We start from the raw sequence: 55856 nt of genomic DNA, 5'->3' as shown, positions 1-55856 counted from the left end.
GCTCGACGAGCTGGGCGGCGTGCGGACGGTCATCGCCGTCGTCAAGTGGTTCCACCGGCGCGCGCTGGTGCACCTGGCCGAGCAGGTACCCGGGCTGGAACGGATCTACACGGCCGCCTACGAGCCCTTCAACCGGCAGACCCGGCGCGGCATGACACGCGCGACCTGGGAGGAGACGACGCCCCGGAGCGTACGGCGCGAGACCGCCGAGCTGCGCGCCATGCGGCGCGCGGGCCGCGACCTGCTCACCCGGACCGACGCGGGCTGGGTCCGCAGCCCTACGCTCGGAGGATGACCCGGCGCTACGCCCGGCGTGAGGCGATCCGTGCGATGGATCCCGTGACGCAGGCGGAGGAGATCGTGCGGCTGGTCGCCACGTACGAGTTCCCGTGGGACGTCCAGCAGGCGCTGAGCTTCGCCCTGTTCCGCACCTACGCGGTGCCGTCGATCGGCGGGCTGCTGGCCCGCACGGCCGAGCTCACCGAGCGGACGCAGAAGCGGCACGACGACACCGTGCTCATCCTCGACGCCGTCCTGACGCACGGCATGGCCAGCGCCGAGGGGCGCACCGCGGTGCGGCGCATGAACCACATGCACCGCGCCTACGGCATCCCCGACGACGACATGCGCTACGTGCTCGCCACTTTCGTGGTCATGCCCGTGCGGTGGATCAGTGCCTACGGCTGGCGGCGCCTCACCGGCACGGAGGTCGAGGCGACCGTCGTCTACTACGCGGCGCTCGGGCGCCGCATGGGCATCACCGGCATCCCGACGACGTACGCCGCGTTCGCCGACCTGCTCGACGCCTACGAGGCCGAGCGGTTCGCGTACGACGCCGGAGGCCGGTCGGTCGCGGACGCGACCCTGCGCCTGCTGCGGACCTTCCCGCCCTACCGCCTGCTGCCCGCGCCCGTCGTGCGGCTGTTCGCCTTCTCGATCCTGGACGAGCACCTGTGCCGGGCCTTCCGGTACCCCCGCCCGCCCGCGCCCGTGGTGGCGGCGTGCCGCACCCTGCTCCGCCTGCGCGGCCGCGTGGTGCGGCTGCTCCCGCCGCGACGACGGCCGGTCACGGCCGCCGACCTGTCGTCCCTGCGGACCTACCCGCACGGGTACCGCGTCGAGGACCTGGGGACGTTCCCGGAGGCGTGACGTCTCAGGGCATCGACCGCAGCCGGTCCACGCTGACCAGGCCACGGTGCAGCCCGCCCCCGCCGATCAGCGTCGGGATCGTGACCGTGCGGATCTCGTCCTCGACGATCACGCGGCTCGCGGCAAGGAGGTCGGCCACCCGGTCCGAGGCGGCGAGCGCCGCGATCTCGGCGACCGTGGCGGCGTCGTGCCCGGCCTCGGCGAGCCACGCCTGGAGCTGCGCCTCCGCCTCGGCGGGGGACGCGAGGTCGTTGAACCAGACCTGCCAGCCGAGGCCGTCGGGCCGCTCCCCCGTGAACAGGTGGCGCAGGACCGCCCAGTCGGTGGGGTCGGCGGCGGGCCCGCCCTCGCCCTCGACGACGCGGATCGCGGTGAGGTACCGCGCGATGAGCATCGAGCTCGCGAACTGCGGCTCGCCCTCGCGCAGGATCGGGTAGGCGATGAAGGTGACGTTCGCGCGCTCCGACAGGCCAGACTCGGCGATGTTGCGGTACAGGCGCCCGCAGAAGACGCAGCCCGGGTCGAGCACCTCGAGCACCGTGGGCAGGCCCTCGCGGTAGCCGCCGGAGAAGCTCGCGTACGCGGGCGTGTGGTCGGCGGCGTCCCAGGTGCGGAAGCGGCCAGGGATGGTCGAGACGGTCGAGGCGAGCGACGTCGCCTCGTTGCGGACGGCGCCGACCACGTCACCACGGGTCAGCGACTCCCAGAAGCCCGGCTCGTCGGCCGCGACGGTGCACGCCTCGGCGGTGAGCAGGCACGCCTGCGGGTTCTGCCTGTCGCACGTGCCGTACGCCAGCAGGTTGAGCCCGCCGCGTGCCACGACGAGCGCGCTGACGAGCAGCGAGAGCACGGTCACCCAGGTGGCGACCGTCAGCGCCGCGCTCGCCGGCCGCACCAGGCGCGGCACGCGCAGGGCCAGCGGTGCGAGCAGGGACGTCTTGACGTCGTCGGCGAACGACGAGTCGCAGGCCCGCAGGGTCACGCGGCGCGTGACGCAGCCCCACGACTTCTTCAGCAGCTTGCGGTGCCGGGCCGAGAACGCCGACAGCACCAGCAGCACGACGAACGAGACGATGCAGGGCATCACAGACCCCGCAGGAGCTTCCCGACGACGTCGAGCGTCCGGTCGACGTCGTCCTGCGTGGTGTGCGCACCCAGGCTGAAGCGGACGAGCGGGTCGTACCCCTCCCGCTCCTGGAGCCAGTGGTGGGTGCAGAAGTAGCCCGAACGGACCATGATCTCGGCCTTGGAGAGGAACCCGGCCAGGCGGTGCCCGTCGACGCGCTCGGGGATGATGCTCAGCAGCGACGACCCGCGCTCGCCCAGGAGCCGCATGCGGGGCAGCTCGGCCAGGCCGTCGTGGAGCCACGCGGCGAGGCGGCGCTCGCGCGCCTCGTGGGCCTCGCCCGTGGCCGCCTCGACGCCGCCCAGCCACGCGAGCGCGGCGCCGAGCGCGATGATCTCGGCCCACGGCTGGAGGCCCGCCTCGAGGCGCGTGTGCAGCTCGGGCAGCAGCGTGAAGCCCGACTCGGTCACGTTCGCGACCATGCCGCCGCCCAGGAACGACACCTCGAGGCTGCCCAGCAGCTCGTGCGACGCCGCGACGACGCCGAGCGACGCCCCGTAGACCTTGTGCGCGGAGAAGCAGACCGCGTCGGCCCGCAGCCCGCGCACCAGCGGCAGGGCGTGCGCCATGGCCTGCGCGGCGTCGACGACGGTCGTGCCGCCGCGGCGCCGGACGGCCGCGACGAGCTCCGGCAGGCCGAGGGTCGGGGCCCCGTCGACGTTGTTCATCGCCGAGACGACGACGAGCGCGTCCGTGAGGTCCTCGTCGCGGTAGACGAGGGCGCCCGCGTCGTCGCGCTCGAGCAGGAGTCGCTCGACGCCCTCGCGGCGCGCGAACGCCATCGTGGCCAGGAACACCGAGTTGTGCTCCGTGTGCGTGGTGATCACGCGGCGGTACCGTCCGGCGGGCAGCTGCTGGAGCAGCAGGTTGAGCCCGTACGTGGTGTTGAGCGTGAACGACGTCGCGTAGGACCGCTTCGGCAGGCCGAGCGTCGCGAGGACGGCGTCGCGCGTCGCCTCGACCTTCTCGTCGACCTGACGGCCCCACGCGTACTTCACGCGGCCGCCGCACGCGTTGTAGTCCAGGTAGTACGCGTCGAGGGCGTCGACCACCGGCTCGGGGCGCAGCGTCTGGCACGCCGAGTCGAGGTAGACGGACTCCGCCGCCAGGTAGCCGAAGCCGTACCGCTCCGTGGCCGCCACCGGTGCCGCCGCGGCGCGCGGGGCGCGCCAGGGCCACCGGCCGCGGCGCGGCGCGGCGCTCGCGGGGGTGGTCGTGTGCGGCTGGTCCATACGTCGACGGTAGGGGCCGCACCCGCCGTGGACCGAAGCCGGAAGCCGCAGGTGGCCGAATCAGCCGCAGGACGTGACGCGCCGCTGCCGCAGCCGCCGCAGGGTCGAAACCGCGCCAGACGGGGACCGCGTCGCCGCCGGTACGGCACCCTCGAACGACCGTCCAGCGGGACCGACCACGCACGAGAGGGGCACGATGCCGACGATCCAGGAGCTCGCCGCACGCACGCCGTCGACCCGGCGCCGGCACGTGGACCTGCTGCGCGCCGTCGCGATCGGCGCCGTCGTGATCGGCCACTGGCTGCTCATGACGGTCGAGCGCACCGCCGACGGCCGCCTCATCGGCTACACCGCGCTCCCCCAGCTCACGGACGTCCACCACCTGACCTGGCTGTTCCAGGTGATGCCGCTGTTCTTCCTCGTGGGCGGGTACGCCAACGCGATCTCCTGGTCGCGGCACCGCGAGCGGGGCGGGGGCGCCGCGCAGTGGCTGCTCGACCGCTCGGGCCGCGTGTTCCCGCCCATGGCCGTGCTGCTCCTCGCCACGGCGGCGGGCGCCCTGGTGAGCGGCTGGGTCGGCGTCGACGAGGCGTTCCTCGCGGACGTGGTCGCCGTGGTCGTGCTGCCGCTGTGGTTCCTCGTGGTGTACCTGGGCGTCATCGCGCTGACGCCCGCGATGCTGGCGCTGCACCGCCGGTTCGGCCTCCGGGTGCCGGCGGCGATGCTCGCCGTCGTCGTCGTCGGGGACGTGCTGCGGCTGACGACGGGCGTGGAGCTGGCCGCGGGCGCGAGCTCGGTGTTCGGGTGGCTGGCGATCCACCAGGCCGGGTTCGCGTGGCAGGACGGGTCGCTGCGGCTCACCGTGCGGCGGGCGGCGGCGCTGCTCGCCGGGTCGGTGGCGGCGCTCGTGCTGCTCACGAGCGTCGGTCCGTACCCCGTGTCCATGGTGTCCGTGCCGGGCGCCGCGATGCAGAACCCGTCGCCGCCGTCGGTCGCGCTCATGCTGCTGGCCGCGGCCCAGCTCGCGATCGCCGTGCTCGTCGCGGGGCCGGCCGAGCGGTTGATGGCCCGCCGGCGGGCGTGGGCCGTCGTCGTCGGGCTCAACGGGGTGGCTCTGACGCTGTTCCTGTGGCACATGGTGGCCGCGTTCCTCGGGGCCGTCGTCCTCGACGCTCTCGGGTGGCTGCCGTCGGCCGACGTCGGGTCGGGCGCCTGGTGGCTCGGACGCATCCCGTGGATCGCGACGCTCACGCTCGTCATGGCCTTGCTGGTCGCCACCATCGGGCGGCTCGAGGCGCGGATCCTCGCCCGGAAGGCCGCCCCGGCTCCCGGCGCGCGGCCGGGCCCGGCGCCGTCGCTCGGCGTCGTGGTGGGCGGCTACCTCGCCGCGATCGGCGGGATGTTCTGGCTCGCATCGGCCGGCCGCGGGCCGCACGGCCCGTTCATGGTGCCGACGGGCGCGCTGGTGCTGGTCCTCGCGGCGTCCGCGATGCTGGCGGTCGCCCGCCGGCGGTCCCGGGGCGGGCGCGGACCCGACCAGGAGCAGACGCGCCCGCGCCTCCCGGCGGCGGCCGGCGCCCGGTAGGTCACAGCTCGCGGCGCGCCTTCTCGATGAGCGGCCGCAGCCGGTACGGGATGAGCTCCCCCATCGAGAGCGACGTCTCCGTGCGCTCGACACCGTCGATCGCCAGGATGGCCGCGTCGATGCGGAACAGGTGGTCGGTGTCCCGGCACACCACCTGCACCTGGAGGTCGGCGGTGCCGCTGCGGCCGTACGCCTGCACCACCTCGGGGATCTTCCGCAGCTCGACGACGATGCGGGCGAGCTCCTTCTGCCGCACCTCGACCTCGAGGAACGCCGTGAGCGAGTGCCCCAGGTAGTGCGGGTTCAGGCTGCGGTCGAAGTCGAGGAACGCGCCCGCCTCCTCGAGCTGTGCGAGCCGGGCGTAGATCGTGTTGCGCGACATGCGCAGCTCCGCCGCGAGCGCAGCGATGGTCGCCCGCGGACGGTCCGCGAGCGCCGCCAGGATGGCGAGGTCGACAGCGTCGTAGCTGCGCACATCGATCAGCGTAACCGCTGGTCGCTGGGCGTTCCGCTCAGCGTGTCGGGGTGCACTTCTCGCGAACTGTGACGGGCGTTACGTTCCGAGGGAACCCGGTGCTCGACGAGGAGGACCGGCGGAGACGCGAGGCGAGGCGACCATGCCAGGCATCACGGACTCGACGACGCGCGACGGCCTGTCACCCGCAGGCCTCGCACGCGACGACCTGACGACGGGGGTGCCGGACGGGCACCCCGTGGACGACGGGGCCGGCACGGTCCGGCTCCTGGACCCGGACGGCGTCCGGCACCCGTGGCCGGAGCACGACCGGTGGCTGACCGACGTCGACGCCGACGACGGAGCCCTCCTCCGGCTCCTGGAGGACATGGTGGTGGTGCGGCGCATCGACGCCGAGGCCACCGCCCTCCAGCGGCAGGGCGAGCTCGCGCTGTGGCCGCCGGTGCTGGGGCAGGAGGCGGCGCAGGTCGGGTCGGCGCACGCGCTGCGCCGCGACGACTTCGTGTTCAGCAGCTACCGCGAGCACGGGGTCGCGTACGTGCGTGGGGTCGCCCCGGTGGACCTGGCGCGCGAGTGGCGGGGCGTGGCCACCGCGGGCTGGGACCCGTACGCGGTCAACATGGCCACCCCGCAGGTCATCGTGGGCGGCCACGCCCTGCACGGCGTGGGGTACGCGATGGGGATCCTCGCCGACGCGGAGCGCGACGGCGCCCCCGATGACGACACTGCGGAGGACGGCGCTGCGGACGACGGGACCGCCGCGGTCGTCACCTACTTCGGCGACGGGGCCATGAGCCAGGGGGCGGTCAGCGAGGCGTTCGTCTTCGCTGCCACGTGGTCGGCGCCCGTGGTGTTCTTCTGCCAGAACAACCAGTGGGCGATCTCCGAGCCCGTGACGCTGCAGTCGCGCGTGCCGCTCGTGGCCCGCGCCGGGGGCTTCGGGCTGGCGGGCGTGCAGGTGGACGGCAACGACGTCCTGGCCGTGCTGGCCGTCACGCGGGCGGCGCTGCACCGGGCGCGGACAGGCGGCGGACCGACGCTCGTCGAGGCCGTGACGTACCGCCGCGGCCCGCACACGACGGCCGACGACCCCACCCGGTACCGCGGGGCCGCGGAGGTCGAGGCGTGGGTGCGGCGCGACCCCGTCGACCGGTTCGCCGCGTACCTGCGAGGCCGCGGCGTCCTGACGGACGCCGCCGACGCCCACGTGCGCGACGTCGCCGACCAGGTGGCCGCCGCGCTGCGGACCGACCTCGCGGCGAGCGAGACCCCGCCGCCCCTGGCGATCTTCGACCACGTGTACGCCCTGCCGCACCCGGCCCTGGACGCCGAGCGCGACGCGTACGCGCGGTACCTCGCCGGGTTCGCCGACGACGCCGCGGGCGGTGCCCGATGACGACGCTCACGCTCGCGAAGGCCCTCAACCTCGGGCTCCGCCGCTGCCTGGCGGACGACCCCTCGGTGGTGCTGCTCGGCGAGGACATCGGCCGGCTCGGCGGCGTCTTCCGCGTCACCGACGGGCTCCAGGCCGAGTTCGGCCCGCACCGCGTCCTGGACACCCCGCTCGCGGAGGCCGGGATCCTCGGCACGGCCGTGGGCCTGGCGTACCGCGGCTACCGGCCCGTGGTCGAGATCCAGTTCGACGGGTTCGTCTACGTGGCCTTCGACCAGATCGTCAGCCAGGTCGCCCGCATGTACGCGCGCACCGCGGGCACGGTCCGGCTGCCCATCACGATCCGCATCCCGGTCGGGGGCGGCACGGGCGCCGCCGAGCACCACTCGGAGTCGCCCGAGGCGTACTTCGTGCACACCCCGGGCCTGCGCGTCGTCGAGGTGGCGAGCCCGCAGGACGCGTACACCGTGGTCCAGCAGGCCGTCGCGTGCGACGACCCCGTCGTCTTCTTCGAGCCCAAGCGCCGGTACTACGCCAAGGGCGAGGTGGACACCGGGGCCGCGCTCGCCGACTCGCCCCCCATGGGGGCGGCCCGCGTCGTCGTCCCCGGCAGCGACGTCACGCTCGTGACGTACGGCGGGCTCGTCGCCACCGCCGTCGACGCCGCCACCGCGGCCGCCGACGACGGCGTCTCCGTCGAGGTCATCGACCTGCGGTCCCTGTCCCCCGCCGACCACGACGCCGTCGCCGCGTCGGTGCGGCGGACGGGACGGCTCGTCGTCGCGCACGAAGGGCCTCACGAGGCCGGCGTCGGCGCGGAGATCGCCGCGACCGCCACCGAGCGGTGCTTCGAGTACCTCGAGGCCGCGCCCGTGCGCGTGACCGGCCACGACATCCCCTACCCGCCGGCGAAGCTCGAGATGCACCACGTGCCGGACCTCGACCGCATCCTCGACGGCGTCGACCGCGTGCTGGGCCGCGTGCCCGCGACCGGGGCGGTGGCCCGGTGAGCGCGCGCGTCTTCCACCTGCCCGACCTCGGGGAGGGCCTCACCGAGTCCGACGTCGTCGCGTGGCACGTCGCCGTCGGCGACGCCGTCGCGCTCAACCAGGTGATCGCCGAGGTCGAGACGGCGAAGGCGCTCGTCGAGATCCCGTCGCCGTTCGACGGCGTCGTCACGGGCCTGCACGCCGAGGAGGGGCAGACGGTGCGGGTGGGCGAGCCGCTCGTGACGTTCGACGTGGCGGACGAGGCGCCGGCCGCGGGCGCCGAGCCCGAGCCCGCCGCTCCGACGCTCGTCGGGTACGGTGCCGCGCCCGAGCGGGGCGGGCGCCCGACGCGCCGCCCGCGCCGCTACGCCGCCGCGACACCCACGTCCTCGCTGCTGCCCGCCGAGGTCACGCCGCTCGCCGCCGTCGCGCCCGCCGACCGGGCCCGCTCGACGCCAGGCGTCCGGGCGTTCGCGCGGCGGCTCGGCGTCGACCTGACGGGCGTCCCCGGCTCCGGGCCCGACGGACGCGTGACACGCCAGGACGTCGAGGGCGCGGCAGCGGCCGGCGCCGGCGGAGCCGCGGCGCCCGTCCCGGTCGCCGCACCCGCCGCCGGCGCGGCCGAGACACGCACCCCGGTGCGCGGCGTGCGCAAGCACACCGCCGCGGCCATGGTCGCGAGCGCCTTCACCGCCCCGCAGGCGTCCGTGCTGCTCACGGTGGACGCCACGGCGAGCATGGAGCTGCTCGCACGGCTGCGCAGCCATCCGCTGGCCCGCGGCGAACGGATCACCGTGCTGGCCCTCGTCGCGCGGGCGGTGTGCGCCCTGCTGCGTGCGCACCCCGCGCTCGGGAGCCGCTGGGTGGACCTCCCCGACGGGTCCGCGGAGATCGTGCAGCCCGCGCACGTGACCCTCGGGATCGCCGTCGCCACCGACCGCGGCCTCGTGGTGCCGAACGTCCCCGCCGCCGACACCCTCGCGCTGCCCGACCTCGCGGCCGCGCTCACGCAGCTCACGCGCACGGCCCGCGAGGGGCGCACCGCACCGGAGCGCCTCACCGGCGGCACGTTCACGATCACCAACGTCGGCGTGTTCGGCGTCGACGCCGGCACCCCGATCCTCAACCCGGGCGAGGCCGGCATCCTCGGGATCGGCGCGGTGCGGCGCCTGCCGTGGGAGCACGACGGCCAGGTCGCGCTCCGCGACGTCGTGACGCTGAGCCTCACGTTCGACCACCGCGTGGTCGACGGCGAGCAGGCGGCCCGCTTCCTCGCCGACCTCGGCGCCGTCCTGGGCGACCCGGCGCTGGCCCTGGTGGTGGCGCCGCAGCAGCGCCCGCCCTCGGTGGTCGGGCCCGTGGAGGACTCGGCCGCTGGAGCCCCGTCGACCGCCGAGGGGCCCCGGCCCGCGCGTTCCGGGGGTGCCGCGTGACCGTCCTGGCCACCGTCGTCGACCCCCGGTCCGACGCCGCCCGCCGCACCGAGACAGCCCAGCGGGCCCTCGCCGCCGAGCTGCGCGAGCGCACCGCGGCCGCCGCCGTCGGCGGGCCCGAGCGGGCGCGGGCCACGCACCTGGCCCGCGGCAAGCTGCTCCCGCGCGAGCGCGTGGAGCGGCTGCTCGACGAGGGCAGCCCGTTCCTGGAGATCGCGCCGCTCGCCGGCTACGGCATCGACGCGCCGGCGGACGGCGGTGCCGGCCCGTGGCCTGGCGCGGGGGTGATCGCGGGCATCGGGCTCGTGGAGGGCCGGCAGGTGATGGTCGTGTGCAACGACGCGACCGTCAAGGGCGGCACCTACCACCCGCTCACCGTCAAGAAGCACCTGCGCGCCCAGGAGGTCGCGTGGGAGAACCGGCTGCCGTGCGTCTACCTGGTCGACTCGGGCGGCGCGTTCCTGCCGCTCCAGGACGAGGTGTTCCCCGACCGCGACCACTTCGGCCGGATCTTCTTCCACCAGGCCCGCCTCTCGGCAGCGCGCGTCCCGCAGATCGCGGCCGTGCTGGGGTCGTGCACCGCGGGCGGCGCGTACGTGCCCGCGATGAGCGACGAGACCGTCATCGTGCGCGACCAGGGCACGATCTTCCTCGGCGGCCCGCCGCTCGTGCAGGCGGCGATCGGCGAGGTCGTCAGCGCCGAGGAGCTCGGCGGGGGCGCGCTGCACGCCCGCCGCTCCGGCGTCGTCGACCACCTCGCCGACGACGACGAGCACGCGCTCGACCTGGTGCGCGGCATCGTGGCCACGCTGCCGCCCGACCCGGCACCGGCGTGGGACGTGGCCGACGCCGTCGAGCCCGCCGTCGACCCCGCGGGCCTGTACGCGGCCGTGCCGGCCGACGTGCAGCAGCCCTACGACCCGCGCGAGGTGATCGCCCGCGTCGTCGACGGCAGCGTGCTGCACGAGTTCAAGGCCGAGTACGGCACCACCCTGGTGACCGGCTTCGCGCGGATCTGCGGGCACCCCGTCGGCATCGTGGCCAACCAGGGCGTGCTGTTCGGCGCGTCGGCGCTCAAGGGCGCGCACTTCGTCGAGCTGTGCGACCAGCGCGGCATCCCGCTCGTGTTCCTGCAGAACGTCGCGGGGTTCATGGTGGGCACCGACGCCGAGGCGGGCGGCATCGCGAAGAACGGCGCCACGATGGTCACCGCCGTCGCGACGACGCGGGTGCCGAAGCTGACGGTGATCGTCGGCGGGTCGTTCGGGGCGGGCAACTACGCCATGTGCGGGCGAGCGTACGCGCCGCGCTTCCTGTGGTCGTGGCCCGGCAGCCGGATCTCCGTCATGGGCGGCGCGCAGGCGTCGTCGGTGCTCGCGACGGTCAAGAAGGACCAGCTCGCGCGGTCCGGCGAGGCGTGGGACCCCGACGACGAGGCCGCATTCCGGGCCGCGGTGCGCGACCGCTACGAGCGGCAGGGCGACCCGTACCACGCGACCGCGCGCCTGTGGGACGACGGCATCATCGACCCCCGCGACACCCGCCGCGTGCTGGGCCTCGCGCTCGCCGTCTGCGCCCGCACCCCGCTCCCCGAGCCCGCGTTCGGGCTGTTCCGGATGTGATGGCCATGTTCTCCACCGTGCTCGTGGCCAACCGGGGCGAGATCGCCTGCCGGGTCGTCGGCACGCTGCGCCACCTGGGCGTCCGGTCCGTCGCGGTGCACACCGGCTCCGACGCCGACGCGCGCCACGTCCGTGAGGCCGACGTCGCCGTCCGCCTCGACGAGGTCTCATCCCGGGCGGTCGAGCCCGTCGGACCCGACCTCCGACGGGGCAGCGCCCAGCCCCCGTTAGGCGAGCCCGTCGCCCCGGCGCGACGGCCCGTGGGCGGGCCCGACCGGGCCGCGTACCTCGACGTTGGCGCCGTCGTCCGCGCGACCCTCGCGACGGGCGCCGACGCCGTCCATCCCGGCTACGGGTTCCTGTCCGAGAGCCCGGCGCTCGCGCGGGCGTGCGCCCGCGCCGGGCTGACGTTCGTCGGCCCGCCGGTGGCGGCGCTCGAGCTCATGGCCGACAAGCTCGCCGCCAAGCGGCTCGTCGCCCGGCACGGCGTGCCCGTGCTGCCCGGCACGCTCGACGGCGCCGCCCTCGCGCCGGGCACCTCCACGGAGAGGATCGCCGCGACCGCCCGCGACGTCGGCTACCCGCTGCTGGTCAAGCCCTCGGCGGGCGGCGGCGGCAAGGGCATGGTCGTGGTCAGCACGCCCGCGGAGCTGCCCGCCGCGCTCGCCTCCGCCCGGCGGGTCGCGGCGGCGTCGTTCGGTGACGACACCCTGCTGCTGGAGCATCTGGTCGACCGGCCGCGGCACGTCGAGGTCCAGGTGCTCGCGGACGCGCACGGCGCCGTCGTGCACCTCGGCGAGCGTGAGTGCACTCTGCAGCGCCGCTACCAGAAGGTGGTCGAGGAGGCCCCGTCCCCCGCGCTCGACGACGCCACGCGCGCCCGGCTGGGCGAGGCGGCGTGCGAGGTCGCCCGCTCGGTCGGGTACGTGGGCGCGGGGACGGTCGAGTTCCTCGTGCCCGCCGACGACCCGGCGTCGTTCTGGTTCATCGAGATGAACACGCGCCTCCAGGTGGAGCACCCCGTCACCGAGATGGTCACGGGGCTGGACCTGGTCGAGCTCCAGCTCCGCGCCGCCGCCGGCGAGCCGCTGCCGTTCGCGCAGCCGGACGTGCGCATCACCGGGCACGCCGTCGAGGCGCGCCTGTACGCCGAGTCCCCGGCCCGCGGGTTCCTGCCCGCGACCGGGCGCGTGCTCGCGTACGACGACGCGGGCGTCGCCGCCGGCCCGGCCGCGGCGCCGCTCCGCCTCGACAGCGGCATCGAGGCCGGCGTGGCGGTCACGGGCGACTTCGACCCGCTGCTGGCCAAGGCGGTCGCCCACGGCACCGACCGCGCCCAGGCGCTCGACCGCCTCGACGCCCTGCTGGGCTCCGTCGTCGTCCTGGGCGTGGAGACGAACCAGTCCTTCCTGCGCGACCTGCTGGCCGACGCCGACGTGCGTGCGGGCCGCCTCGACACGGGCCTGATCGACCGCCTGCTGGCGGCACGGCCCGCCGCGGGGCCGGACGCGCTGCTGCTGACGGCGGCGGCGCTGGCGACGCTCGCGCCGCCGCCCGATCGGAACGTGGGTTCGGGATCGGACCGTGCATCGAACGACACGTTCCGATCCCGAACCCACGTTCCGATCGACTCGGGCCCGTCCGTCGCCCACGGCCCGTGGGCCGCCGGCGACGGCTGGCGGCTCAACGCCCCGCCGGTCCCCCGGCGCGTCGTCCTGCTCGACGGCGCCGGAACCGAGCACACCGTCGAGGTCTCCGCTGGTTCGATCACGCTCGGCGCCGGCGCCACCGCTGCCGACCCGGTCGCAGCGTCGCTCCGACCCGCCGGTGCACCCGGCGCCTGGCTCCTGACCCTCGGCGCCGTCACCACGAAGGTCTGGGCGGCCGACGACCAGGGCCGGGTCTGGGTCGGCGCCGACGGCCGCTCCGCGGCGTTCACCGTGCTCACCCGCGCCGAGCAGGCCGCCCGCCGACGCGCCCGGCGCGCCCCGCACCCGCCCGACGCCGACGCGGCCGCCGAGGTGCGCGCCGCGATCCCCGGCACCGTCACGGCGGTCGTCGTCGCGGACGGGGACGCCGTCGAGCCCGGCGCGACCGTCGTCGTCGTCGAGGCGATGAAGATGGAGCACCCCCTCACCGCGCCCCGCGCCGGGACGGTGCGCGTCCGCGTCCGGCCGGGCGACCAGGTCCGGCTCGACCAGGTGGTCGCCGTCGTCGAGGACCCGACGGGCCCCACCGGCGGCACCCCCGAGCCCGGTGCGGCCCACCCCGCCGCCCCGGTCACGCACTCCGCGACCCGAGGAGCGTCATGATCACCGAGACCCACGGCCTCACCGACGAGCAGCGCAAGCTCGCCGCCACGGTCCGCGACTTCGCCGACCACGTCGTCGCGCCGGCCGCGTACCGGTACGACACCGAGCGGCGGCTGCCCGTCGAGATCATCCGGCAGATGGGCGACCTGGGGCTGTTCGGCCTGCCGTTCCCCGTCGAGGTCGGCGGGCAGGGCAAGGACTACGTGTCGCTGTGCCTCGCCGTCGAGGCCCTCGCGCGCGCCGACCAGTCGATCGCCGTGACGCTCGAGGCGGGTGTCGGCCTGGGCGTCATGCCGATCTTCCGGCACGGCACCGACGCGCAGCGCGAGCGCTGGCTGCCCGACCTGGTGAGCGGGCGCGCGCTCGGCGCGTTCGGCCTCACCGAGGCCGGGGCGGGGTCCGACGCCGGGGCCACGCGCACCACGGCCCGCCTCGAGGGCGGCACGTGGGTCATCGACGGCAGCAAGCAGTTCATCACCAACTCAGGCACCCCGATCACGAGCGTCATCACGATCACGGCAGTCACGGGCGACCCCGGCGCCGGCAGCAAGGAGCTCTCGTCGTTCCTCGTGCCCGCGGGCACCCCGGGCCTCGTCGTCGGGCCCGGCTACGACAAGGTCGGCTGGCACACCTCCGACACGCACCCGCTCACCCTGACCGGGGTACGCGTCCCCGAGGAGAACCTGCTGGGCGAGCGCGGGCGCGGCTACGCGAACTTCCTGCGCGTGCTCGACGAGGGGCGGGTCGCGTTCGCCGCGCTCGCCACGGGCGCCGCGCAGGGCTGCCTGGAGGAGGCGCTGCGGTACGCGGGCACACGCACCGTGTTCGGCGCCAGCATCGGCTCGCACCAGCACGTCGCGTTCATGCTCGCGCGCATGGAGGCGCGGGCGCACTCGGCCCGCCTCTGCTGGTTCGACGCCGCGCAGAAGCTCGTGCACGGACAGCCGTTCAAAGCGGAGGCGTCGGTGGCCAAGCTCGTGGCGTCCGAGGCCGCGATGGCCAACGCGCGCGACGCCGCCCAGATCTTCGGCGGGTACGGGTTCCTCAACGAGAACCCGGTGGCGCGGCACTACCGCGACGCCAAGGTGCTCGAGATCGGCGAGGGCACCACCGAGGTGCAGCTCATGATCATCGCCCGCGACCTGGGGCTGACGGCATGACCAGGGACGTCGTCCAGCGGGGGCTCTTCTTCGAGGAGCTCGAGGAGGGCGTGCGCTACGTGCACCGGCCGGGCCGCACCCTCACCGAGGCGGACGACGTCCTGTTCTCGACCCTGACGATGAACCCGCAAGGCCTGCACCTCGACGCCGCGTGGGCCGCGACGCAGCCCTTCGGCAGGCCGCTCATGAACTCGATGCTCACGCTCGCCACGCTGGTGGGCCTCGCCGTCGCGCACCTGACCCGGGACACGACGGTGGCGAACCTCGGCTTCGCGGAGGTCGCGTTCCCCCACCCGCTGTTCCACGGCGACACGCTCTACGGCGAGACGACCGTGCGCACCAAGCGCCTGTCCCGGTCCCGCCCGGGCGACGGCGTGGTCACCTTCGAGCACGTGGGCCGCAACCAGACCGACGACGTCGTCGCGCGGGCGGTGCGCACCGCGCTCGTCAAGACCCGGGAGGGGACGTGACCCCCGCACCGTTCGCGCTCGGCCCCGCGCTGCTGTTCTGCCCCGCCGACCGCCCCGACCGGTTCGCCAAGGCGCTCGACCGGGCCGACGCCGTCGTCCTCGACCTGGAGGACGGCGTCGCGCCCGGCGCGAAGGCCGCCGCGCGGCAGGCCGTCGTCGGCACTCCCCTGGACCCCGCGCGCACCATCGTGCGCGTCAACCCGGCGGGCACGCCGGAGCAGGCCGCCGACCTCGCCGCCCTCGTCGGCACGGCCTACCGCACCCTGATGCTGCCCAAGGCCGACGGCCGGTTCGTCGGCCCGCTCGTGCGGGACGACGGGACGCCGTACGCCGTCGTCCCGCTGTGCGAGACCGCGGCGGGCGTGCTCGCGGCGCCGGCGCTCGCCGCGCGGCCCGACGTCGTCGCCCTCGCGTGGGGCGCGGACGACCTGGTCGCGTCGCTCGGCGGGACGTCGAGCCGGCGGGCCGACGGCCGGTACCGGGACGTCGCGCGGCACGCGCGCTCGGCGGTGCTGCTCGCGGCGGGCGCGGGCGGCAAGGCGGCGGTCGACGCCGTGCACCTCGACCTGGAGGACCTCGACGGGCTGCGCGCGGAGGCGCTGGACGCGGCCGCCGTCGGCTTCGTCGCCAGCCTGTGCGTGCACCCCTCGCAGGTCCCGGTCGTCCGGGACGCCTACGCGCCGACGCCCGACGAGGTCGCCGGGGCGCGGCAGGTCCTCGCGGCGGCGGCGACCGCGCCGGGCGCGTTCGCGCTGGACGGGCACATGGTCGACGGGCCGGTGCTCATGCAGGCGCACGCCGTGCTGCGGCGTGCGGGGATCGACACCTGGCACGACGACGAGGAGGTTCGACGATGACGGTCCTGCATCCCACGGCCGGCCACGCGCTCGACGGCCTGCTGCACGACGGCATGACGATCGCGGTCGGCGGGTTCGGGCTGAGCGGCAACCCGAACGACCTGATCGAGGCCGTGCGCGACGCGGGCGTGCGCGACCTGACGGTCGTGTCCAACAACATGGGCGTCGACGGGTTGGGCCTCGGGATCCTGCTCGAGAACGACCAGGTGCGGCACGTGCTCGCGTCGTACGTCGGCGAGAACAAGCTGTTCGCGCGGCGGTTCCTCGACGGCGACCTCGACGTCGAGTTCGTGCCGCAGGGCACCCTGGCCGAGCGGCTGCGCGCGGGCGGGGCGGGCATCCCCGCGTTCTTCACGGCGACGGGTGTGGGCACGCCGCTGGCCGAGGGCAAGCCCGTCCAGGAGCTCGACGGCCGCCGCTACGTGCTCGAGCGGGCCATCGTGGCCGACCTCGCGCTCGTGCACGCGTACCGCGCGGACCGGTACGGCAACCTCGTGTACCGGCGCACGGCCCGCAACTTCAACCCGCTCGTCGCGGCGGCGGGGCGCGTGACGGTCGTCGAGGCGGAGCACGTCGACGACCACCCGCTCGACCCCGACGTCGTCGTGACGCCCGGCATCTACGTGGACCGGCTGGTGCCCGCGCGCGAACGCGTCAAGGACGTCGAGCAGCGCACGGTCCGGCCCCGGCCGGAGCCGGCACCCGTGCGGGAGCCGGTCGAGGTCACCCCGTGGGTGTCGACGTCGTCGGACCCCGGCCGCACCGGAGGCACCCGATGACCTGGACCCGCGACGAGATGGCCGCCGTCGCCGCGGCCGAGCTGCGCGACGGCGACTACGTCAACCTCGGCATCGGCATCCCCACCCTGGTGGCCAACCACCAGCCGCCGGGCGTGCACATCACGCTCCAGTCCGAGAACGGGATGCTCGGCATCGGCCCCTTCCCGTACGAGGGCGACGAGGACGCCGACCTCATCAACGCCGGCAAGCAGACGGTCACGGCGCTGCCGGGCGCGAGCTACTTCGACTCCGCCGAGTCGTTCGCGATGATCCGCGGCGGGCACGTGAGCATCGCGATCCTCGGGGCGCTGGAGGTCTCCGAGACCGGCGACCTGGCGAACTGGACCGTGCCCGGCAAGCTCGTCAAGGGCCCCGGCGGGGCGATGGACCTGGTCGCGGGCTCGCCGCGCATCGTCGTCCTCATGGACCACGTGGCCCGCGACGGGTCGCCGAAGATCCGCCACCGCTGCACCCTGCCCCTGACGGGCGAGGGCGTGGTGGACCGCATCGTGACCGACCGCGCGGTGCTCGACGTCGCGCCTACCGGCCTCGTGCTGCGGCGCCTCGCACCCGGCGTCACCGTCGACGACGTGCGCGCCGCCACGGAGCCGGACCTCACCGTCGACCTCGACCCCCCGACCCTGGAGGAGCCATGACCGTCATCGTCGGCTACCGCCGCACCCCGTTCGTCAAGGCCAACGGCGTGTTCGCGTCCGTGCCCGCGACGACGCTCGGCGCCCGTGCCCTGGCCGCCGCGCTGGACGTGTCCGGCATCGCACCCGGCGACATCGACGTCGTCCTCGGCGGGCAGGTGCTGCAGGGGGGCGCGGGCCAGAACCCGGCCCGGCAGGCCGCCGTCGGGGCGGGCGTCCCGATGACGACGCCGGCGCTCACGCTCAACGTGGTGTGCCTCTCGGGCGAGGAGGCCGTGGTCCAGGCCCACCGGCTCATCACGACGGGCGAGGCGCGCGTCGTGGCCGCGCTCGGCATGGAGTCGATGTCGCTGGCGCCGCACGTGTGGGTCGGGTCCCGCGCCGGGCAGCGCTTCGGCCCGGTCGAGCTGCTCGACACCATGCAGCACGACGGCCTCTCCGACGCGTTCGAGCACGACTCCATGGGCCTGAGCACCGAGCGCTACGGCGACGCGTACGGCGGCGCCGCCTGGCAGACCCGGGCGGCGCAGGACGCGTTCGCGGTCACGTCGCACACGCGCGCTGACGCCGCGGCCGCGTTCCTCCGGGGCGAGATCGCGCCGGTCGACGTGCCGGGCCGCCGCGGCAGCGTCACGGTCGACGCCGACGACGGCGTCCGCCCGGACGCCTCGCTCGACACGCTGGCGCACCTGCGCCCCGCGTTCCGGCCCGACGGCACCATCACCGCCGGCAACGCGTCGCAGATCTCCGACGGCGCGGCGGCGCTGGTCCTCGTCGCCGACGACGTCGCGGACGCGCTCGGCCTCACGGGGGTCCGCATCCTCGGCCACGGCCTCGTCGCCGGGCCCGACGTGGGGCTGCACCTCCAGCCGGCGCACGCGATCTCGTCCGCCTGCGCCCGTGCGGGCATGGACGGTCACGGGTTCGCGGCCGTCGAGATCAACGAGGCGTTCGCGTCGGTGGTGCTGGCGTCGACGGACCACCTCGGCCTGGACCCGGCGCTCGTCAACGCGAACGGGGGCGCGATCGCGCTCGGGCACCCCATCGGGGCGTCGGGGGCGCGGATCGTGGGCCACCTGGCGCGGCGCCTCGAGGCGCTCGGGCCGGGTGCGGTGGGCGTCGCGTCGGCGTGCGGCGGCGGTGGGCAGGGCTCCGCGGTGCTGCTCGGGATGCCCTGATGGGCACGCTCGACGGCAAGGTCGCCCTCGTCTCCGGGGCGGGCCGCGGCATCGGCCGCGAGATCGCGATCAAGCTCGCCTCGCAGGGCGCGGCGGTCGTCGTCAACGACCTCGACGACGAGCCCGCCGCGACCACCGTCGCCGACGTCGTCGCCGCCGGCGGGCGCGCCGTGCCGTGCGCGGGCAGCGTCACCGACGAGGGTTTCGCGGAGCGCTTCGTGCAGACGGCGGTCGACTCCTTCGGCGGCCTCGACATCATCGTCAACAACGCGGGCTACACCTGGGACACCGTCATCCAGAAGACGACCGACGCGCAGTGGGACGCCCTGATCGACGTCCACCTCACGGCGCCGTTCCGCATCCTGCGCGCCGCGCAGCCGGTCATCTCCGCCGCGGTCAAGGCCGCCCGCGCGGCGGGCGAGCCGGTGCCGTGCCGCAAGGTCGTCAACATCTCGTCGATCTCCGGTCTGGGCGGCAACGCCGGTCAGGTGGGCTACGCGGCGGCGAAGGCGGGCGTGACAGGCCTGACGAAGACCATCGCCAAGGAGTGGGGCCGCTACAACGTCACCGCGAACACGGTCGCGTTCGGCCTCATCACGACCCGCCTGACGAACGCCCCCGCGGGCGAGGGCACCATCTCCGTGCAGGGCCGCGAGGTCCCGGTCGGCGTCAGCGCCCAGCTCCTGGACGCCATGACGGCGCAGGTGCCGCTGGGCCGTCCGGGCACGCCCGCCGAGGCCGCGGGAGCCGTGTACCTGCTGTGCCTGCCCGAGTCCGACTACGTCTCGGGGCAGACGCTCGTGTGCGGGGGCGGGTACGTCCTTTAGTGTCGCGCGCCATCGAGTTCCGTTGATGCCGGGGCGCCGCTCGCCGAGACGTCCTGACCCCGCACGGCTGTCCAAAGTGATCAGTCAAGTTGTCCTTCACCACTCGACCAAGACGTACTGTTATCAGTCGTCTATGCCCCCGTCGGGCAACCCAGGTCCCTCGTGTCGGCGAGAGTCGCAGGACCTTGGCTGGGCATGCTCCGCTAACGTCCACACCGCCGACGCCCGCAGGCGCCAGCAAGATGCGCACTTGCCGCCACCATGGCCAAAATCCACTGACCTGCGCATAATCTCCGACGTACATCAGTACATGACATCGGATCATTGGAGATCACGAGCATGGCACGAACACACCTAGAACGCAGGGGCCTTCTCACTTGGAGCCAGATTGCCTCATCCTGGAATCAGGCCGTGGCAGGGGGTGGATCGGCCGACTGCCAATCTCTCCAGGGTCTGTGTCAACTCGAGCTCGAACACTTACCAGAGTGTCGCGGCTGTTCCGGCAGGGCACGGTGCGGCTTCTTTTCCGAGCGACAGAACTGCGACGCTAAACTGCGGGGTGTGACCGCATGCGACTGAAAGGATGGATCAGGGTTCCCCTGGCAGCGGCAACGGGGTTCGTCGGTGCTGGCGTCGCGACCGCTCTGTGGTTCTTGGTCTACATTCTAGGCTTCGGACGTGTTGATGCATCTCCTACATCCTTATCATTTCTGGTGCTCAGTATCGTCGCTGTTTTCCTGACGATCGCTTGCATCCATGTGGCAAGGCGGTGGCGTGCGGTATCCATTGGTGCGGCTCTGTGGTTTGCCGTTGTAGCGGTGTGGTCAGCGGTGATTGTCGCGCACCCGTACTCTCGGCCGCCGCAGATCTTCACGAGTCGGACCTCGCTCGAAGCCGTGCTCCCGCTAGCGCAAGGCTTCGCCGCAGCCCTAGCCGCTGCGTGCCTGTGGGGAGGCTCGGCCGCCCAGCGGGCAGCAAGTACGCCATCGCCTAGTGAAGAGCCCATGGGGTACCAGGAACCCCGCCACCCCCGCAGGTGACGCCGCAACACGCCGGAGACCTTGTGACACGTCTCCCGGCGTTCTGCCACCAGCCACCTTCAGGGTGCGCTGAACCTCGACGTCAACGCCGCCGACTTCGCCGAACAGGCCGCCCGGCTGGACCAGTCGTCCCCCTTGGTCATCTACTGCCGGTCCGGCGCGCGCGCTGTCACCGCAGTGCGTCACCTCCGCTCCGCCGGGTTCGCCGACGTCGTCAACGCGGGGTCCGTCACCGCCGCCTCGCGGGCGACGGGCCTCGCCGTCGTCGTCGCCGACTGACCTGGAGCAGTGGGCGGATCGACCGGGCGGATTGCGGTCCATGTCGACCACGTACACCGGCAGGCCGGCGTTCCAGAGGGCGACGACGGTGGGCTCGAACTCTGCGCAGGATGCGCAGGCGGAGCACCAGAAGTCGACGGCTGGGTCACCCCTGCCTCCATCACCCGGTCACCGCTACGAGGAGCCACTCCCAGCGCCACCGCTCGCCGTTCCCGTGCGGACCGCGCACCGTAGACGGGTGGGCCGACGCCCGCCGGCCCTGGGGATCGGTGGAAGGACGGACGCGCCATGAGCTACCGGATCGGATATCTGGTCGGCAGCCTCGCGAAGGGCTCGATCAACCGCACGCTGTCGAAGGCGCTCATCGCGCTGGCCCCCGACGACCTCGAGTTCACCGAGATCCCGATCGGGAACCTGCCGCTCTACAGCTGGGACTACGACGCCGACTACCCGCCCGAGGGACGCGCGCTCAAGGACGCCATCGCGGCGTCGGACGGGCTGCTGATCGTCTCCCCCGAGTACAACCGGTCGATCCCCGGTGCGCTCAAGAACGCCATCGACTGGGGCTCGCGCCCCTGGGGCACCAACTCGTTCGCCCGCAAGCCCACGGGCATCATCGGGGCGTCCCCCGGCGGCATCGGCACCGCGGTCATGCAATCCTCCATGCGCGCGGTGCTCAGCTTCCTCGACGCACCGCAGCTCAACGCACCCGAGGCCTACATCACGTTCCGGCCCGACGACTTCGGCCCGGACGGCGAGGTGCGCAACGAGGGCACGGCCGACTTCCTGCGGCACTACATGGCCGAGTACGACGCGTTCGTGCAGCGCGTCCTCGCCGCCAGCGCGCCCGGGCACATCGGCGACGAGGACGCGGCCACGGCCCACTAGCCCGGGGTCAGGCCTCCGGGACCGGCGTGTCGAACCGCTCGGGGCGCGGTACGTCGGGATCCGGCCCGCTGCGCACGCCCGTGTCGAGCGCGTCGATGCGGTCCAGCTCGTCGTCGCCGAGGGCGAAGTCGAGCACGGCGAAGTTCTCGGCGATGCGGCCCGGGTTGGTCGACTTCGGGATGGCCGAGCGGCCACGCTGCAGGTGCCAGCGCAGCATGACCTGCGCGGGCGTCCTGCCGTGCCCGGCGGCGATCTCGCGCAGGGTGGGGTCGTCCATGACCGAGCGCCGGCCCTCGCCCCAGCCGGGGTAGAACGTCATGCCGCCGATGGGCGACCACGCCTGCGTGAGGATGCCGTGCTCGGCGTCCGCCGCCTGGACGGCCGGCTGCGTGAAGTACGGGTGCAGCTCGACCTGGTTCACGGCGGGCACCACGTCCGTGCGGTCGAGCAGCTCCGCCAGGTGGTGCGGCATGAAGTTGCTGACGCCGATGGCGCGCACCTTGCCGTCGTGCAGCAGCGTCTCGAGCGCCCGGTACGCAGCGAGGGTCTTCTCGAACCGGTCGGTGGCCGGCTGGTGCAGGATCAGCAGGTCGAGCTGCTCGACGCCGAGCTTGCCCGCCGCCTTGTCGAACGCGTGCAGCGCCTCGTCGTAGCCGTAGTCGCTCACCCAGACCTTCGTCTCGAGGAACACGTCGTCGCGGTCGACGCCGCTGCGGCGCAGCCCCTCGCCCACCTCCCGCTCGTTCTGGTACGCCGCGGCCGTGTCGACGTGCCGGTAGCCGACCGCGAGCGCCTCCGCGACGGCGGCGGCGGTCTCCTCGGGCGGGCTCTGGAAGACGCCGAGGCCGAGGGCGGGCATCGTGACCCCGTTGTTGAGCGTCAGGGTGGGGACGTTCATGTGCACCTCCGTGCGGTGGATGGCGACCGGTCCGGTCTGCGGCGAGTCTTCCCCCTGGCGCGCCGCCGCGCGAGCGTCGCCGGTGCGGGCGGGTCAGGCCACCGTCACCTGGATGGTGTGCCAGCCGGTGGCGCCGTCGGGGTCCGGCGGCGCCTCCTCGGACGTCTGCACGTGGCCGTCCGCGTCGGTCGCGCGCACGCGCAGCGTGTGGTCGCCCGCGCGCGCCGACCCGGTGTCCCACGCGACGCGCCACTGCCGCCACGTGTCGGGTCCGACGGTGGCGGCGAGCGTCGCCGCCTCCCAGGGGCCGTCGTCCACCTGCACCTCGACGCCGCCGATGCCGGTGTGCTGCGCCCACGCCACCCCGGCGACGGCAACCGTCCCGTCGTCGCCCGGCGTCACCGTGTCGCCGTACCTCGGCACGTCGATGCGGGACTGCAGCTTGACGGGCCCGCGCTCGGACCAGCCGCGCGGCGTCCAGTAGGCGACGTCGTCCGCGAACCGCGTGACCTTGAGCTCGGTGACCCACTTCGTGGCCGACACGTACCCGTAGAGCCCCGGCACCACGAGCCGCGCGGGGAAGCCGTGCTCGACGGGCAGGGGCTCGCCGTTCATCCCGACGGCGAGGAGGCAGTCGCGGTCGGGCTCCTGGAGGACCGCGAGCGGCGTCCCGGCGGTGAAGCCGTCGACGCTGCGCGACAGAACCATGTCGGCGTCCGCGTGCGGGCGGGCGCGCGCGAGCAGCTCGCGCACCGGGTAGCCGAGCCAGAGCGCGTTGCCGACGAGGTCGCCGCCCACCTCGTTGGACACGCACGCGAGCGTCACGTGGTGCTCCTCGAGCGGCAGCGCGAGCAGCTCGTCCCACGTCAGCTCGAACGGGTCGTCGACCAGCCCGACGACGCGCAGCGTCCACGTGGTGGGGTCGACCACGGGCACGCGCAGCGCCGTGTCGATCCGGTAGAAGGCGTCGTTGGACGTGACGTAGTCCGCGAGACCGGGGTAGCCGAAGTCCGCGCCGGCCGGGACGGCGGGCGCCGGCGTCGCGGGGCTCGGCAGCCGCAGCGTCTCGCGGACGGCCTGCGCGGCGCGCGCTCCGGCCCCGACGGCCCGCGAGGCGACGACGGCCACGAAGGCGCCCGCGGCGGCCAGCCCCGTGAGCTGGAGGAACGAGCGCCTGTCGAGGTCGGCCTCGCGCCGTGCGGCCGCAGCCCGGCGCCCGTCCGCGGCGTCGCCGGCGGGCGCGGCGAGGCGCTCCTGCGCGGCGCCCAGCCGGCGCACCCGCCCCGCGAGCGACCGCAGGAGCGCGACGCCCGGCCCGACGCCGACGACGCTCGGCACCGCCCACGCGGCCGTCGCGCCCGGCCGGGCCGTCGCGACGAGCGCGGCGACGACGCCCACCGCGCCGAGCAGCACCTGCCCCCACGGCGGCCGGCGCACCTCGAGGACCCCCGCGAGCGCCGCACCGGCAGCCAGCACCACGCCCATGGTCGCGAGCAGCACGGCCTTGTCAGCCGTGCCGAAGAGCGAGACCGCCAGGTCCTTGAGCCAGCCCGGGACGGCGTCGACGACGGCGCCGCCCGCCGCGAGCACGGGGCTGGACCCTGGCGCCACCCACGCCGCGACGAGCTCCGCGACCGCGAGCCCGGCCCCCGCCGCGACCACGCCCGCGAGGGCCGCCCACCAGCGGCTCACCGGCCGCGCCTCCGGCGTCGTCGTCCCCATGCGCCCAGCGTCCCACCGGGAGCGGCGCCACGGGAGGGGCGGCGGGCGCCCCGCGGCTCAGAGCCGCGCGAGCGTCGCGAGCACCAGGTCGTGCGCGTAGGGCGCCGCGACGTCGGTCAGGAACGCCCGGAAGTCGCCGTGCGCCGCAGCGTCGGCGCGGTCGGAGACGGTGCGTGCCACACCGAACGGCACTCCCGCCTCGATGCAGACCTGGGCGAGCGCGGCGCCCTCCATCTCGACGGCGAGCACGTCGGGCAGGTCGGCGCGCAGGCGGGCGCTCGCGTCCGCCGTCGCGACGAACAGGTCGCCGCTGACGACGAGCCCGGCGTGACGCCGCGCCACGCCGCCCGGGCGGCGCGCGACGACGTCGTCCGCCGCCGCCTCGAGCGCTGCGGTGAGGCGGGCGTCGGCGAGGAGCCGCTCGACGCTCCAGTCGGGCATGACCCAGCGCGGCGCGAGGGGCCGCGCGTCGACGTCGTGCTGGAGCAGCTCGCGGGCGACGACGACGTCGCCGGGCTCCACCCCGGCGCCGAGGCCGCCCGCGGTGCCGACCATGAGGACGGCGTCGGCCCGCTCGCACAGCAGCGCGGCCGTCGCGGCGGCAGCGACCTTGCCGATCCCGCTGAGCGTCAGGACGACGTCGCGACCGGCGATCTCCGTGCGCAGGAACCGCCGCCCGGCGACGGTCTCGGCCTCGACGTGCCCCGACCCGCTCTCCTGCGCCGCGGCGAGCACCGCCGCGAGCTCCTCGCGCATCGCGGCGACGACGGCGATCACGGCACCCGTCCCTCGCGCATCACGCCTCTCGTGGTTCGAGGACGACGACGGGCGTCGCGCGGCCGCGCCGGGCGGCGAACCGGTCGATCCCCTCGCCCCAGCTCGTGTAGCCGGCGAAGCCGGCCCACAGCCGGTCCCGCTCGGCGCCGGTCGCGGCCCGGCCGCGGACCGGGACCGTCCCGTCGACGGTCTCGACGACGGCGTCGGGGTGGGCCTGGAGGTTGAGCCACCAGGCCGGCGGCTCCGGCTGCCAGCCGTTCATGGCCAGGGTGACGTAGCGGTCGCCGTCGCGCCAGTACGCGACGATGACCATGCGCTCCTGGCCGCTGCGACGGCCCGTGGTCCGCAGCCGGAGCATCCCGGCCTTGCCGCGGCGGGCGGGGGCCCGCACCACGCCGGTGCCGCCCTTGACGCGGTCGACCAGCTTGTGGACCTTCCAGGCGGTGCGCACGAACCAGCGCGGCGGCATCCAGGGCTTGCGTGTGGCGGTCATGACGGCTCCCCCGTCGCGGTGGCCGGGGACGGTCGTCCCCGGCGTCTCCACCGTACCGACAGGTCCTCGCCGCCGTGAGCACGCGTCGCGTCGCCGCGGCGCCCGGGGTGGACCCGATGTCGCTCTACCGCCAGCCCGGCAGGCCGGTAGCGGCCCGGGGGCTCGCTACGGCGACGGGCGGGCCGCGAGGAAGGACTCCAGGCGGTCCAGGAAGGCGGCCGGCGCCTGGACGACGACGGGTCGGGCCGCCGGCGGCGCGAACCACGCGTAGCGGTCGAGCTCGGGGACGGTCAGGCGGCGGCCGCTGCGCGGGGGCCACTCGATCTCGGTCGTGTTGCTCGCGAGCGCGGCCAGGTCGAGCGCGTCGGGCCGGACCTCGCGCGCCCACGCCTGCACCCGCTTGCCGGCGCGCTGGCGGACCTCGCCGAGGTCGAGGTCGCCCGCACCCGGGTCGGCGGGCGGCGGGACGGGGACGCCCAGCTCCTCCTCGGCCTCGCGGAGGGCGGCGGCGTACGGGGCCTCGCCGGGGCCGGGCTCACCCTTCGGGATCGTCCAGGCGCCCTCGTGCCTGCGGGACCAGAATGGGCCGCCCATGTGGCCGAGCAGCACCTCGACGCCGCCGCCGGGCTGCCGGCGGAACAGGAGCAGGCCGGCGCTCGCCGCGGGCATCGGTCAGCACCGCCGCGCGTCGGCCGCCGCGCGGGCCCGCCGGGTCCGGAGAGTCACCCCGCGACCATGGCACCCGCGCGCACGCACCGCGCGACGAACGCTGCGCTGACCTCGCAGACCCGCTGCGCTGTCGCTCTCCCGCGCGGGCAGGGCAGGCTATGTCCATGAGCACGATCGAGCGACTGACCTCTGACATGACCGCCGCCCTCAAGGCGCGCGACCACTTCGCCCTGGGAACCCTGCGCCAGGTGATCGGCGCGGTGCGCGCCGAGGAGAAGGCCGGCAAGGTCGCCCGCGAGCTGACCGACGAGCAGGTCCAGGCGGTCCTCGTCGGCGAGGTCAAGAAGCGGCGCGAGTCGGCCACCATCTACGCCGGGGCGGGCGCGCAGGACCGCGCCGACAACGAGTCGGCCGAGGCCGACCTCATCGAGACGTACCTGCCCGCCGCACTGTCGGACGCCGACGTCGACGACCTCGTCGCGCGCGCGATCGCCGAGGTCGGCGCGACCTCGGTCAAGGACATGGGCCAGGTCATGAAGGCCGCCAACGCCGCCGCGGCGGCGTCCGGCGGCCGCGTGGACGGCAAGGCGCTGTCGGCGAAGGTGCGCGCGGCGCTGACGCCGGGGACCTGACCGCGTGGAGACGGGCGCGCTACAGCGCACCCGTCTCCACGTTGAGGATGTTGCCGTCCGGGTCCGCGAACCAGGCGGAGCGCCCCGAGCCGGACGACAGCACCCCGTCCGTCCACGTGCCCTCGGGCACGTCGAACGTCTGGAGCTCGACGCCCCGCGACCGCAGCGCCGCGATCTCGTCGTCAAAGGCGTCCTGGGGGACCTGGAACGACAGGGCGGTGGCCTTGTTCGTGCCCGCGTACGACGACGGGTAGACGAGGAACCCCCCGGACGGGGTGCGGTAGAGGACGCCGTCCGGGCCCGGGGTGGGGTCCGGCAGGCCGAGCGTCGTCTCGTAGAAGGAGCGCGCCCGGTCGAGGTCCGTGACCGCGAGGACCGGGATCACAGGGTGGTCCGAGAGCATGTCCGCCTCCACGGCGAGCCGGCCGCCCGTCGGCCGCCTGGCCATCTTTCAAGGTACGAGCCGCCGCGACGAGGGTCAATGGAGGGACGGACCAGACCCGCGCAGGTGACGGTCGAAGAACCGCTCCCCGTCCTCCAGCTCGAACCACGGGGTGCCGACGTGCCCGCCCAGGTTGGCGTGCAGCGTCTTCTCCGTGCTGCCGAACGCGTCGAACAGGTCGAGCGCCCGCTGCCGGGGGTTGCCGGCGTCGTCCCACTGCAGCAGGACCAGCAGCGGGATCGTGACCTGGCGGGCCGCCTCGCGCTGGGTACGGGGCACGTACCCTCCGGCGAAGAACCCGGCGGCCGCGATGCGCGGCTCGACGGCGGCGAGCCCGATCCCGAGGGCCAGCCAGCCCGAGTAGCCGACGGGGCCGCCGATCTCGGGCAGCGTCAGGAGCGCGTCCAGGGTGGTCCGCCAGTCCGGGACCGCACCCGCGACGAGCGGGCCGGTGTAGGACTCGAGGACGTCGTCGGTCGGTCCCGCCTGCATGCCGCGGCGGAACTCGGCCCGAGCCAGCTGCTGCGCCTCGGTGCGGGACCGGTCACCGCACCCGAAGGCGTCGATGGAGGCGACCGCGTACCCGGCGGCCGCGGTGTGCCGGGCCCTCGCGACGAGCCGGGGCTCGCACTTGGGCAGGGCGTTGTTGTGTGCCATCAGGATCAGCGGCACCGGCTCTGCGGACGCGGGCGTCCAGAGGGTGCCGGGGATGTCGCCGAGAATGAGCTCGCGCTCGACGACGCCGTCGTCGTGCCGCTGCTCGGAGGTGACGTGCATGGTCGCGCCTTTCGGGAGTGCTGATGATCGGCGCTCCCGGACGACCTATCGCCCGACCATGACCCCCGAGGGGAGCACCCACGTCGTCGCGTTCACGGGTACCACCTCCTCGATCTCCTGCACGGCCTCCCGGAGGCTAGCAGGCGCCCGGGGCCCGGTCAGGTGATTTCACGCCTCTCTGAGGACGCGGTAGCGCAGGCACGTGCGCACGCCGACCTCCGTGAAGCTCACCTTCTCGAGGTTCGTCGGCGGGCCGTCGTCGAACAGCCGCACGCCGCCGCCGAACAGGACCGGCATGACGTCGACGGCCAGCTCGTCGACGAGACCTGCCGCCATGAGCTGGCGGAACACGTCGGCGCCGCCGATGAACGTCACGTCCCGGTCCCCCGCCGCCTCCACCGCCCGCTTCGCGGCCGCCCCGACGCCGTCCGTGACGAACGTGATCGAGAGCCGCTCGTTGCGCTTCGGCTCCACGGGCGGCGGGTGGTGCGTCACGACGAAGATCGGCACCTGGAACTCGTAGCCGTCCGCGTAGCCGTCGGGGTCCTCGGCGAGGTCGTAGGTGCGCCGGCCCATGAGCGCCGCACCGGTCTCGTCCTGCAGGGCCTTCATGTACCCGCTGGCCATCAGCTCGTCGTAGTCCGCGTACAGCGCCGCGTAGTCCCCGGCGGCGTCCTGGACGTACCCGTCGAGCGAGACCGTCGCCCCCGCGATCACCTTGGCCATCGTGCTCTCCTCTCGTCTCCGGTGCTCGGTCGACGGGGAGACCCGGGCGGGAGGCGCAACTCATCGGTCGACGGCCCGCCACGGACGCGCCCCGGCCGCGCGCATCGGGCAGGGGTGGTCAGGCCGCCTGCTCGAACCAGCCGAGCGCGAGGTCGGCGACGGCGGCAGGGGCGTCGTCGGTGACGAAGTGTGCGGCGTCGTCGACGTAGGCGAGCTCGGCGCGATCGGCGTACCGCTGCGGGTCGCGGCAGACTCGCTCCAGGAGCCCGGCGGTCCACGGGTAGTCGCGGCGGCCGAACACGAAGAGGGTCGGCACCGTGAGCCGTCGGCGACAGTAGGCGCCGCGGCCCAGGCGCACGGCCTCGGGCAGGACCATGCCGCGCGTCAGGAGGCGCACGGCGCCGTCGACCTCCGGGCGGCGCATCGGGGCAAGGTGGGCCTCGACGGTCGCCTGCGCCATCGGCTGGGCGACGTACGCGTCGGAGAAGATGCCGCGCAGCGAGGCTCCCGCGCGGTGCCAGACGAACCGTGGCAGATGCCGGAAGCCGGGGAGCACCCCCGGACGGAACGCCATGAACCCCGGCGGGACGGAGAGCTGCACGGCGGTCCGGACCCGCGCCGGGTGGTCGTACGCCAGCTGCATCGCGGTGATGGCGCCCATGTCGTGCGCGACGACGTGGGCGCGGTCGACGCCCAGGGCGTCGAGAAGGGCGAGCAGGTCTCGAAGCCGGGTCTCGCGCTCGATGCGCGGGTCGTCGGCCGCGGTCCACCCCGCCCCGCGCAGGTCAGGGCAGACGACCCGGTACCCGGCCGCCGCGATGACCGGGGCGATGGCGTGCCACTGCCACCAGTGCTGGGGAAACCCGTGGAGCAGCACGACCGGCTCGCCCTCGCCGACGATGGCGACATGGGTGCGCAGCCCGGGCGTCTCGACGGCGAGATGATCGAAGCCCGAGGCGGCCGGCAGCGGCGGCGACCAGGCCGAGACGGGCGTGCGCATGGGCATGGCGACCTCCTTGTGCGACGGTGCTCGATGCGGCGGAGATACTATGTTCATAGTAGGTCGGGGAGGAGGAGGTGTCGATGCCGGCGACCACCCGCGAGCGTGCGCTCGAGGCGGCCGTCGAGCTGCTCGGCACGCAGGGCGTGCGCGCGATGACCCACGCGAGGGTCGACGACCGGGCAGGTCTGCCGCCAGGGTCGACGTCGAACTGGTTCCGTACCCGCCGGGCGCTGCTCGCCGGGATCGTCGACTGGATCGCGGAGCACGAGCGCGCCGACCTCGACTCGGGCGCGATGCCCGACACCCCAGGGCCCGACTTCCCAGGGCCCGACGAGCTGGCCGACGGCCTGTGCGCACTGGCCGACCTCCACACGGGGCCGTTCGCCGTGCGCACCCGTGCCCGCTACGCGCTCTTCCTCGAGCTCGCCGACGACCCCGAGCTCGGCGAGCCGCTCCGGCGGCAGCGCCGCGAGTTCGAGCGGTGGACCGAAGCGGTCGTGGTCGCCGTCGGAGCCGCCGACCCGGTCCCGACGGCGCGAGCGCTCATGGCGCTCGCCGACGGACTGATCCTGCACCGGCTCACGGTGAACCCGGAGCTCGACGTCCACCCTGCCCTCCGGCGCGCGGTGCACGCACTCGCGCAGCCCTGAGACGCCGGAGCGGGGCGAGCTCGACTCCAGACCCGGTGCTGCGGGACGGCGACGTCTTCGACGTTTCTTGACGCCGCCCGGCAAGCATCGTGGGGTCGAAAGGACACCACCTCATGCTCACCGCTCCCCTGTCCTCGTCCGGCCTGCTCGACCCGGCCGGCCTCCTGCACTCCTGGGGCGCCTGGGCCCTGCTCGGCGTCGCGGTCGTCGTGTTCATCGAGTCCGGCGTGCTGTTCCCGTTCCTGCCGGGTGACTCGCTGCTGGTCACGGCGGCGATCCTCGGGCCCGGCATCGGCCTGTCCCCGGTGGCCGTCGCGGTCGTGGCAGCCGTGGCGGCCGTGGCCGGCGACCAGGCGGGCTACACGATCGGCCGCAGGTTCGGCCGGCGCCTGTTCACCCCTGATGCGCGCGTGCTGCGAACCTCCCGTCTGGAGGAGGCCGAGCGGTTCTTCGCGCGGTTCGGGCCGGCCGCGCTCGTGCTCGGCCGGTTCGTTCCCGTCGTGCGGACCTACGTCCCGCTCGCTGCCGGGGTCGCGGACCTGCGCTACGGGCGGTTCGCCCGCTGGAACGTCCTGGGCGCCGTCCTGTGGGCGGTCGGCCTGACCGTCGTGGGCGTGCTGCTCGGCGGCATCCCGTTCGTGGCCGGCCACATCGACGTCCTCGCCGTCGTCGTGGTCGCGGTGTCGGTGGCGCCCATCGCGATCAGCGCCGGGGTCGGGTGGCGGCGCACGCGGTCCGCGGCGGCCGCCGCGGACCGGTCGCCGGTCAGGTCGCGCTGACCACACCGGTGGCGAGCAGCACGGCGACCACGGCCGCGAGCGCGACGCGGTAGCCGACGAAGACGCTGATCGGTCGGCGGGCCACGAGCCGTAGAAGCCACGCGATCGCGGCGTAGGCGACGGCGAAGCTCACCAGGGTCGCGACGGCGGTCGCGCCCCAGCCGACCGTGGCGCCGACGTCGGCGGCGCTCGTGGCCGCCTCGTAGCCGCCTGCGGCGACCAGGGCCGGGATGGACAGGAAGAACGAGATGCGGGTGGCGGTCACCCGGTCGAGCCCACGGAACAGGCCCGCGCTGATGGTCGCGCCGGAGCGTGAGACGCCGGGCACGAGCGCGACGCACTGCATCACGCCGATGACGGCGGCGTCGCGCAGGGTGACGTCGCGCTCGCCGCGGCGCGCGGTCGCGGCACGCTCGGCGGCCCACATCACGGCGCTCCACACGACGAGCGCCGCGACCACGACCCACAGGTTGCGCAGCGGGCCGGAGACGAGGTCCCGGGCGAGGAAGCCGACGACCGCGACCGGGACGGACCCGACGATCACGACCCACGCCTCGCGGTAGTCGTTCCCGCGGGCGTGCGGGGAGCGCAGCCCGCGCACCCAGGCCGTCACGAGTCGCACGACGTCGGCCCAGAAGTACAGGACGACAGCGGCGATCGCGCCGACCTGGATGATCGCGGTGAAGGCCGTCACGCCCGCGTCGTCGATCGGCAGGCTGAGGAGCTTCTCGACGATGGTGAGGTGGCCGGTCGAGGAGACCGGGAGGAACTCGGTGACGCCTTCGACGACACCGAGCAGGAGCGCTGACCAGAGGTTCATGGGTGGAGCGTCCCCGGTGCCGCGCAAGAAACCTCGAAGGAGACGCCAGAGACACCTTCACCGATTCTTGGCCGCGAGGCGCGATCGTAGAGGCATGTCCGACGGAGGTGTCCTCGACGAACGAGGCGAGCTGCCCCGGCTGCTGCTGGTCGAGGACGACGCCCGGCTCGGCCCGGTGATCGCCGAGTACCTGGCGGAGACGTACGACGTCACGCTGTGCACCGACGGGGTCGCCGGCCTGGACCGGGCGGTGCGCGGCGTCTTCGACGTGATGGTCGTCGACCGGCGCCTTCCCGGCCTCGACGGCGTCGAGCTCGTGCGGGGCGTGCGACGAGCCCGCGTCGCGACGCCGATCCTCCTGCTGACGGCGCTCGGCACGGTCCCGGACAAGGTCGACGGCCTGGACGCCGGCGCCAACGACTACCTGACCAAGCCCTTCGAGTTCGACGAGCTGCTGGCACGCCTGCGGGCCCTGCGCCGGACGTTCGGCGACGACGACGGCGCCGTGAGGATCGGCACCTGGGACTACTACCCCGACAGCCGCTGCATCTACTCCCCGTACGACGCGCCGGTCGTGCTCACGCCCAAGGAGAACGACCTGCTGCGCCTGCTCGCCGCCAACCCGCGCCGCACCTTCTCGCGCACGCGGATCGCCGCCGCGATCCTCGGCGGAGCGGGGCAGAGCGGGGCGGTCGACGCGTACGTGCACTACGTGCGCCGCAAGCTGGAACCCGCCGTGATCGTCACGGTCCGGGGCGAGGGCTACCGCCTGGGGAGCCTGTGATGCGCCGGACGCAGACCGGCGGCGGGGTCGTCGACAGCGACGCCGCCGCCGTCCGACGCGCGGCACGGACCGTGAACGTCCAGATCACGGCGGCCGCGGGGCTGCTGGCGCTGGTGATCGTGGGGGTCGCGGTCGTGGTGATCGTCCTGCAGTCCCGCCCGAGCGAGCTCCTCGAGCCCGTCCCACCGGGCCAGCAGCGGATCTACGTCGACTCCCGCGAGCTCGTCGCCGCCCTCGTCGTGATCGGCGCGGGGGCCGTCGCGGCCGCCGGCGCGGTCAGCCGGGTCGTCGCCCGGCGGGCCGTCCGGCCGCTCGGCGACGCCCTGCGCATCCAGCGCACGTTCGTCGCCGACGCGAGCCACGAGCTGCGCACCCCGCTCGCCGCGCTCGACGCGCGCATCCAGCTCCTGCAACGCCGCAGCGAACCGGGCACACCCCTGGGAGACGGCATCCGGGAGCTGCGCACCGACTCGCGCGTGCTCGTCGACCTCGTCAACGACCTGCTCCTCGCCGCCGAGACGACCCCGGCAGCCCCGGCGACGCCGACCGATGCCGTCGCCGCCGCGGAAGCGGCAGTGGACTCCCTGCGCCCCCTGGCGGCGGAGCGCGCGATCACCATCGACGTCGAGCACGACCCCGCCGTCCCCGTGAGCATGCCCGAGGTGAGCGTCCGCCGGTGCGTCACGGCCCTCGTCGACAACGCCGTCAACCACTCCCCCGACCACACCCGCGTGGTCGTCCGCCTGACGACCGACGGCACCCGGGCACGGCTCGCCGTCACCGACCACGGCGCCGGGATCCGCGGCATCGACCCGGAACGGGTCTTCGACCGGTTCGCCCACGCCGACCCTCCCGCGCACGGCGGCGCACGACGCTCGGGGTTCGGCATCGGCCTCGCCCTCGTCCGCGACCTCACGGTCCGCAACGGCGGGACCGTCACCGTGGCCGAGACCTCCGAGCGCGGCACGACGATCGTGGTGACCCTTCCCGCGGCCTGACCCGCCGCCAGACGCCAACCGCCCTGATCCGCAGACCCGAGGCAGCCACGATGTCCCCCATGTCCGAGACGCTGCTGCGCACCGCGGCCGGGGTGCTCGTCCTCGTCGTGATCACCGTCACCGTCCTCGCCGCGGCACGCGTCCCACGACGATGGGCGCCCGGGTGGGCCGTGCTCCGCGGCGCCGTCCAGCTCGCGGCCATCAGCCTCGTGCTGCGCGGCGTCATCGGCGAGGCGCGCTGGGTCGGCGCCGCCGTCGCCGTCATGTTCGCCGTCGCCGCCACGACGGTCGCCCGCCGCCTCGGCTTCACCTGGAGGCGCCTCGGCCTGGTGGCCGCAGCCATGGCGGCGGGCGTCCTGCTCGCCCTCGGCGCCGCGTTCACGACCGGGGCGGTCGACCCCACACCGCGGTACGTCCTCGCCCTGGGCGGCATCGTGATCGGCGGGTCGATGACCACGGCGACGCTCGCCGGCCGCCGGCTCCTCGCCACCACGCAGGCCCGGTGGCCCGAGGTCGAGGGCTGGCTCGCCCTCGGGGCAGCGCCGCGACAGGCGACCGCCGCGATCGCCCGCGAGGCCGCAGGCGAGGCGCTCGTCCCCGCGATCGACCAGACCCGCACCACGGGTCTGGTCACCCTCCCCGGCGCGTTCGTCGGTGCCATCTTCGGCGGCGCCTCCCCGCTGGAGGCGGGCCGGTTCCAGATCGTCGTGCTCGCCGCGATCCTCGCCGCGGGATCCGTGACCGCCGTCCTCCTGCTCCACGCCCTGGCACCCGTCAGGACACGCCCGCAGCCGCCGGCACCCTAGCGTCGGAGGCGCTGGTGGTGAGCACCTCGGATCCCGAGCGGCCGTCGTGGCGCCTTCGGGGCAGAGCCCGGATGCTCGGCGTACGGAGCGGACCGCGCCCCGGAGGTGGCCACGACGGGGTCGCCCGCGGCCGGATCCCGCGGCCACGGTCGTCGCGGTGTCGCCATGGTGGTCGTGACCGCGCCGCCTCTCAGCGAGCCGGCAGCTCCGACACGTTCGGGTTCCAGCAGTGGACGCAGGACGGCGTGGAGTCCGCAAGTACGCTCGTCGAGACGTCACATGAGACGCCTGGTGAGGTGGCCAGTGCGATGGCGAGCAGAAGTGCGGGCATGGAGGCTCCTGGAGGGTCGGAACGGGCTCGCCCACTATGGCAGGCGGCGTGCGCCGCCGTGGCCCCGGATGCCGAGATCTCCCCGTCGGACGGCGTGGTTCGGCTGTACGGCGTCGACCAGATCGTCGCTGCGCTCACGGCGATGGGCGCGGTCGTCCAAGAGTCGGCCGTCTCCGTGCTGCCGTACGTGCCGTCGCGCGCCGAGCTGGAAGGGTCGCTGGCCTTCGACATGGCGATGCTGCAGCGCGGCGTCACGACGCGGAGCCTGATGCCCCGAGCCGCGCACGAGCCGTCCTGGATCCTCGCCTACGCGCGGCACGCCGAGAAGCACGGGGCGCAGGTCCGGTCCGGGCTGACCGGCACGGTGCGTTACGTGGTCTACGACCGGAGTGTCGCCCTCGTCGCCGAGGGGCGGGCGGGGACGGGGAAGGCAGGCGACGCGAGGCTCATCTGTTCGGAGGGGATCGTCCAGGCGCTGCTCATGCAGTTCGAGCTGGCGTGGGCGCAGTCGAGTGACCTGTCCACGGCGTGGGCACCCCTGACGGAGCGCGAGGAGCGTGTGCTGCGTGCCGTGATCCGCGACGTCCCGGTCAAGGCGATCGCCGCGGGTCTCCGCGTCTCGGTCAGCACCGTCGAACGGACCATCGTCCGCCTCCGCGAGCGGTTCGACGCGCCGACGCGCGCCGCGCTCGCCGTCGAGGCGACCCGCCTCGGCTGGACGGGCGAGGCGCCACCCCGCTGAGCGTCACTAGGCCTCGTTCGGCACGCGCCAGCACCCCGCCCCGGCCCGTGCCATGAAGGACATCCGTCATCTCCACGCGGAGCCCGGCGATGACCTGGGGACTCTTCCGAGCGCTGACCCGCTCGACGCGACCTGCTCGTTGAACGGGCCGAGGTGCGCATGCCACCGTCCGATCAGAGCCGCCGAGCAGCGGGCCGGCACCGACGGACGGAGCCCTTCATGAGACGACGCAGCGGGACGAGACCTGGCGCCACCACCACCCCGACGGCGTCGAGACACTGCGAGCGATGACCCCCAGCGTGGAGACGCGATGACCGACCCTGAGCAGACGCTGGCCGAGCACCATATCGCAACCCTGGTCGCATTCACCGAAGGGCGCTACGCCGACGCGGCGGAGCATGCACGGCAGTGTGTCCGCGCGTTCGCCGCCCTGGGCGACGACGAGCGAGCCTCGGACATGGAGCACGCCATCCACGACATCGCCGCCGCGGCGCGGGCCGCCGAGTCGTTCCGCCGCCACATCTGACCGTTCCCTCCGGGTCCAGCACCCACCCGTACCGCAGCCTCCCGTCGGGCGAGTCCCTCGGCTCCCGACCGCCTGCCCGCCCGCCCGCCTCGAGCGCGAGCACATGCACGGCGTCGACGTCCGCCACCCACATGCTCTGCGCTTCACCCGGCCAGGCGTTCTGGCACACTGGCCGACCATGCTGGTCTGGATCAACGGGACCTTCGGCGTCGGCAAGACGACCCTCGCAGCGCACCTCGCCGAGCGATGGCCCGACGCCGTCGTCGTCGACCCCGAGCACGTCGGGACGATGCTCATGGAGTGGAGCAAGCCCCACGGGCTCGGCGTCGCGGACTTCCAGGACTTCTCGCTGTGGCGTGAGCTCGTGGTCATCGCGCTGGCGGGGTTCCACGCCGAGCTCGGCCGCCCCATGATCGTGCCGATGACGGTGCTCGACCCGGCCTACTTCGAGCAGATCGTCGGCGGCCTGCGGGCACGGGGCATCGACGTGCACCACTTCTGCCTGACCGCGCCGCCGGACGAGGTCACCCGGCGGCTCGTCTCGCGGCGAGAGCCGGGACACGAGGGGCACGGCGACCTCCTCCACTGGGCCCTTGAACGGCTCGCGCGGTACACGCCTGCCCTGAGCGACCCGAGGTTCGAGACGTTCCTCGACGCAACGCTCCCCCACGACAAGCTGCTGGCAGCACTGCTCGCACACCTGCCGGAGCCGCTGCCGTCGGACGCCTGACTCGGCGCGGCCGACATCACGGCGCTTGCGGAAGACGGAACTGCCCGTATGAGCTCAGGTGAACCGCCAGCAACCCGCCCACGGCCTCCAGGGGGATGAGGTAGTAGTTCAGGTCCCCGTCAATGACGAAGAAGTCATCGATCTCGTCGGGGGAGTACGCTCGGCGCTCCCTTTGGGCAGACGAGAGGTAGACCTTCCACGACCCTCCGTCTCTCGTCGTGGTCGTCTTGACCTGGACGCGTCGGACCTTCACGCCCGAGTCGACCACGAGATCGTAGCGACACGGTTCGAGTGGCCACGAGACGCTCCAACCGCACAGTTCGAACCAGCCTGCCGCGAGCGTCGAACCTGCTCGGTTCAGGTTCGAAAGACGCGGGAATGGCCCCACCGTTGACGCGGCAGAGCGCACCGGCGAGAGATGCGATGCATCGATCCCTAGCCGCAGTGCGTGTCCTTTCAGCGTGGGCCCTGCGGTGGCACCCAGCCCCAGGAGTTCCGTGACCTCTATCCATGTCGTAGCCCGAACGATGGCGGCTTGGAGATCCTCGGAGGTCCAGCGGCGCTGCCCCCTGAAGTGGCTGTAGTCCAGTCCCAGCGAGTCGGCATAGGAGCGCACCGATCGCATCGCCGCAGAGGACGTCCCCGCAAGGTTGACCTGACTTGGGTCAAGAGCCTTAGTGCCTTGCGGGCTTCCTGATCGCGTCGAGGATGGCCTGCTTGTCGGCGGGGATGGCGGGTTCGGCGTCGCGGATGACGCCGTTGATCTCGATGGTCGCGGAGCGCAGTGGTCGTAGCTCGCGCAGGACTTTCCGGATGGACAGTCCGGTGCGGTCCTGGATCGTGCGGGAGACGGCCAGCGCGGTGAAGACGATGGTGAGGTGGGCTTCGATCGCGTCGCGTGTCCTCGCGAAGAAGGGTCTGGCCTGCAGGTCTGTCTTCGACATCCGGAAGGACTGCTCGACGTGCCACAGATCGTGGTAGCTGGAGATGACCTCGCCTGGGGCCATGACCGTGGCGGGGATGTTCGTGACGTAGCCCTTGAGGCCGGCGACCTTCCGCGCCCTGGCCAGGGCGGTCTCGTCGAGGGTGCGGGCGGTTCCGGTGGTCTTGACGAACCGGGTGGCGCGGGCGGGCTTGTCACCGTCGATGACTGATCGGGCGCGGTCCTCCTGCGCGGTCAGGGTCCGGTTGTCTCTCGCGAACCTCTTCGCGGAGTAGGCCCACACGGCCCGCCATGACGCCGGGGTCCCGGTCTTCGTCCACACGGGCTCGGCCTTGACGTTGACGTCATTGACGGGCGTCGCGCCGCGGTGCTTGGGGGTGATCGTGTCGATCATCTGCCCGTCGGTGAACACGGTGCCGTGCCACCGGTAGTGCGAGGCCAGGTCGAGGGGCGCGGTGGTCTGGCGGGAGCCGACGATGAAGGAGAACCCGGCGTCGTCGAGCTCGCGCAGGTTCGCACCGGAGAGCATGCCGGCGTCCGCGACGATGACCATGCCCTCGATGCCGTGCCTGGCTTGGAAGGACTTGATGACGGGCAGGATCGTGAGCGTTTCGGCCTTGTTCCCCTCGAAGCAGCCGATCTCGAGGGGGAACCCGGTCCTGTCTACGAGGAGGCCGACGACGATCTGCGGGTCGACGCGACGTTCTTTGGAGTAGCCGACCTTGCGCAGGTCGTCTTCCTTCTCCGCTTCGAAGTAGAGCGTGGTCACGTCATACAGCACGAGGGACACATCATCGCTGGCCTGCGCGAACGTGAAGCACGCCTTCGCGATCAGGTCCCGGTACCGGCCGTCCTGCGCCCGCTTCAACGTCCGCTTCCGCGTGGACAGCGACGCGGCGACCCGGCCCAGGTCGGACAGGACCCGGTCGACGTCGAGCAGCGAGGTCGGCTCCACGATCCGCGCGATCACCAGGTCGCGGAAGGTGTCGTCGCCGACGATGTCGAAACCGAGCTCGTCGAACACGCCCCCGATCGCGTCGTACAGGATCCGGGAGAACGAGCGCCGCAGCAGGGGCGCGGGCATCCACCCACGCGCACGGGAGGGCGTCTGCCCGAACAGGGCCGGCGGCTGCGGGACGGGAATCAACGGGGCGTACCTCGACACGGCCTGCAGGCCAAGGTCGAGCTCCAACTGCTGGTCACCCTTGATCAGATCGGCCGCCTCATCCATCAACAGGCCGAGCGCGACCTCGTCATGCGCCGACCCGACATGCCGCACGATCCGCCGCCGCCCGTTCACGGACTCGACGATCTGGACCGCCGTCGCACCCGACGCCGTCCTCACCCGCCGAACCCACACCACCCCGGCAGCGTACTTAGTGCCTCCAGGAGGACACTAACCCACAGAGCCACGACCATCACCGCAGGTCAGAGAACTGCGGATCGCGGGCTGTGGAGAACCTGACCGAAGTCAGGTGGCCACGAGACGCTCCAACCGCACAGTTCGAACCAGCCTGCCGCGAGCGTCGAACCTGCTCGGTTCAGGTTCGAAAGACGCGGGAATGGCCCCACCGTTGACGCGGCAGAGCGCACCGGCGAGAGATGCGATGCATCGATCCCTAGCCGCAGTGCGTGTCCTTTCAGCGTGGGCCCTGCGGTGGCACCCAGCCCCAGGAGTTCCGTGACCTCTATCCATGTCGTAGCCCGAACGATGGCGGCTTGGAGATCCTCGGAGGTCCAGCGGCGCTGCCCCCTGAAGTGGCTGTAGTCCAGTCCCAGCGAGTCGGCATAGGAGCGCACCGATCGCATCGCCGCAGAGGACGTCCCCGCAAGGTTGAGCTCACGCAGGACGCCGCGCCACCCTGACGACGAGGCCACGGCGAGAGCCAGAGCGCTGTCCGTGTAGCTACGCGTTGGCGACATGGCCTGAGGCTAGGGATGGCCACTGACACCCGGCGAGGTTCCGGGGTTAGCGGCCAACGCACCTACCGGAAATGAGAAACGGCCGAACCTACATTTCTGCAGGTTCGACCGTCCTCGATGTCCTGAGACATCACAAACGTCGGGCTGACAGGATTTGAACCTGCGACCCCCTGACCCCCAGTCAGGTGCGCTACCAAGCTGCGCCACAGCCCGAGGAACTCCCGGAAGAGCTCCAGCCCCGGAGGGCCGACAGGAATACTACCCCAGATCAGCCGCCGTCCCGACCACCGCGCCATCGTCGCGCTGCGCGCCACGGCGGACTCTTCAGGCCGTCCCGGGCGCGCTGTTACGACGCTTCGGACGACGTCGCAAGGACCCGGTCGGGTGCGAGCATCCGCACCGGCAGGTGCGCCTTCCACGCCGTCGCCACGACGCCCAGGCACACCGACGCCAGCAGCGTCCCGGCCCCGAACATCTGCCCGTAGCTCCACGTCCGCGCGAGCCAGGCCAGCGCCATCGGCACGAAGAAGCCCAGGTAGGCGATCGAGTAGTACACGGCCGTCAGCCCGGCGAGCTGCCGCGGCTGCGCGATGCGGGCCACCTCGCTGAGCCCCGCGACGAGCGCGAGGCCGTACCCGACGCCGAGCACCGCCGCGGCCACGAGCCCGGCGGCGAGCGAGAGCGTGAACGCGGCCAGCGCCCCGAGCCCCATCCCGACGACGATGAGCACCATCGCGACGACGGACGCCCGGGCGGACCGGTGGGTGTCGATGCGCCGCGCGACCACCTGGATGCCGATGCCGCAGCCGAGCGTGAGCACGGTCATGAGCCCGGCGAACGCGACGGGGACGGTGCCCGCGTGGTCGGCGAGCAGCGACGGAAGCACCGCATAGGCAGCCCCCGCGCACCCGAACACCCACGGGGCGGTCGGCAGGACCACGCGGAGGAACCGCCGGTGCGAGACCGCGGGGAACCGGAGGTCGTCCCGCAGTCGCGAGACGCGCACTCCGGCGTGCGGGACGGTCTCGGGCACGCGCAGCACCCACAGCGCCGACCCGACGGCGAGCACCGCATGGACGACGTAGGTGAGGTGGTGCGGCCAGGGTCCCCACTGCGCGAGCGTGGACGCGACGCCGGCGCCCACGAGGAACCCCGCGGTGAGCGCGAGCGACGCCCGGCGGGCCCCGGCGGCGGAGTCGCCGCCACGGACGGCGAGCTCCGTCACCCAGGTGGTGCCCACGGCCATGACGAGGCCCAGCGCGACGCCGGAGAGCACACGACCGGCGCCGAGCACCCAGGGCATGTCGGCGCCGAGGGACAGCACGAGGGACCCGAGCGCGGCGACCGGCGCGGCGGGCAGCAGCAGCGGCCGGCGCCCGAACCGGTCGGAGAGCGGCCCGCCGAGCAGCAGCGCGGGCACGATGCCGAGCACGTAGGCGCCGAGCAGCGCGTCGACGGTGACGGTGCCGAGCCCGCGCTCGCGGTACATCACGAGCAGGGGCGTGAACTCGTTGCCACCCCAGGCCACGGCGAACATGACCGCGGCGACGGGCCACCAGAGGCGACCGGTCGCGGACATGGCTGTGGTCGGACCTCTGTGTGGCATGACCACACCATGCGCCCGAGGGGGCGGCGCGCACAAGATGACGCGCTGTTCTCTTCGTCACGACGCCCCGTCGTCCTGCGCGGGTCGCGCGCCCAGAGCTCTGGGCCACGCGACCCGCGGGTGCCGGACGACGGGGCCGGTGACGGCCGTCAGCGCTTGCGCTTCTCCCGCACGCGTACCGAGATCTCGATCGGCGTCCCCTCGAACCCGAAGGTCTCGCGCAGACGGCGCTCGATGAAGCGGCGGTACCCCGCCTCGAGGAACCCGGACGCGAAGATCACGAAGCGCGGCGGCCGCGTGGACGCCTGCGTCGCGAACAGGATGCGCGGCTGCTTCCCACCGCGCAGCGGGTGCGGGTGCGCGGCCACGAGCTCGCCGAGGAACGCGTTGAGCTTGCCCGTGGGGATGCGCGTGTCCCACGACTCGAGCGACCGCTCGATCGCCCCGGTGAGGCGGTCGGTGTGCCAGCCCGTGCGGGCCGAGACGTTGACGCGCGGCGCCCACGTGAGCTGCACGAGCTCCTTCTCGATCTCGCGCTCCAGGTACGGACGGCGGTCCTCGTCCATGAGGTCCCACTTGTTGTAGGCGATGACGAGGGCGCGCCCGGAGTCGACCACCTGCTGGAGCACGCGCGTGTCCTGCTCGGTCAGCGGCTCGGAGGCGTCGAGCAGCACGACGGCCACCTCGGCCTTCTCGATCGCGGCGGCGGTGCGCAGCGACGCGTAGAAGTCCGCACCCGACGTCTGGTGCACGCGGCGGCGGATGCCGGCCGTGTCCACGAACCAGTAGGGCACGCCCTTGATCTCGATGAGCTCGTCGACCGGGTCGCGGGTCGTGCCGGCCAGCTCGTCGACGACGACGCGCTCGGCGCCCGCCACCTTGTTGAGCAGCGACGACTTGCCCACGTTCGGGCGCCCCACGAGCGCGACGCGGCGCGGCCCGGTCGGGCGCACCTCGCCGTGCGCGGACTCTGTCGGCAGCACGGCCATGGCGGCGTCAAGCAGGTCGCCCACACCGCGCCCGTGCAGCGCCGAGATCGGGTGCGGCTCGCCCAGGCCGAGCGCCCACAGGTAGGCGGCGTCGGCCTCGCCCGACGGCCCGTCCACCTTGTTGGCCGCGAGCACGACCGGCTTGCCCGAGCGCCGCAGCAGCTCGACGACGCGCTCGTCCGTCGCGGTCGCGCCGACGGTCGCGTCGACGACGAACAGCACGGCGTCGGCCAGCGCGATCGCGACCTCCGCCTGCTCGGCGACCTTCGACTCGATGCCGGCGACGTCGACCTCCCAGCCGCCCGTGTCGACGACGTTGAAGTCGCGCCCGGCCCACTCGGCCGGGTAGGTCACGCGGTCGCGGGTCACGCCCGGCTTGTCCTCGACGACGGCCTCGCGGCGGCCGATCACGCGGTTGACCAGCGTCGACTTGCCCACGTTGGGGCGGCCGATGATGGCCAGCACGGGCTTGGCCTTCTCGCCGGGGGCGAGGTCCTCGTCGGCCCACTCGCCGTCCAGCAGCGCCACGTCGTCGTCGTCGAGGTCGAACTCCGCGAGCCCGGCGCGCAGCGCGCGCTCGCGCGCCTCCTCGTCCTCGACGTCGCCCTCGCCGGGGGCGAGGAACTCGATGTCCTCCTCGACGTCGGCCTGACCGGCCGTCACCTGCTCGACGACGGCCAGCACGGCCGCGACGGTCTGCTCGAAGTCCAGGTCGGAGGAGTCGACGGTGACGACGCCGTCGGCGGCCACCTGGAACTCCATCACCGTGGAGTCGTCGCGGTCGCGGCGCAGCACCTGGTCCTTGGTGGCCTCGACGGCGGCGGCGTCGGCCTCGCCGTGCACGTCGAGCGCGCGACGGCGCAGGCGCGCCTCCTCCGATGCGGTGAGCAGGATGCGCACGTCGGCGTCGGGGGCGACGACGGTGGTGATGTCGCGGCCCTCCGCGACGATGCCTTCGCCGTCCTCCCCGGAGGCGGCCTCGATGATCTCGCGCTGCATCCCGCGCAGGATCGCGCGCACGTCGAGGTTCGTCGCGACCTTCGACACCTCGGTCGACACCGAGGTCGAGCGGATCGTCTCGGAGACGTCGACGTCGTCGAGCTCGAAGACCGGCTCGTCCGGGTCGAGGCCGACGGCGATCGGCATCTCGGCGACGGCGTCGGCGACGGCGGCCTGGTCGGTCAGGTCGCCGACCTCCTGCTGCGCCCACAGCGTCGCCGCGCGGTACATGGCCCCCGTGTCGAGGTACGCGAGGCCGAGGCGGCGCGCCACCTCCTTGGAGACGCTGGACTTGCCGGAACCTGACGGCCCGTCGATGGCGATGACAATCACGTCTTTGCTCTCTTTCGGATGGGTCACAGGTCGACGGCGGCCATGAGGCTGCCGACCTCGGTCCGGCTCAGCACCCGGTTGGTGCCGGGACGCTGGTCGCCCAGCGCGATGGGGCCGATCTTGGTGCGCACGAGGCGCTCGACGGGACGCTCGACGGCGTCGAACATGCGGCGGACGATGCGGTTGCGGCCGTCGTGCAGCACGACCTCGACCATGGTGACGTCGCCGAGCGCCTGCACGACCTTGACCTTGTCCATGCGGGCGGGGCCGTCCTCGAGGTCCACGCCCTCGAGCAGCTGCCGCACGATGCGCGGGTACACCTCGCCGCCGCCGGCGGTCACGAGGTAGGTCTTGGGCACCTCGTACTTGGGGTGCGCGAGGCGGTTGCCGAGCTCGCCGTCGTTGGTCAGGAGGATGAGGCCCTCGGAGTCGAGGTCCAGGCGGCCGACGTGGAAGAGGCGCTCCTCGCGGTTGCGCACCAGGTCGGCGAGCGTGGGGCGGCCCTGCGCGTCGCTCATCGCGGAGATGACGCCGGCGGGCTTGTTCACGGCCACGGTGATCTTGCTCGTGTCGAGCAGCACCCGCATGCCGTCCACGTGGATGACGCTCTTCTCGGGGTCGACGCGCACGCCGAGCTCGACGACGATGTGCCCGTCGACGCTCACGCGGCCCTCCTCGATGAGCTGCTCGGCCTTGCGGCGCGAGCCGTACCCGGCGTCGGCGAGCACCTTCTGGAGGCGGACGCCGTCGGGCACGTGCACGTCGACGGGCGGCTGCGCGGGGCGCCGCTGCGGCTGCTGCGGGCGACGGCGCGGGGCGCCGCCGCCGACCGTGCCGCGGGACGCGCCCGGGCCGTCGGGGCGGTTGTAGCCGCTCGCACCGTGACCTCCACCGGCACCGCCGCGACCGGGGCCACCGGACGCGCCCCCACGCCCGTAGCCACCGGACGCCGAGCCATCGCCCGCGCTGCGACCCGAGCCGCCGCCCGCGCCGCCTCGACCCGAGCCGCCGCCGGCACCGCCACGGCCGGAACCGCCCGCAGCACCGCGACCTGCGCCACCGCGGCCGTACCCGCCCGACTCGCCGCCGGAGCCGCCGCGGCCGGAGGCGCCGCCGCTCGAGGGTCCGCGACCGCCGCCGCGGGGCGCGCCGTCGCGGCCGGAGGAGCTACGGCCGCCGCCAGGGCGTCCAGATCCGTCGCGGCCAGATGCGCCGCGGCGCGAAGGGGTGGGGCTCATGGGGTGGATTCTCTCAGCCGTTGTCGTCCGTCAGCGCGCTCAGGGCGTCGATCCCGGGCAGATGTGGTGCGATCGGCGGAAGCTCGTCGAGGCTGGTCCAGCCCATCCGGTCGAGGAACTCGCCCGTGGTGCCGAACAGGACGGCGCCGCCGAGGGGGTCCTGACCGACCTCCGCGACCAGGCCGCGGGCCAGCAAGGTCCGCACCACACCGTCGACGTTCACGCCGCGCACTGCGGACACCTGCCCGCGCGTGACCGGTTGACGGTACGCGATCACGGCCAGAGTCTCCAACGCAGCCTGGCTGAGCCGCGCGCTCTGACCTTCGAGGACGAGCCGCGCGACGACGTCGGCGTGCGCCGGCGCGGAGTAGATCCGCCACCCCTGAGCGCCCTCGCGGAGCTCGAACCCGCGCGGCCGACCGCCGTCGTCGCCGCGGTACTCGGCCGCGAGCGCCGCGAGGTGCTCGGCGACGTCGACGACGGGCAGCGCGACGATCGCGGCGAGGCGCTCGACGCCGACGGGCGCGTCCGCGACCATGAGCACCGCCTCGAGGGCGGCGAGCACGCCCCCGGGCAGGGTGTCGACGTCGAAGGCATCGTCGCCGGCGGACCCGGCGCCGGCCTCTGGCGTCGGGTCGGGCTGGACCGTCGGAGCGTTGCCGTCGTCGCTCATCCCACGACCTCCTCGTTCACGCCGTCGAACTCCTCGAACCGTGTGCCCACGTCCGCGTCGTCGCGGTCGGACCCGGTCCACCGGACGGTGAGCTCGCCGAGCGCGACCGCCTGCTCGAAACCGACCAACCCGTTGCGGAACAGCTCGAGCAGCGCGAGGAACCGGGCGACGACGACGAGCCGCTCCTCCCCCGCGGCCAGCGACCGGAAGGTCACGGTGTGCTCGCGCCGGAGCCGTCCGACGACGATCGCGGCCTGCTCGCGCACGGACACGGCCGGGGCGTGGAGGTGGGTCAGGGACACGACGGGCGGCGCCTTGGGCGTGAGCGCGCGGGCGGCGAGCTCGGCGAGCCGCTCCCCCGTGAGCGTCCAGACGAGCTCGGGCAGCAGGGCGGCCTGCTGCGGCTCGAGCGGCACGGACCGCGCGACACGCCGCCCCTCGGTGGCCATGCGCTCGGCCATGACGGCGGAGACCTGCTTGTACGCCCGGTACTGGAGCAGCCGGGCGAAGAGCAGGTCGCGCGCCTCGAGCAGCTCGAGGTCCTCGAGGTCCTCCTCGACGAGGCCGGGCAGCAGGCGCGCGGCCTTGAGGTCCAGGAGGGTCGCGGCGATGACGAGGAACTCGGACGCCGTGTCGAGGTCCCACTCGGGGTGGTCGCGCGTGTAGGCGACGAACTCGTCGGTGACGGCGGCGAGCGCCACCTCGGTGACGTCGAGCTCGTGCTTGGCGATGAGGCTCAGCAGCAGGTCGAACGGCCCGGTGAAGTTGTCGAGGTGGACCTCGAAGGGCCTACGGGGCGATCGCTGACCGAGGCCGTGGTTCTGCTCCGGCCGCGTGCCTTCGTCGTCGGCCCCCGACCTCCGCTGCACGTCCGCCTCGGTCAGCGGGCGTCCCCGCGCGCCACGAGCTCGCGGGCCAGCTGCCGGTAGGCCAGCGCGCCCGGGTGGTTCGGGGCGTACGCGGTGATGGGCTCGGCGGCCACGGACGCGTCGGGGAACTTCACGGTGCGCCCGATGACGGTGTGCAGCAGCGTGTTGCCGAACGCCTCGTGGACGCGGGCGACGACCTCGCGCGAGTGCAGGGTGCGCGAGTCGTACATGGTCGGCAGGATGCCGTCGATCTCGAGCCCGGGGTTGAGGCGGTCGCGCACCTTCTCGATGGTCTCGACGAGCAGCGCGACGCCGCGCAGCGCGAAGAACTCGCACTCGAGCGGGATCAGCACGCCGTGCGCGGCGGTGAGCGCGTTGACGGCGAGCAGGCCGAGCGACGGCTGGCAGTCCACGAGGATGACGTCGTACTGGTCGAGGATCGGCCGCAGGCCACGGGCGAGCACCGACTCGCGGGCCACCTCGCCGACGAGCTGCACCTCGGCCGCCGACAGGTCGATGTTCGCGGGCAGCACGTCGAGGTTCTCGATGGCCGTCGGCAGGATCACGTCGGTGGCCTGCACGGTGCGGTCCATCAGCAGGTTGTAGACCGACAGGTCGAGCTCGTGCGGGTTGACGCCCACGCCCACCGACGCGGCGCCCTGCGGGTCGAAGTCCACAAGGAGCACGCGGCGCCCGTACTCGGCCAGCGCCGCGCCCAGGTTGATGGTGGTCGTCGTCTTGCCGACGCCGCCCTTCTGGTTGCACATCGCGATGATGCGGGCAGGGCCGTGCTGCGCCAGAGGCGCAGGATCTGGGAAGAAGGGAAGTGCACGCCCGACGGCGTCACGTGCCTCCTCCGTGCTCACGGTGGCGGCAGGTGCGAACAGCGTGTCGTTCCCCGGTGCATCGCTCACGTCGGTCACGCTACCCCAGCCCGTTCGCGCCGCCCGCAGGCCCGCCCGGCGCGCCGCCGACAGTGCACCATCCCCGGGCGCCCCGTCGCGCTCCGCCCCGCCCTGCGCGCGCTGCCCCGCGGGACGCCGCGTTGGTAGCGTGCGCTCATGGCGACGGCGAGACGGCGTGGCAGGGCGCGTGGCGCAGCGCGCGGACGAGAGCTCCGGTGGGCGGTCGGCACGATCGTGGTGCTCCTCGTGCTCGCGGCCGCGGTCCCGGTCGCACTGCCGTTCCTGACGGCGCTCGGTGCCGAGCGCTGACCCGCCCGCCGCCGCTCGGCTCCGGGCTACAGCGCCCGGGGGTGCGTGGCCGCGTAGACCTCGCGCAGCGTGTCCGGGGTGACCATCGTGTAGATCTGCGTCGTCGTCACCGAGGCGTGGCCGAGGAGCTCCTGGACGACGCGCACGTCCGCGCCGCCCTGCAGCAGGTGGGTGGCGAAGGAGTGCCGCAGGGTGTGCGGCGAGACGTTCTCGAGCCCGGCCCGCGACGACGCGGCCTGGAGCACCGCCCACGCCGACTGCCGTGACAGCGGCCGCCCGCGCGTGTTGAGGAAGAGCGCGGGCGTACCGGAGCCGGCGGCCGCGAGCGCCGGTCGCGCCCGCACCAGGTAGGCGTCGAGCGCGGACCGCGCGTACGACCCGACGGGGACGATCCGCTCCTTGTCCCCCTTGCCGTGCAGCCGCACGACGGCGGGGACGTCGTCGCCCTCGGCGCCGAGCCAGCCGAGCGCGTCGACGTCGAGGCCGACGACCTCGCTGATGCGACCGCCGGTCGAGTACAGGAGCTCGAGCAGCGCGCGGTCGCGCAGCGGCACGGGCCCGTCGCCGACGCCCGCGCACTCCAGCAGCCGCGTGACGGCGTCGACGCTCAGGGCGTGCGGGAGCCGCCGCAGCTGGGTGGGCGCGCGCACCTCGGCCGCCGGGTCCTGGAGGGAGAGGCCCTCGGCCTGCGCGAACCTGTGCCAGCCCCGCACGGCGGCGAGCGCCCGCGCGGTCGACGACGCCGAGAGCCGCGCACCGCCGTCGGACCCGTCGCGGACCGCGGCCACGAACCCGGTGACGTCGTCCTCGCCGACCGCGCCGAGGGACGTGCGCCCGAGGCGGTCGAGGTGCCGCAGGTAGCGGGCGAGGTCGCGACGGTACGCGGCCGTGGTGTTGGCGGACAGGCCGCGCTCGACGCGCAGGTGCGCCAGGTAGTCGTCGAGGGCCACCTCCAGGGGCCCGCTGACGATGACCCCGGGCGCCCCACGGGGCCCCGCGACGAGGCGGGCAGGCTCGTGGGTCGGGGCGACGCTGCTGCTCACGCGGTCATGATGACGCGACGCGCGGGAGCCGGTCACAAGGCCACGCCGTGCTCGCTCCCTTCAGGCGAGCGGTGAGCAGGAGGTGAGAGGTGTGGACGACCGCTCCGTGGTCAGCCGCGTGGTCGAGATCCTCGCCGCGGCGAGCTCGCGCGCCGTCGCGAGCCTCGCCGACCTGACCCTGCTGACGGGGCTGCCGAAGCCGACCGTGCGCCGCATCGCCGAGCAGCTCGTCGAGAGCGGCGCGCTGACCCGCACGCCGTGGGGCTACCAGGTGGGCACGCGGCTCCAGCGCCTCGGCCGGCCCCACGCCTCCCCGGAGGCGCTCGCCCCCGTGCACGACGCCCTGACGGCGCTGCACGCGCAGCTCGGCGGCATCGCCTGGTTCACGGCCCACGCCGACCGGGTCGACGAGCAGCCGGAGCTCGTGGTCACCGACCCCGCGATGCGGCTCCAGGCCCTGCGGGAGTGGCCCGCGCCGACGAGCCTGTCGACCATCGCGCTCACCGCGATCGGGCAGTGCGTCCTGTCCCGGCGACCGGAGCTCGCGGAGCGCGTCGCGCGCACGCGCGCGGGTCGCGGGCTCCGCGCCCGCCTGCACGCCTCGGCGGACCGGGGCGCGTTCGTCGACGACGAGGCGCACACCCCGGGCCGCCGGTGCGTCGCGGTGCCGCTCGTCCACGGCGGCGTGCTGGGGGTCACGGTCCCGGCCGACCGCTCGCCGCTCGACGCGCTGGTCCGGGCGACCCTGGCCGCGGCCGCGCGCGTGGACGCCGCCGGACCGCGCGACGGCGTTCCGCTGAGCGACCCGCACCCGTGACGCCCCGGGCCGGGCCGCCTCTCACTCCCCGAACGGCTCGAGCAGCTCGCGCACCTCGGACCCACGGGTCCGCCGGACGGGGAGGCAGGTCATGACGACGATCCAGTTCGACATCGGGGGCCCCGGCCTGGAGCGCGAGGTCGTCGTCCCGGGCCGCGGCGCGACCGCGGCGCCCTGGCGCGGAGCGCACGCACCGGACCGGCGCACGGGCCGGGGATGGACGCTCGTGCTGGGGCTCGTCGTGGGCGCCGGGGCCATCGGCGGGTTCGCGCCCGCGTCCGGGGACACCGGCCGCGACGTGACCCTCACGGGGACGGCGTCGCGCGGCCGGGTGGAGGCGCGTCTCATGAAGCTCACCCCGGGGAGGGCGTACATCGTGCTCCGCGACGGGCGCACTCTCGTGTACCACCGGCCCGCGGCGTCGGAGCCCCCGCCGACCTGGACGCAGATGAGGCCCCCGAGCGGGTGCGACCTGCACCCCGACGGTCGCGACACCAGGTTCGAGTGCTGACGCCGGTCGTCAGAAGGGCAGGAACACGTCCACGGCGACGGCGACGAAGAGCACGGTCAGGTACGTGATCGACGCGTGGAAGACGTTCATGGCCACCTTGCCGGTCTTCGCGCGGCCGTGGCGGGCGTGGTCGAGCATGAGCCACGTCTGCCAGCCGAACCACGCGGCCAGGAGCGCGGCGACCACCGTGTACACCCACGTCATCCCGGCGAGCGGGACCAGCGCGAACGAGCACACGAACATCGCGGCCGTGTAGACCACCATCTCCGTGGCCACGCGGCGGTCGGAGGCGACCACGGGGAGCATCGGCACGCCGGCGGCGGCGTAGTCCTTCTTGAACTTCACGCTCAGCGGCCAGTAGTGCGGCGGTGTCCAGAAGAAGATGACGCCGAACAGCGCGACGGGCGCCCAGCTCAGCGAGCCGGTGACGGCCGCCCACCCGATGAACACGGGCATGCAGCCGGCGACGCCGCCCCACACGATGTTCTGCGAGGTCCGCCGCTTGAGGATCATCGTGTAGAAGACGACGTACAGCGCGATCGCGGCGAACGTCAGCCAGGCCGAGAACACGTTGACCAGCAGCGCGAACCACACGAGCGACACGACACCCAGCACGGTGGCGAAGATCAGCGCGTTGCGGGGCGTGACCTCCCCCGTGACCAGCGGGCGGCGCTTGGTGCGGCTCATGACCGCGTCGATGTCGCGGTCGTAGTAGCAGTTGTAGGCGTTGGCCGACCCGGCGGCCAGGGCGCCGCCGACGAGCGTCGCGAGCACCAGCCACAGGTTCGGCAGGCCCCGCTCGGCGAGGATCATCGTCGGGATGGTCGTCACCAGCAGCAGCTCGATGATGCGCGGCTTCGTCAGAGCGACGTAGGCGCCGACGCGGTCACGCAGGCGGCCGGGGACGATCTGGCTCGTGCTCACGCGCGTCGCTGTTCCGTTCTGGTGGGCGGGGTTCTGGCCACATCCTACGGCTGCCCTCCTGCGACGGGCACCGTCATCGGTGTGACGCACGACGCCGACCTGCGGGGAAGGCCCGGAGGTGCAGCGACTGTTGGTGACGACTGGCGGACAACCGCCGGACAGCCACACCCCCGAGACACCCCCTCGATATACGCTGGATCCGCAACTGGCCGCCGCTCAGGCCGAGACCCACCCAGCGCAGGTCCTGGGAAGTAGCGCGTCGGCACATGAGAGGCAACCCGTACACGATCCCCGGGGCCGCGATGCCCTGGACAGGAAGAAGGCATTCGTGAGCACGTTCGACCCCGCTCTGACCCCGTTCGAGTGGAACGACCTCGACCAGCGGGCCGTCACGGCGATCAAGGCGATGGCCGCCGACGCCGTCGAGAAGGCCGGCAACGGCCACCCGGGCACCGCGATCTCGCTCGCCCCCGCGGCATACCTGCTCTTCCAGAAGGTCATGCGTCACGACCCGTCGAACGCGCACTGGGTCGGTCGCGACCGGTTCATCCTGTCGGCGGGCCACTCGTCGCTGACGATCTACCTCCAGCTCTTCCTGGCCGGCTACGGCCTGGAGATCGAGGACATCGAGGCGCTGCGCCAGTGGGACTCGAAGACCCCGGGCCACCCCGAGGTCGGCCACACCACCGGTGTCGAGATCACCACCGGTCCGCTGGGCCAGGGCCTCGCGGCCGCCACCGGCTTCGCCTTCGCGTCGCGCCGCGAGCGCGGCCTGCTCGACCCCGAGGCCGCCCCGGGCGCCTCGCCGTTCGACCACCACGTCTACGTCATCGCCGGTGACGGCGACCTCCAGGAGGGCGTGACCTCCGAGGCCGCGTCGCTCGCGGGCCACCAGGAGCTCGGCAACCTCATCGTCATCTGGGACGACAACCGGATCTCGATCGAGGACCAGACGGACATCTCGTTCTCCGAGGACGTCGTCCTGCGCTACCAGTCGTACGGCTGGCACACGCTCGAGGTCGACTGGACCAACGGCGGCGGCGAGTACACCGAGGACGTCGCCGCGCTGGCCGCCGCCATCGAGGCCGCCAAGGCCGAGACCGGCAAGCCGACCCTGATCCGCCTGTCGACCATCATCGGCTGGCCGTCGCCCAAGAAGCAGGACACCTACGCGATCCACGGCTCCGCCCTGGGCGGCGCCGAGGTCGAGGGCCTCAAGGAGGCCCTGGGCCTCGACACCACCAAGTCGTTCCAGATCGACGACGAGGTGCTCAAGTACACGCGCACCGTCGCCGACCGTCAGGCCGCCGAGCGCGCCGCCTGGGACGAGGCCTTCGCCGCCTGGCAGGGCGCCAACCCGGAGGCCGCCGCGCTGCTCGAGCGCCTCACGGCCAAGGAGCTGCCCGCCGGCTGGACCGAGGCCCTGCCGACGTTCCCGGCCGACCCGAAGGGCGTCGCCACCCGCGTCGCCTCGGGCAAGACGCTGACCGCGCTCGCCCCGGTGCTGCCCGAGCTGTGGGGCGGCTCGGCCGACCTTGCCGGCTCGAACAACACGACCATGGACGGCGAGCCGTCGTTCATCACGGAGAACCACCAGACCCGCACGTGGAAGGGCGACATCTACGGCCGCACCCTCCACTTCGGCATCCGTGAGCACGGCATGGGCGCGATCCTCAACGGCATCACGCTGCACGGCCTGACGCGCCCCTACGGCGGCACGTTCTTCCAGTTCGCCGACTACATGCGCGGCGCCGTCCGCCTGGCCGCCCTCATGCAGACGCCGTCGATCTTCGTGTGGACGCACGACTCGATCGGCCTCGGCGAGGACGGCCCGACGCACCAGCCGGTCGAGCACCTGTGGGCCTACCGCGCGATCCCGGGCCTGGACATCGTCCGCCCGGCCGACGCGAACGAGACCGTCTGGGCGTGGCGCGGCATCATCGAGAACACCAAGAACCCGGCCGGCCTGATCCTCTCGCGTCAGAACCTGCCGACGTTCCCCCGCGGCGAGGAGGGCTTCGCCTCCGCCGAGGGCGTCCTCAAGGGTGCGTACACGCTCCTGGACACCGACGGCACGCCGGACGTGATCCTGATCGGCACCGGCTCCGAGGTCCAGCTCGCCGTCCGGGCGCGCGAGACCCTGGCCGCCGAGGGCATCAAGGCCCGCGTCGTCTCGGCCCCGTCGCTCGAGTGGTTCGCGCGCCAGTCGGCCGAGTACCGCGAGTCGGTGCTCCCGGCGGGCGTCAAGGCCCGCGTGTCGGTCGAGGCCGGCATCGGGCTCGGCTGGGCCGGCATCGTCGGCGACGCCGGCCGCTCGGTCTCGCTCGAGCACTACGGCGCCTCGGCCCCGGCCGAGACGCTGTTCGCGGAGTTCGGCATCACGGCCGAGGCCGTGGTGAGCGCAGCGCGCGAGTCGATCGCGGCCGCGCAGGCGTGACATGAGAGGCAGGGGCCGGTCCGAGCGTTCGGGCCGGCCCCTGTCTCGCTAGGTTGCAGTACGCGGGTGCTTCCACGAGCACCCGTGACGGACAGTTCAGCCGGTCGTCGACGCGGTCGAGACCGGCGCCACCACAAGGAAGGTCCGACCCCGCATGACAAGCTCCAACGACACCCGCCCCACGCACAGGCTCTCCGAGGCCGGGGTGTCGATCTGGCTCGACGACCTGTCCCGCGAGCGCCTCGCCACGGGCAACCTCGCAGCCCTGGTCGCAGAGAAGGACGTGGTGGGAGTCACCACGAACCCCACGATCTTCGCGTCCGCGCTCAGCAAGGGCGACGCCTACGCGGGCGCCCTCGCCGCGCTCGCAGGCACGGACGTCGAGGCCGCCGTCGAGCGGATCACGACGGACGACGTCCGCGACGCCGCCGACGTGCTGCGCCCCGTCTACGACGCCACGCACGCCGTCGACGGCCGCGTGTCCATCGAGGTGGACCCGCGCCTGGCGCGCGACACCGAGCACACGGTCGAGGTCGCGGAGCGCCTGTGGGCGACCGTCGGCCGCCCCAACGTCATGATCAAGATCCCCGCGACCGTCGAGGGCCTGCCGGCCATCACGCGCGTGCTCGCCCAGGGCATCTCGGTCAACGTGACCCTCATCTTCTCGATCGAGCGCTACCGCGCCGTCCTGGACGCGTGGCTCGCCGGCCTCGAGCAGGCGACGGCGAACGGCCACGACCTGTCCGTCGTCGGCTCGGTCGCGTCGTTCTTCGTCTCGCGCGTCGACTCCGCCGTGGACGCCGCGCTGGAGAAGGTCGGCACCGACGACGCCGCGGCCCTGCGCGGCAAGGCGGCGATCGCCAACGCGCGCCTGGCCTACGCCGCCTACGAGGAGGTCGTGGCCGGCGAGCGCTGGGCCGCCCTCAAGGCCGCCGGCGCCCAGCCGCAGCGCCCCCTGTGGGCCTCGACGGGCGTGAAGAACCCCGAGTACCGCGACACGATGTACGTCGACGAGCTCGTCGTCGCCGGCGTCGTGAACACCATGCCGGAGGCGACGCTGGACGCGTTCGCCGACCACGGCATCGTGCTCGGCGACACCGTGACCGGCACCGCCGAGGAGGCCGCGGCCCAGATCGTCGCCATCGAGGCCCAGGGCGTCTCGCTGGACAAGGTCACGACCCAGCTGGAGACCGAGGGCGTCGACAAGTTCGAGGTCAGCTGGTCGCAGCTCCTCGAGACGACGCAGGCCGGCCTCGACGCCGCCGCGACGCAGGGAGGAGCCGAGTGAGGCCCGCCAAGATCACCGCGGAGCACAACCCGCTGCGCGACCCCCGCGACCTGCGCCTGCCGCGCATCGCGGGCCCGTCCGGGCTGGTCATCTTCGGCGTGACGGGCGACCTGTCGCGCAAGAAGCTCATGCCGGCGGTGTACGACCTGGCCAACCGCGGCCTGCTGCCCCCGGGCTTCGCGCTGACGGGCTTCGCGCGCCGCGACTGGGCGGACGAGGACTTCGCGCAGGTGGTGCACGACGCCGTCAAGCAGTACGCGCGCACCCCGTTCCGCGAGGCCACCTGGCGCCAGCTCTCCGAGGGCATCCGGTTCGTCCAGGGCGCGTTCGACGACGACGAGGCGTTCGCCGAGCTGCGCCGCACGGTCGAGAAGCTCGACGCGGAGCGGGGCACGGGCGGCAACCACGCCTTCTACCTGTCGATCCCGCCGAGCGCGTTCCCCACCGTGGTCCAGCAGCTCCAGGAGCACGGCCTCTCGACGCCGCAGGAGGGCGCCTGGCGCCGCGTCGTCATCGAGAAGCCGTTCGGTCACGACCTGGAGTCGGCCAAGGAGCTCGACGCCGTCGTGTCCGAGGTGTTCGACCAGGAGTCGGTGTTCCGCATCGACCACTACCTGGGCAAGGAGACGGTCCAGAACCTGCTGGCGCTGCGCTTCGCGAACCAGATGTTCGAGCCGATCTGGAACAACAACTACGTCGACCACGTGCAGATCACGATGGCCGAGGACATCGGCATCGGCGGCCGCGCCGGCTACTACGACGGCATCGGCGCTGCCCGCGACGTCATCCAGAACCACCTGCTCCAGCTCCTCGCCCTCGTGGCGATGGAGGAGCCGGTGAACTTCGAGGCGAACGCGCTGCGCGCCGAGAAGATCAAGGCGCTGTCCTCCGTCCGCATCCCCCACGACCTGGGCCGCCACACCGCGCGCGGCCAGTACGCGGCCGCGTGGCAGGGCGGCGAGAAGGTCGTCGGCTTCCTCGAAGAGGAGGGGTTCAACCCCGAGTCCACGACGGAGACGTTCGCCGCCGTCCGCCTCGACATCGACAACCGCCGCTGGGCGGGCGTGCCGTTCTACCTGCGCACGGGCAAGCGCCTGGGCCGCCGCGTCACCGAGGTGGCCGTCGTGTTCAAGAAGGCGCCGCACCTGCCGTTCGAGTCGTCGCTGACGTCCGAGCTCGGCAACAACGCGCTGGTCATCCGCGTGCAGCCCGACGAGGGCGTCACGATGCGGTTCGGCGCCAAGGTGCCGGGCACCGCGATGGAGGTCCGCGACGTCACGATGGACTTCGGCTACGG

At 73.7% G+C, this 55856-nt stretch carries 54 protein-coding genes, 1 tRNA gene and 1 pseudogene (2 of these 56 cut by a window edge); 32 read left to right on the top strand and 24 right to left on the bottom strand.

Annotated features, from left to right (window positions below; all coding sequences use genetic code 11):
* Together ET471_RS13760 and ET471_RS13755 are read left to right on the top strand one after the other, a co-directional pair.
* Nucleotides 1-295, top strand: the end of a protein-coding gene (locus tag ET471_RS13760) for a YdcF family protein (protein WP_129189199.1). It extends 311 nt beyond the left edge of the window; only the last 295 of its 606 coding nucleotides appear in the window; the start codon falls outside the window, past its left edge; the stop codon is at nt 293-295.
* Nucleotides 292-1149, top strand: a complete 858-nt coding sequence (locus ET471_RS13755) for an oxygenase MpaB family protein (RefSeq protein ID WP_129189197.1) — start codon at nt 292-294, stop codon at nt 1147-1149. Before ET471_RS13760 ends, ET471_RS13755 begins: the two co-directional genes overlap by 4 nt.
* Before the next feature lie 4 nt (nt 1150-1153).
* Here the strand turns inward: ET471_RS13755 and ET471_RS13750 are convergent, their stop codons facing one another.
* A complete protein-coding gene (locus ET471_RS13750) occupies nt 1154-2233 on the bottom strand; it encodes a DsbA family protein (RefSeq protein WP_129189195.1) in 1080 nt (359 codons plus the stop codon).
* Nucleotides 2233-3507: an aminotransferase class V-fold PLP-dependent enzyme gene (locus ET471_RS13745; RefSeq protein ID WP_129189193.1), complete on the bottom strand. Its 1275-nt coding sequence runs from the start codon at nt 3505-3507 to the stop codon at nt 2233-2235. The genes ET471_RS13750 and ET471_RS13745 overlap by 1 nt, the downstream gene beginning before the upstream one ends.
* Before the next feature lie 196 nt (nt 3508-3703).
* Here ET471_RS13745 and ET471_RS13740 point away from each other — a divergent pair, with 196 nt between their 5' ends.
* Nucleotides 3704-5092 (top strand): acyltransferase family protein, encoded by a 1389-nt coding sequence (locus ET471_RS13740; RefSeq protein WP_129189191.1) that lies wholly within the window; start codon nt 3704-3706, stop codon nt 5090-5092.
* Nucleotide 5093: 1 nt separating this feature from the next.
* On the opposite strand, the gene ET471_RS13735 is transcribed toward ET471_RS13740, so the two are convergent.
* Nucleotides 5094-5567, bottom strand: a complete 474-nt coding sequence (locus ET471_RS13735) for an Lrp/AsnC family transcriptional regulator (RefSeq protein ID WP_129189190.1) — start codon at nt 5565-5567, stop codon at nt 5094-5096.
* Between the two features lie 142 nt (nt 5568-5709).
* Between ET471_RS13735 and ET471_RS13730 the strand changes: the two genes are divergently transcribed.
* The 14 genes and pseudogenes from ET471_RS13730 (at nt 5710) to ET471_RS13665 (ending at nt 21447) form a co-directional block, all read left to right on the top strand.
* Nucleotides 5710-6963, top strand: coding sequence for a thiamine pyrophosphate-dependent enzyme (locus ET471_RS13730; RefSeq protein WP_129189189.1), 1254 nt, complete (start codon nt 5710-5712; stop codon nt 6961-6963).
* A complete protein-coding gene (locus ET471_RS13725) occupies nt 6960-7970 on the top strand; it encodes an alpha-ketoacid dehydrogenase subunit beta (RefSeq protein ID WP_129189188.1) in 1011 nt (336 codons plus the stop codon). Before ET471_RS13730 ends, ET471_RS13725 begins: the two co-directional genes overlap by 4 nt.
* A complete protein-coding gene (locus tag ET471_RS13720) occupies nt 7967-9382 on the top strand; it encodes a dihydrolipoamide acetyltransferase family protein (RefSeq protein ID WP_129189187.1) in 1416 nt (471 codons plus the stop codon). Before ET471_RS13725 ends, ET471_RS13720 begins: the two co-directional genes overlap by 4 nt.
* Entirely contained in the window at nt 9379-11004 is a 1626-nt protein-coding gene (locus tag ET471_RS13715) for a carboxyl transferase domain-containing protein (protein ID WP_129189186.1), read from the top strand. Before ET471_RS13720 ends, ET471_RS13715 begins: the two co-directional genes overlap by 4 nt.
* A gap of 5 nt (nt 11005-11009) precedes the next feature.
* Nucleotides 11010-13316: an ATP-binding protein gene (locus tag ET471_RS13710; protein WP_242496297.1), complete on the top strand. Its 2307-nt coding sequence runs from the start codon at nt 11010-11012 to the stop codon at nt 13314-13316.
* Nucleotides 13313-14476 (top strand): acyl-CoA dehydrogenase family protein, encoded by a 1164-nt coding sequence (locus ET471_RS13705; protein ID WP_129189184.1) that lies wholly within the window; start codon nt 13313-13315, stop codon nt 14474-14476. The genes ET471_RS13710 and ET471_RS13705 overlap by 4 nt, the downstream gene beginning before the upstream one ends.
* The gene (locus tag ET471_RS13700; RefSeq protein ID WP_129189183.1) at nt 14473-14946 is read left to right on the top strand and encodes a MaoC family dehydratase; all 474 of its coding nucleotides are present in this window, start codon (nt 14473-14475) and stop codon (nt 14944-14946) included. Before ET471_RS13705 ends, ET471_RS13700 begins: the two co-directional genes overlap by 4 nt.
* On the top strand, nt 14943-15803 hold the full coding sequence (locus tag ET471_RS13695; protein ID WP_129189182.1) for an HpcH/HpaI aldolase/citrate lyase family protein: 861 nt from the start codon (nt 14943-14945) through the stop codon (nt 15801-15803). The genes ET471_RS13700 and ET471_RS13695 overlap by 4 nt, the downstream gene beginning before the upstream one ends.
* Nucleotides 15800-16582 (top strand): CoA transferase subunit A, encoded by a 783-nt coding sequence (locus tag ET471_RS13690; protein WP_129189181.1) that lies wholly within the window; start codon nt 15800-15802, stop codon nt 16580-16582. Before ET471_RS13695 ends, ET471_RS13690 begins: the two co-directional genes overlap by 4 nt.
* Nucleotides 16579-17238: a CoA transferase subunit B gene (locus ET471_RS13685; RefSeq protein WP_129189180.1), complete on the top strand. Its 660-nt coding sequence runs from the start codon at nt 16579-16581 to the stop codon at nt 17236-17238. Before ET471_RS13690 ends, ET471_RS13685 begins: the two co-directional genes overlap by 4 nt.
* Nucleotides 17235-18413 carry an acetyl-CoA C-acyltransferase gene (locus ET471_RS13680; RefSeq protein WP_129189179.1) on the top strand — a complete coding sequence of 393 codons (1179 nt, stop codon included), beginning with the start codon at nt 17235-17237 and terminating at the stop codon, nt 18411-18413. The genes ET471_RS13685 and ET471_RS13680 overlap by 4 nt, the downstream gene beginning before the upstream one ends.
* Nucleotides 18413-19240, top strand: a complete 828-nt coding sequence (locus ET471_RS13675; protein WP_129189178.1) for an SDR family NAD(P)-dependent oxidoreductase — start codon at nt 18413-18415, stop codon at nt 19238-19240. Before ET471_RS13680 ends, ET471_RS13675 begins: the two co-directional genes overlap by 1 nt.
* Nucleotides 19241-20340: 1100 nt before the next feature.
* Nucleotides 20341-20559: pseudogene (locus ET471_RS18870) on the top strand (rhodanese-like domain-containing protein); the annotation flags it as partial.
* 288 nt (nt 20560-20847) lie between these two features.
* Nucleotides 20848-21447, top strand: coding sequence for an NADPH-dependent FMN reductase (locus ET471_RS13665; RefSeq protein WP_129189176.1), 600 nt, complete (start codon nt 20848-20850; stop codon nt 21445-21447).
* 7 nt (nt 21448-21454) lie between these two features.
* Here ET471_RS13665 and ET471_RS13660 read toward each other — a convergent pair whose 3' ends face one another.
* The 5 genes from ET471_RS13660 to ET471_RS13640 all read right to left on the bottom strand — a co-directional run bounded on the left by ET471_RS13660 (nt 21455) and on the right by ET471_RS13640 (nt 26006).
* Entirely contained in the window at nt 21455-22345 is an 891-nt protein-coding gene (locus ET471_RS13660; RefSeq protein ID WP_129189175.1) for an aldo/keto reductase, read from the bottom strand.
* Between the two features lie 93 nt (nt 22346-22438).
* Nucleotides 22439-24067, bottom strand: coding sequence for a molybdopterin-dependent oxidoreductase (locus tag ET471_RS13655; protein ID WP_129189174.1), 1629 nt, complete (start codon nt 24065-24067; stop codon nt 22439-22441).
* A 57-nt stretch (nt 24068-24124) separates the two neighbouring features.
* A complete protein-coding gene (locus ET471_RS13650) occupies nt 24125-24844 on the bottom strand; it encodes a 5'-methylthioadenosine/adenosylhomocysteine nucleosidase (protein ID WP_207207272.1) in 720 nt (239 codons plus the stop codon).
* A gap of 19 nt (nt 24845-24863) precedes the next feature.
* The gene (locus ET471_RS13645) at nt 24864-25337 is read right to left on the bottom strand and encodes a nitroreductase/quinone reductase family protein (protein ID WP_129189173.1); all 474 of its coding nucleotides are present in this window, start codon (nt 25335-25337) and stop codon (nt 24864-24866) included.
* Nucleotides 25338-25502: 165 nt separating this feature from the next.
* Nucleotides 25503-26006 carry an NUDIX domain-containing protein gene (locus ET471_RS13640; RefSeq protein WP_129189172.1) on the bottom strand — a complete coding sequence of 168 codons (504 nt, stop codon included), beginning with the start codon at nt 26004-26006 and terminating at the stop codon, nt 25503-25505.
* A 164-nt stretch (nt 26007-26170) separates the two neighbouring features.
* Between ET471_RS13640 and ET471_RS13635 the strand changes: the two genes are divergently transcribed.
* Nucleotides 26171-26638, top strand: a complete 468-nt coding sequence (locus tag ET471_RS13635) for a GatB/YqeY domain-containing protein (RefSeq protein ID WP_129189171.1) — start codon at nt 26171-26173, stop codon at nt 26636-26638.
* Between the two features lie 19 nt (nt 26639-26657).
* On the opposite strand, the gene ET471_RS13630 is transcribed toward ET471_RS13635, so the two are convergent.
* The 4 genes from ET471_RS13630 to ET471_RS13615 all read right to left on the bottom strand — a co-directional run bounded on the left by ET471_RS13630 (nt 26658) and on the right by ET471_RS13615 (nt 29589).
* On the bottom strand, nt 26658-27086 hold the full coding sequence (locus ET471_RS13630; RefSeq protein WP_242496296.1) for a VOC family protein: 429 nt from the start codon (nt 27084-27086) through the stop codon (nt 26658-26660).
* A gap of 30 nt (nt 27087-27116) precedes the next feature.
* Nucleotides 27117-27857 carry a dienelactone hydrolase family protein gene (locus tag ET471_RS13625; RefSeq protein ID WP_129189170.1) on the bottom strand — a complete coding sequence of 247 codons (741 nt, stop codon included), beginning with the start codon at nt 27855-27857 and terminating at the stop codon, nt 27117-27119.
* Between the two features lie 168 nt (nt 27858-28025).
* Entirely contained in the window at nt 28026-28583 is a 558-nt protein-coding gene (locus ET471_RS13620) for a dihydrofolate reductase family protein (protein ID WP_129189169.1), read from the bottom strand.
* A 118-nt stretch (nt 28584-28701) separates the two neighbouring features.
* The gene (locus tag ET471_RS13615) at nt 28702-29589 is read right to left on the bottom strand and encodes an alpha/beta fold hydrolase (RefSeq protein ID WP_242496295.1); all 888 of its coding nucleotides are present in this window, start codon (nt 29587-29589) and stop codon (nt 28702-28704) included.
* Nucleotides 29590-29666: 77 nt separating this feature from the next.
* On the opposite strand from ET471_RS13615, the gene ET471_RS13610 reads away from it, so the two are divergent.
* Both ET471_RS13610 and ET471_RS13605 read left to right on the top strand, forming a co-directional pair.
* A complete protein-coding gene (locus ET471_RS13610; protein ID WP_129189167.1) occupies nt 29667-30236 on the top strand; it encodes a TetR/AcrR family transcriptional regulator in 570 nt (189 codons plus the stop codon).
* A gap of 113 nt (nt 30237-30349) precedes the next feature.
* Complete coding sequence (locus tag ET471_RS13605; RefSeq protein WP_129189165.1) at nt 30350-31015, top strand: DedA family protein; 666 nt, start codon at nt 30350-30352, stop codon at nt 31013-31015.
* On the opposite strand, the gene ET471_RS13600 is transcribed toward ET471_RS13605, so the two are convergent.
* Nucleotides 31002-31835, bottom strand: a complete 834-nt coding sequence (locus ET471_RS13600) for an undecaprenyl-diphosphate phosphatase (RefSeq protein ID WP_129189163.1) — start codon at nt 31833-31835, stop codon at nt 31002-31004. The genes ET471_RS13605 and ET471_RS13600 overlap by 14 nt on opposite strands.
* Nucleotides 31836-31929: 94 nt before the next feature.
* Between ET471_RS13600 and ET471_RS13595 the strand changes: the two genes are divergently transcribed.
* The 6 genes from ET471_RS13595 to ET471_RS18065 all read left to right on the top strand — a co-directional run bounded on the left by ET471_RS13595 (nt 31930) and on the right by ET471_RS18065 (nt 36752).
* A complete protein-coding gene (locus tag ET471_RS13595; protein ID WP_129189161.1) occupies nt 31930-32619 on the top strand; it encodes a response regulator transcription factor in 690 nt (229 codons plus the stop codon).
* Nucleotides 32619-33617, top strand: a complete 999-nt coding sequence (locus ET471_RS13590; RefSeq protein ID WP_129189159.1) for a sensor histidine kinase — start codon at nt 32619-32621, stop codon at nt 33615-33617. The genes ET471_RS13595 and ET471_RS13590 overlap by 1 nt, the downstream gene beginning before the upstream one ends.
* Before the next feature lie 50 nt (nt 33618-33667).
* Entirely contained in the window at nt 33668-34423 is a 756-nt protein-coding gene (locus ET471_RS13585; RefSeq protein WP_207207270.1) for an ABC transporter permease, read from the top strand.
* Nucleotides 34424-34848: 425 nt separating this feature from the next.
* Complete coding sequence (locus ET471_RS18075; RefSeq protein ID WP_165350499.1) at nt 34849-35496, top strand: helix-turn-helix transcriptional regulator; 648 nt, start codon at nt 34849-34851, stop codon at nt 35494-35496.
* Nucleotides 35497-35806: 310 nt separating this feature from the next.
* The gene (locus ET471_RS18070; RefSeq protein ID WP_165350498.1) at nt 35807-36022 is read left to right on the top strand and encodes a hypothetical protein; all 216 of its coding nucleotides are present in this window, start codon (nt 35807-35809) and stop codon (nt 36020-36022) included.
* Nucleotides 36023-36200: 178 nt separating this feature from the next.
* Nucleotides 36201-36752 carry a P-loop nucleotide/nucleoside kinase family protein gene (locus ET471_RS18065; protein WP_165350497.1) on the top strand — a complete coding sequence of 184 codons (552 nt, stop codon included), beginning with the start codon at nt 36201-36203 and terminating at the stop codon, nt 36750-36752.
* Between the two features lie 16 nt (nt 36753-36768).
* On the opposite strand, the gene ET471_RS13570 is transcribed toward ET471_RS18065, so the two are convergent.
* From ET471_RS13570 to ET471_RS13530, 9 genes are all read right to left on the bottom strand, one after another.
* Nucleotides 36769-37368, bottom strand: a complete 600-nt coding sequence (locus ET471_RS13570) for a group I intron-associated PD-(D/E)XK endonuclease (protein WP_129189152.1) — start codon at nt 37366-37368, stop codon at nt 36769-36771.
* Between the two features lie 58 nt (nt 37369-37426).
* A complete protein-coding gene (locus ET471_RS13565) occupies nt 37427-39058 on the bottom strand; it encodes an IS1634 family transposase (protein WP_129186106.1) in 1632 nt (543 codons plus the stop codon).
* 699 nt (nt 39059-39757) lie between these two features.
* Nucleotides 39758-39831: transfer RNA gene (locus ET471_RS13560), tRNA-Pro, on the bottom strand.
* A 133-nt stretch (nt 39832-39964) separates the two neighbouring features.
* Entirely contained in the window at nt 39965-41197 is a 1233-nt protein-coding gene (locus tag ET471_RS13555; RefSeq protein WP_242496294.1) for an MFS transporter, read from the bottom strand.
* Nucleotides 41198-41373: 176 nt separating this feature from the next.
* Entirely contained in the window at nt 41374-43545 is a 2172-nt protein-coding gene (der, locus tag ET471_RS13550; protein ID WP_129189148.1) for a bifunctional cytidylate kinase/GTPase Der, read from the bottom strand.
* A 23-nt stretch (nt 43546-43568) separates the two neighbouring features.
* Entirely contained in the window at nt 43569-44300 is a 732-nt protein-coding gene (locus tag ET471_RS18995; RefSeq protein WP_129189146.1) for a pseudouridine synthase, read from the bottom strand.
* Between the two features lie 496 nt (nt 44301-44796).
* Complete coding sequence (gene scpB, locus ET471_RS13540; RefSeq protein ID WP_129189144.1) at nt 44797-45456, bottom strand: SMC-Scp complex subunit ScpB; 660 nt, start codon at nt 45454-45456, stop codon at nt 44797-44799.
* Nucleotides 45453-46325 (bottom strand): segregation and condensation protein A, encoded by an 873-nt coding sequence (locus tag ET471_RS13535; RefSeq protein WP_129189142.1) that lies wholly within the window; start codon nt 46323-46325, stop codon nt 45453-45455. The genes scpB and ET471_RS13535 overlap by 4 nt, the downstream gene beginning before the upstream one ends.
* Before the next feature lie 11 nt (nt 46326-46336).
* A complete protein-coding gene (locus ET471_RS13530) occupies nt 46337-47212 on the bottom strand; it encodes a ParA family protein (protein ID WP_129191008.1) in 876 nt (291 codons plus the stop codon).
* A 174-nt stretch (nt 47213-47386) separates the two neighbouring features.
* Here ET471_RS13530 and ET471_RS18060 point away from each other — a divergent pair, with 174 nt between their 5' ends.
* A complete protein-coding gene (locus ET471_RS18060) occupies nt 47387-47539 on the top strand; it encodes a hypothetical protein (protein ID WP_165350496.1) in 153 nt (50 codons plus the stop codon).
* A gap of 26 nt (nt 47540-47565) precedes the next feature.
* Here the strand turns inward: ET471_RS18060 and ET471_RS13525 are convergent, their stop codons facing one another.
* The gene (locus ET471_RS13525) at nt 47566-48510 is read right to left on the bottom strand and encodes a site-specific tyrosine recombinase XerD (protein WP_129191006.1); all 945 of its coding nucleotides are present in this window, start codon (nt 48508-48510) and stop codon (nt 47566-47568) included.
* Nucleotides 48511-48673: 163 nt separating this feature from the next.
* On the opposite strand from ET471_RS13525, the gene ET471_RS13520 reads away from it, so the two are divergent.
* Nucleotides 48674-49399 (top strand): helix-turn-helix domain-containing protein, encoded by a 726-nt coding sequence (locus ET471_RS13520; protein WP_165350495.1) that lies wholly within the window; start codon nt 48674-48676, stop codon nt 49397-49399.
* A gap of 91 nt (nt 49400-49490) precedes the next feature.
* On the top strand, nt 49491-49910 hold the full coding sequence (locus ET471_RS13515) for a hypothetical protein (RefSeq protein WP_129189138.1): 420 nt from the start codon (nt 49491-49493) through the stop codon (nt 49908-49910).
* 9 nt (nt 49911-49919) lie between these two features.
* Here the strand turns inward: ET471_RS13515 and ET471_RS13510 are convergent, their stop codons facing one another.
* Nucleotides 49920-50834, bottom strand: a complete 915-nt coding sequence (locus tag ET471_RS13510) for a heme o synthase (RefSeq protein ID WP_129189136.1) — start codon at nt 50832-50834, stop codon at nt 49920-49922.
* Nucleotides 50835-51162: 328 nt separating this feature from the next.
* On the opposite strand from ET471_RS13510, the gene tkt reads away from it, so the two are divergent.
* From tkt to zwf, 3 genes are all read left to right on the top strand, one after another.
* A complete protein-coding gene (gene tkt / locus ET471_RS13505) occupies nt 51163-53271 on the top strand; it encodes a transketolase (protein WP_129189134.1) in 2109 nt (702 codons plus the stop codon).
* A 154-nt stretch (nt 53272-53425) separates the two neighbouring features.
* Nucleotides 53426-54559, top strand: coding sequence for a transaldolase (gene tal / locus ET471_RS13500; RefSeq protein ID WP_129189132.1), 1134 nt, complete (start codon nt 53426-53428; stop codon nt 54557-54559).
* Nucleotides 54556-55856, top strand: the 5' portion of a protein-coding gene (zwf, locus tag ET471_RS13495) for a glucose-6-phosphate dehydrogenase (protein WP_129189130.1). It continues 241 nt past the right edge of the window; 1301 of the gene's 1542 nt are visible here — the first part of the coding sequence; the start codon lies at nt 54556-54558; its stop codon lies off the right edge, out of view. Before tal ends, zwf begins: the two co-directional genes overlap by 4 nt.

The sequence above is a fragment of the Xylanimonas protaetiae genome (assembly GCF_004135385.1).
GTDB classification, from domain to species: Bacteria; Actinomycetota; Actinomycetes; order Actinomycetales; family Cellulomonadaceae; genus Xylanimonas; species Xylanimonas protaetiae.
This window is presented reverse-complemented; position numbering and strand designations above follow the sequence as displayed.

What these genes read in the sequence shown, in the direction of transcription:
- ET471_RS13665 (WP_129189176.1), top strand. Translation starts at nt 20,848, where the DNA reads ATGAGCTACCGGATCGGATATCTGGTCGGCAGCCTCGCGAAGGGCTCG.
- ET471_RS13660 (WP_129189175.1), bottom strand. Translation starts at nt 22,345, where the DNA reads ATGAACGTCCCCACCCTGACGCTCAACAACGGGGTCACGATGCCCGCC.
- ET471_RS13605 (WP_129189165.1), top strand. Translation starts at nt 30,350, where the DNA reads ATGCTCACCGCTCCCCTGTCCTCGTCCGGCCTGCTCGACCCGGCCGGC.
- ET471_RS13595 (WP_129189161.1), top strand. Translation starts at nt 31,930, where the DNA reads ATGTCCGACGGAGGTGTCCTCGACGAACGAGGCGAGCTGCCCCGGCTG.
- ET471_RS13625 (WP_129189170.1), bottom strand. Translation starts at nt 27,857, where the DNA reads ATGCACGTCACCTCCGAGCAGCGGCACGACGACGGCGTCGTCGAGCGC.
- ET471_RS13730 (WP_129189189.1), top strand. Translation starts at nt 5,710, where the DNA reads ATGCCAGGCATCACGGACTCGACGACGCGCGACGGCCTGTCACCCGCA.
- ET471_RS13725 (WP_129189188.1), top strand. Translation starts at nt 6,960, where the DNA reads ATGACGACGCTCACGCTCGCGAAGGCCCTCAACCTCGGGCTCCGCCGC.
- ET471_RS18070 (WP_165350498.1), top strand. Translation starts at nt 35,807, where the DNA reads ATGACCGACCCTGAGCAGACGCTGGCCGAGCACCATATCGCAACCCTG.
- ET471_RS13710 (WP_242496297.1), top strand. Translation starts at nt 11,010, where the DNA reads ATGTTCTCCACCGTGCTCGTGGCCAACCGGGGCGAGATCGCCTGCCGG.
- ET471_RS13750 (WP_129189195.1), bottom strand. Translation starts at nt 2,233, where the DNA reads ATGCCCTGCATCGTCTCGTTCGTCGTGCTGCTGGTGCTGTCGGCGTTC.
- ET471_RS13555 (WP_242496294.1), bottom strand. Translation starts at nt 41,197, where the DNA reads ATGTCCGCGACCGGTCGCCTCTGGTGGCCCGTCGCCGCGGTCATGTTC.
- ET471_RS13610 (WP_129189167.1), top strand. Translation starts at nt 29,667, where the DNA reads ATGCCGGCGACCACCCGCGAGCGTGCGCTCGAGGCGGCCGTCGAGCTG.
- ET471_RS18065 (WP_165350497.1), top strand. Translation starts at nt 36,201, where the DNA reads ATGCTGGTCTGGATCAACGGGACCTTCGGCGTCGGCAAGACGACCCTC.
- ET471_RS13690 (WP_129189181.1), top strand. Translation starts at nt 15,800, where the DNA reads ATGACGGTCCTGCATCCCACGGCCGGCCACGCGCTCGACGGCCTGCTG.
- ET471_RS13615 (WP_242496295.1), bottom strand. Translation starts at nt 29,589, where the DNA reads ATGCCCATGCGCACGCCCGTCTCGGCCTGGTCGCCGCCGCTGCCGGCC.
- ET471_RS13680 (WP_129189179.1), top strand. Translation starts at nt 17,235, where the DNA reads ATGACCGTCATCGTCGGCTACCGCCGCACCCCGTTCGTCAAGGCCAAC.
- ET471_RS13645 (WP_129189173.1), bottom strand. Translation starts at nt 25,337, where the DNA reads ATGACCGCCACACGCAAGCCCTGGATGCCGCCGCGCTGGTTCGTGCGC.
- ET471_RS18060 (WP_165350496.1), top strand. Translation starts at nt 47,387, where the DNA reads ATGGCGACGGCGAGACGGCGTGGCAGGGCGCGTGGCGCAGCGCGCGGA.
- ET471_RS13635 (WP_129189171.1), top strand. Translation starts at nt 26,171, where the DNA reads ATGAGCACGATCGAGCGACTGACCTCTGACATGACCGCCGCCCTCAAG.
- ET471_RS13515 (WP_129189138.1), top strand. Translation starts at nt 49,491, where the DNA reads ATGACGACGATCCAGTTCGACATCGGGGGCCCCGGCCTGGAGCGCGAG.
- ET471_RS13620 (WP_129189169.1), bottom strand. Translation starts at nt 28,583, where the DNA reads ATGGCCAAGGTGATCGCGGGGGCGACGGTCTCGCTCGACGGGTACGTC.
- ET471_RS13630 (WP_242496296.1), bottom strand. Translation starts at nt 27,086, where the DNA reads ATGGCCAGGCGGCCGACGGGCGGCCGGCTCGCCGTGGAGGCGGACATG.
- ET471_RS13585 (WP_207207270.1), top strand. Translation starts at nt 33,668, where the DNA reads ATGTCCCCCATGTCCGAGACGCTGCTGCGCACCGCGGCCGGGGTGCTC.
- ET471_RS13655 (WP_129189174.1), bottom strand. Translation starts at nt 24,067, where the DNA reads ATGGGGACGACGACGCCGGAGGCGCGGCCGGTGAGCCGCTGGTGGGCG.
- ET471_RS13700 (WP_129189183.1), top strand. Translation starts at nt 14,473, where the DNA reads ATGACCAGGGACGTCGTCCAGCGGGGGCTCTTCTTCGAGGAGCTCGAG.
- ET471_RS13740 (WP_129189191.1), top strand. Translation starts at nt 3,704, where the DNA reads ATGCCGACGATCCAGGAGCTCGCCGCACGCACGCCGTCGACCCGGCGC.
- tal (WP_129189132.1), top strand. Translation starts at nt 53,426, where the DNA reads ATGACAAGCTCCAACGACACCCGCCCCACGCACAGGCTCTCCGAGGCC.
- ET471_RS13640 (WP_129189172.1), bottom strand. Translation starts at nt 26,006, where the DNA reads ATGCCCGCGGCGAGCGCCGGCCTGCTCCTGTTCCGCCGGCAGCCCGGC.
- ET471_RS13600 (WP_129189163.1), bottom strand. Translation starts at nt 31,835, where the DNA reads ATGAACCTCTGGTCAGCGCTCCTGCTCGGTGTCGTCGAAGGCGTCACC.
- ET471_RS13705 (WP_129189184.1), top strand. Translation starts at nt 13,313, where the DNA reads ATGATCACCGAGACCCACGGCCTCACCGACGAGCAGCGCAAGCTCGCC.
- ET471_RS13745 (WP_129189193.1), bottom strand. Translation starts at nt 3,507, where the DNA reads ATGGACCAGCCGCACACGACCACCCCCGCGAGCGCCGCGCCGCGCCGC.
- ET471_RS13755 (WP_129189197.1), top strand. Translation starts at nt 292, where the DNA reads ATGACCCGGCGCTACGCCCGGCGTGAGGCGATCCGTGCGATGGATCCC.
- ET471_RS13685 (WP_129189180.1), top strand. Translation starts at nt 16,579, where the DNA reads ATGACCTGGACCCGCGACGAGATGGCCGCCGTCGCCGCGGCCGAGCTG.
- scpB (WP_129189144.1), bottom strand. Translation starts at nt 45,456, where the DNA reads ATGAGCGACGACGGCAACGCTCCGACGGTCCAGCCCGACCCGACGCCA.
- ET471_RS13590 (WP_129189159.1), top strand. Translation starts at nt 32,619, where the DNA reads ATGCGCCGGACGCAGACCGGCGGCGGGGTCGTCGACAGCGACGCCGCC.
- ET471_RS13675 (WP_129189178.1), top strand. Translation starts at nt 18,413, where the DNA reads ATGGGCACGCTCGACGGCAAGGTCGCCCTCGTCTCCGGGGCGGGCCGC.